Source organism: Phaeobacter sp. JH20_34, from assembly GCF_048056095.1.
In the GTDB taxonomy this organism is placed as follows: Bacteria; Pseudomonadota; Alphaproteobacteria; order Rhodobacterales; family Rhodobacteraceae; genus Phaeobacter; species Phaeobacter bryozoorum.
In genome coordinates this window covers 226,278-275,594 of the sequence record NZ_JAYMWT010000023.1, presented here as the reverse complement: position 1 = coordinate 275,594, position 49,317 = coordinate 226,278, and the positions used below count along the sequence as shown (strand labels likewise).

46 protein-coding genes and 4 pseudogenes (1 of these 50 cut by a window edge) are annotated in these 49,317 nt (G+C 56.6%); 30 read left to right on the top strand and 20 right to left on the bottom strand.

Features of this window, described 5'->3' with window-relative positions; translation table 11 throughout:
- From VWZ81_RS19265 to VWZ81_RS19235, 7 genes and pseudogenes are all read left to right on the top strand, one after another.
- Nucleotides 1-636 (top strand): annotated as a pseudogene (locus tag VWZ81_RS19265) (IS5 family transposase); the annotation flags it as partial.
- Nucleotides 637-858: 222 nt separating this feature from the next.
- Nucleotides 859-1,734 carry a glycosyltransferase family 2 protein gene (locus tag VWZ81_RS19260; RefSeq protein WP_416543077.1) on the top strand — a complete coding sequence of 292 codons (876 nt, stop codon included), beginning with the start codon at nt 859-861 and terminating at the stop codon, nt 1,732-1,734.
- A 62-nt stretch (nt 1,735-1,796) separates the two neighbouring features.
- A pseudogene (locus VWZ81_RS19255) lies at nt 1,797-2,533 on the top strand (IS5 family transposase).
- 191 nt (nt 2,534-2,724) lie between these two features.
- Complete coding sequence (rfbH, locus tag VWZ81_RS19250; protein ID WP_416543076.1) at nt 2,725-4,077, top strand: lipopolysaccharide biosynthesis protein RfbH; 1,353 nt, start codon at nt 2,725-2,727, stop codon at nt 4,075-4,077.
- Nucleotides 4,074-4,901: a glucose-1-phosphate cytidylyltransferase gene (rfbF, locus tag VWZ81_RS19245; RefSeq protein WP_416541327.1), complete on the top strand. Its 828-nt coding sequence runs from the start codon at nt 4,074-4,076 to the stop codon at nt 4,899-4,901. The genes rfbH and rfbF overlap by 4 nt, the downstream gene beginning before the upstream one ends.
- A 14-nt stretch (nt 4,902-4,915) precedes the next feature.
- Entirely contained in the window at nt 4,916-6,019 is a 1,104-nt protein-coding gene (gene rfbG, locus VWZ81_RS19240; RefSeq protein ID WP_416541326.1) for a CDP-glucose 4,6-dehydratase, read from the top strand.
- Nucleotides 6,016-6,921 (top strand): NAD-dependent epimerase/dehydratase family protein, encoded by a 906-nt coding sequence (locus tag VWZ81_RS19235; protein WP_416543075.1) that lies wholly within the window; start codon nt 6,016-6,018, stop codon nt 6,919-6,921. The genes rfbG and VWZ81_RS19235 overlap by 4 nt, the downstream gene beginning before the upstream one ends.
- A gap of 150 nt (nt 6,922-7,071) precedes the next feature.
- Here the strand turns inward: VWZ81_RS19235 and VWZ81_RS19230 are convergent.
- Nucleotides 7,072-7,420, bottom strand: a pseudogene (locus tag VWZ81_RS19230) (transposase); the annotation flags it as partial.
- An 83-nt stretch (nt 7,421-7,503) separates the two neighbouring features.
- Between VWZ81_RS19230 and VWZ81_RS19225 the strand changes: the two are divergent.
- The 3 genes and pseudogenes from VWZ81_RS19225 (at nt 7,504) to tnpC (ending at nt 9,736) form a co-directional block, all read left to right on the top strand.
- Nucleotides 7,504-7,890 (top strand): transposase, encoded by a 387-nt coding sequence (locus tag VWZ81_RS19225; RefSeq protein WP_416543074.1) that lies wholly within the window; start codon nt 7,504-7,506, stop codon nt 7,888-7,890.
- A complete protein-coding gene (tnpB, locus tag VWZ81_RS19220) occupies nt 7,887-8,309 on the top strand; it encodes an IS66 family insertion sequence element accessory protein TnpB (RefSeq protein ID WP_416543073.1) in 423 nt (140 codons plus the stop codon). Before VWZ81_RS19225 ends, tnpB begins: the two co-directional genes overlap by 4 nt.
- A pseudogene (tnpC, locus tag VWZ81_RS19215) lies at nt 8,296-9,736 on the top strand (IS66 family transposase). Before tnpB ends, tnpC begins: the two are co-directional and overlap by 14 nt.
- Before the next feature lie 343 nt (nt 9,737-10,079).
- On the opposite strand, the gene VWZ81_RS19210 reads toward tnpC, so the two are convergent.
- The gene (locus VWZ81_RS19210; RefSeq protein ID WP_416543072.1) at nt 10,080-10,964 is read right to left on the bottom strand and encodes a hypothetical protein; all 885 of its coding nucleotides are present in this window, start codon (nt 10,962-10,964) and stop codon (nt 10,080-10,082) included.
- A 90-nt stretch (nt 10,965-11,054) separates the two neighbouring features.
- Nucleotides 11,055-11,684, bottom strand: a complete 630-nt coding sequence (locus VWZ81_RS19205) for a hypothetical protein (RefSeq protein ID WP_416543071.1) — start codon at nt 11,682-11,684, stop codon at nt 11,055-11,057.
- Nucleotides 11,685-12,232: 548 nt separating this feature from the next.
- On the opposite strand from VWZ81_RS19205, the gene VWZ81_RS19200 reads away from it, so the two are divergent.
- The gene (locus tag VWZ81_RS19200; protein ID WP_260112907.1) at nt 12,233-12,763 is read left to right on the top strand and encodes a hypothetical protein; all 531 of its coding nucleotides are present in this window, start codon (nt 12,233-12,235) and stop codon (nt 12,761-12,763) included.
- Between the two features lie 458 nt (nt 12,764-13,221).
- On the opposite strand, the gene VWZ81_RS19195 is transcribed toward VWZ81_RS19200, so the two are convergent.
- On the bottom strand, nt 13,222-13,626 hold the full coding sequence (locus tag VWZ81_RS19195; protein WP_416534143.1) for a helix-turn-helix domain-containing protein: 405 nt from the start codon (nt 13,624-13,626) through the stop codon (nt 13,222-13,224).
- Between the two features lie 73 nt (nt 13,627-13,699).
- Between VWZ81_RS19195 and VWZ81_RS19190 the strand changes: the two genes are divergently transcribed.
- Nucleotides 13,700-15,127 carry an MFS transporter gene (locus tag VWZ81_RS19190; RefSeq protein WP_416543070.1) on the top strand — a complete coding sequence of 476 codons (1,428 nt, stop codon included), beginning with the start codon at nt 13,700-13,702 and terminating at the stop codon, nt 15,125-15,127.
- Between the two features lie 452 nt (nt 15,128-15,579).
- Here the strand turns inward: VWZ81_RS19190 and VWZ81_RS19185 are convergent, their stop codons facing one another.
- Nucleotides 15,580-16,371 (bottom strand): Fic/DOC family protein, encoded by a 792-nt coding sequence (locus VWZ81_RS19185; RefSeq protein ID WP_416543069.1) that lies wholly within the window; start codon nt 16,369-16,371, stop codon nt 15,580-15,582.
- Between the two features lie 224 nt (nt 16,372-16,595).
- The gene (locus VWZ81_RS19180) at nt 16,596-16,790 is read right to left on the bottom strand and encodes a hypothetical protein (protein WP_416543068.1); all 195 of its coding nucleotides are present in this window, start codon (nt 16,788-16,790) and stop codon (nt 16,596-16,598) included.
- Between the two features lie 150 nt (nt 16,791-16,940).
- Here VWZ81_RS19180 and VWZ81_RS19175 point away from each other — a divergent pair, with 150 nt between their 5' ends.
- The 9 genes from VWZ81_RS19175 (at nt 16,941) to VWZ81_RS19135 (ending at nt 24,639) form a co-directional block, all read left to right on the top strand.
- On the top strand, nt 16,941-17,714 hold the full coding sequence (locus tag VWZ81_RS19175) for a recombinase family protein (protein WP_008556127.1): 774 nt from the start codon (nt 16,941-16,943) through the stop codon (nt 17,712-17,714).
- A 624-nt stretch (nt 17,715-18,338) separates the two neighbouring features.
- The gene (locus VWZ81_RS19170; RefSeq protein ID WP_140012387.1) at nt 18,339-18,632 is read left to right on the top strand and encodes a type II toxin-antitoxin system HigB family toxin; all 294 of its coding nucleotides are present in this window, start codon (nt 18,339-18,341) and stop codon (nt 18,630-18,632) included.
- A 2-nt stretch (nt 18,633-18,634) separates the two neighbouring features.
- On the top strand, nt 18,635-19,864 hold the full coding sequence (locus VWZ81_RS19165; RefSeq protein WP_416543067.1) for a hypothetical protein: 1,230 nt from the start codon (nt 18,635-18,637) through the stop codon (nt 19,862-19,864).
- A 175-nt stretch (nt 19,865-20,039) separates the two neighbouring features.
- Nucleotides 20,040-20,225 carry a hypothetical protein gene (locus tag VWZ81_RS19160; protein WP_416543066.1) on the top strand — a complete coding sequence of 62 codons (186 nt, stop codon included), beginning with the start codon at nt 20,040-20,042 and terminating at the stop codon, nt 20,223-20,225.
- Nucleotides 20,218-20,406, top strand: a complete 189-nt coding sequence (locus VWZ81_RS19155) for a hypothetical protein (protein WP_078523518.1) — start codon at nt 20,218-20,220, stop codon at nt 20,404-20,406. The genes VWZ81_RS19160 and VWZ81_RS19155 overlap by 8 nt, the downstream gene beginning before the upstream one ends.
- 740 nt (nt 20,407-21,146) lie before the next feature.
- Entirely contained in the window at nt 21,147-21,428 is a 282-nt protein-coding gene (locus tag VWZ81_RS19150) for a hypothetical protein (protein WP_303571267.1), read from the top strand.
- A 596-nt stretch (nt 21,429-22,024) separates the two neighbouring features.
- Nucleotides 22,025-22,621, top strand: coding sequence for a hypothetical protein (locus VWZ81_RS19145; protein WP_416543065.1), 597 nt, complete (start codon nt 22,025-22,027; stop codon nt 22,619-22,621).
- Nucleotides 22,618-23,727: an SEC-C domain-containing protein gene (locus VWZ81_RS19140; RefSeq protein ID WP_416543064.1), complete on the top strand. Its 1,110-nt coding sequence runs from the start codon at nt 22,618-22,620 to the stop codon at nt 23,725-23,727. Before VWZ81_RS19145 ends, VWZ81_RS19140 begins: the two co-directional genes overlap by 4 nt.
- Nucleotides 23,728-23,881: 154 nt before the next feature.
- A protein-coding gene (locus VWZ81_RS19135; protein WP_416543063.1) for an IS5 family transposase occupies nt 23,882-24,639 on the top strand; the annotation gives its coding sequence in 2 pieces (ribosomal slippage) (nt 23,882-24,203 and nt 24,203-24,639; 759 coding nt in all).
- 83 nt (nt 24,640-24,722) lie between these two features.
- Here VWZ81_RS19135 and VWZ81_RS19130 read toward each other — a convergent pair.
- The 9 genes from VWZ81_RS19130 to VWZ81_RS19090 all read right to left on the bottom strand — a co-directional run bounded on the left by VWZ81_RS19130 (nt 24,723) and on the right by VWZ81_RS19090 (nt 33,231).
- Complete coding sequence (locus VWZ81_RS19130; protein WP_416543062.1) at nt 24,723-25,139, bottom strand: hypothetical protein; 417 nt, start codon at nt 25,137-25,139, stop codon at nt 24,723-24,725.
- Between the two features lie 414 nt (nt 25,140-25,553).
- A complete protein-coding gene (locus VWZ81_RS19125) occupies nt 25,554-26,186 on the bottom strand; it encodes a tyrosine-type recombinase/integrase (RefSeq protein WP_303571315.1) in 633 nt (210 codons plus the stop codon).
- A 605-nt stretch (nt 26,187-26,791) separates the two neighbouring features.
- A complete protein-coding gene (locus tag VWZ81_RS19120) occupies nt 26,792-27,652 on the bottom strand; it encodes a TauD/TfdA family dioxygenase (protein WP_416543061.1) in 861 nt (286 codons plus the stop codon).
- Nucleotides 27,653-27,678: 26 nt separating this feature from the next.
- The gene (locus VWZ81_RS19115) at nt 27,679-28,470 is read right to left on the bottom strand and encodes an SDR family NAD(P)-dependent oxidoreductase (RefSeq protein ID WP_416543060.1); all 792 of its coding nucleotides are present in this window, start codon (nt 28,468-28,470) and stop codon (nt 27,679-27,681) included.
- Nucleotides 28,467-29,903, bottom strand: coding sequence for an AMP-binding protein (locus VWZ81_RS19110; RefSeq protein WP_416543059.1), 1,437 nt, complete (start codon nt 29,901-29,903; stop codon nt 28,467-28,469). Before VWZ81_RS19110 ends, VWZ81_RS19115 begins: the two co-directional genes overlap by 4 nt.
- Nucleotides 29,903-30,490, bottom strand: coding sequence for a thermostable hemolysin (locus VWZ81_RS19105; RefSeq protein ID WP_416543058.1), 588 nt, complete (start codon nt 30,488-30,490; stop codon nt 29,903-29,905). The genes VWZ81_RS19110 and VWZ81_RS19105 overlap by 1 nt, the downstream gene beginning before the upstream one ends.
- 95 nt (nt 30,491-30,585) lie before the next feature.
- The gene (locus tag VWZ81_RS19100; RefSeq protein ID WP_416543057.1) at nt 30,586-31,950 is read right to left on the bottom strand and encodes a sensor histidine kinase; all 1,365 of its coding nucleotides are present in this window, start codon (nt 31,948-31,950) and stop codon (nt 30,586-30,588) included.
- Nucleotides 31,947-32,624, bottom strand: coding sequence for a response regulator transcription factor (locus tag VWZ81_RS19095; protein WP_416543056.1), 678 nt, complete (start codon nt 32,622-32,624; stop codon nt 31,947-31,949). Before VWZ81_RS19095 ends, VWZ81_RS19100 begins: the two co-directional genes overlap by 4 nt.
- Nucleotides 32,625-32,637: 13 nt before the next feature.
- Nucleotides 32,638-33,231, bottom strand: coding sequence for a DUF6134 family protein (locus VWZ81_RS19090; RefSeq protein ID WP_416543055.1), 594 nt, complete (start codon nt 33,229-33,231; stop codon nt 32,638-32,640).
- Between the two features lie 696 nt (nt 33,232-33,927).
- On the opposite strand from VWZ81_RS19090, the gene VWZ81_RS19085 reads away from it, so the two are divergent.
- Nucleotides 33,928-34,542: a hypothetical protein gene (locus VWZ81_RS19085; protein ID WP_416543054.1), complete on the top strand. Its 615-nt coding sequence runs from the start codon at nt 33,928-33,930 to the stop codon at nt 34,540-34,542.
- 262 nt (nt 34,543-34,804) lie between these two features.
- Here VWZ81_RS19085 and VWZ81_RS19080 read toward each other — a convergent pair whose 3' ends face one another.
- The 5 genes from VWZ81_RS19080 to VWZ81_RS19060 form a co-directional block, all read right to left on the bottom strand.
- Nucleotides 34,805-35,437 (bottom strand): DUF3885 domain-containing protein, encoded by a 633-nt coding sequence (locus VWZ81_RS19080; RefSeq protein ID WP_416541147.1) that lies wholly within the window; start codon nt 35,435-35,437, stop codon nt 34,805-34,807.
- A 506-nt stretch (nt 35,438-35,943) separates the two neighbouring features.
- Complete coding sequence (locus tag VWZ81_RS19075) at nt 35,944-37,089, bottom strand: AAA family ATPase (protein ID WP_416543053.1); 1,146 nt, start codon at nt 37,087-37,089, stop codon at nt 35,944-35,946.
- Nucleotides 37,082-37,894, bottom strand: a complete 813-nt coding sequence (locus VWZ81_RS19070) for an RNA ligase family protein (RefSeq protein ID WP_416543052.1) — start codon at nt 37,892-37,894, stop codon at nt 37,082-37,084. The genes VWZ81_RS19075 and VWZ81_RS19070 overlap by 8 nt, the downstream gene beginning before the upstream one ends.
- Before the next feature lie 558 nt (nt 37,895-38,452).
- Entirely contained in the window at nt 38,453-39,799 is a 1,347-nt protein-coding gene (locus VWZ81_RS19065) for an aminotransferase class III-fold pyridoxal phosphate-dependent enzyme (RefSeq protein ID WP_416543051.1), read from the bottom strand.
- Nucleotides 39,796-40,617: an IclR family transcriptional regulator gene (locus VWZ81_RS19060; protein ID WP_416540810.1), complete on the bottom strand. Its 822-nt coding sequence runs from the start codon at nt 40,615-40,617 to the stop codon at nt 39,796-39,798. Before VWZ81_RS19060 ends, VWZ81_RS19065 begins: the two co-directional genes overlap by 4 nt.
- 115 nt (nt 40,618-40,732) lie before the next feature.
- On the opposite strand from VWZ81_RS19060, the gene VWZ81_RS19055 reads away from it, so the two are divergent.
- The 8 genes from VWZ81_RS19055 to hpaD form a co-directional block, all read left to right on the top strand.
- Nucleotides 40,733-41,677, top strand: coding sequence for a tripartite tricarboxylate transporter substrate binding protein (locus tag VWZ81_RS19055; protein ID WP_416540811.1), 945 nt, complete (start codon nt 40,733-40,735; stop codon nt 41,675-41,677).
- A 64-nt stretch (nt 41,678-41,741) separates the two neighbouring features.
- Nucleotides 41,742-42,281 carry a tripartite tricarboxylate transporter TctB family protein gene (locus VWZ81_RS19050; protein WP_416537616.1) on the top strand — a complete coding sequence of 180 codons (540 nt, stop codon included), beginning with the start codon at nt 41,742-41,744 and terminating at the stop codon, nt 42,279-42,281.
- A 12-nt stretch (nt 42,282-42,293) separates the two neighbouring features.
- The gene (locus tag VWZ81_RS19045) at nt 42,294-43,811 is read left to right on the top strand and encodes a tripartite tricarboxylate transporter permease (RefSeq protein WP_416543050.1); all 1,518 of its coding nucleotides are present in this window, start codon (nt 42,294-42,296) and stop codon (nt 43,809-43,811) included.
- Between the two features lie 4 nt (nt 43,812-43,815).
- Nucleotides 43,816-45,300 (top strand): aldehyde dehydrogenase, encoded by a 1,485-nt coding sequence (locus VWZ81_RS19040; protein ID WP_416543049.1) that lies wholly within the window; start codon nt 43,816-43,818, stop codon nt 45,298-45,300.
- 11 nt (nt 45,301-45,311) lie between these two features.
- On the top strand, nt 45,312-46,544 hold the full coding sequence (locus VWZ81_RS19035; protein ID WP_416543048.1) for a Tm-1-like ATP-binding domain-containing protein: 1,233 nt from the start codon (nt 45,312-45,314) through the stop codon (nt 46,542-46,544).
- Between the two features lie 82 nt (nt 46,545-46,626).
- Nucleotides 46,627-47,016: a 5-carboxymethyl-2-hydroxymuconate isomerase gene (locus VWZ81_RS19030; protein ID WP_416534261.1), complete on the top strand. Its 390-nt coding sequence runs from the start codon at nt 46,627-46,629 to the stop codon at nt 47,014-47,016.
- On the top strand, nt 47,013-48,524 hold the full coding sequence (gene hpaE / locus VWZ81_RS19025; RefSeq protein ID WP_416543047.1) for a 5-carboxymethyl-2-hydroxymuconate semialdehyde dehydrogenase: 1,512 nt from the start codon (nt 47,013-47,015) through the stop codon (nt 48,522-48,524). The genes VWZ81_RS19030 and hpaE overlap by 4 nt, the downstream gene beginning before the upstream one ends.
- Nucleotides 48,524-49,317, top strand: partial view of a 3,4-dihydroxyphenylacetate 2,3-dioxygenase gene (gene hpaD, locus VWZ81_RS19020; RefSeq protein ID WP_416540817.1) — the 5' portion only. Its footprint extends 190 nt past the window's final position; 794 of the gene's 984 nt are visible here — the first part of the coding sequence; its start codon is at nt 48,524-48,526; its stop codon lies off the right edge, out of view. Before hpaE ends, hpaD begins: the two co-directional genes overlap by 1 nt.

The window sequence follows — 49,317 nt, the reverse complement described above, 5'->3', positions numbered from 1 at the left end:
CACAACCTTAAACCTCGCTCCGGCGGGGATCTTCGCGTTCAGGCACAGGCACTGGATGCAATGATGATGGTCGGCCTGGCTGCCGAGCACGGCGAGGAAAAGACCGTGATGATCCCCTCTCATTGATTGCTGCGTAATCAACTGCCGGGCAGTGGACGCGACCTATTTGAAGGTGCATCGCACTGCGACCAGCATGGCCGCGAAAAAGGGAGGCGCGGTAGTCTGATCGGTCGCACCAAGGGCGGCATGAATACCAAACTGCATGCCATTTGCGACAGCTAGGGGCGCCCGCTCAGCCTGTTCGTCACCGCTGGGCAGGTCAGCGACTACATCGGTGCGCGGGCGTTACTGAGTAGCCTGCCCAAGGTCGACTGGCTGCTCGGGGACCGCGGCTATGACGCCGACTGGTTCCGAGAAGCGTTGCAAGACAAAGGGATACGCGCGTGCATCCCTGGCCGAAAGCAACGAAAGATACCGGTTCGATACAACAAGCGCCGATACAAACGACGCAACCGCATCGAGATCATGTTCGGCAGGCTCTAGCACTGGAGGCGCGTCGCAAAACGCTATGACCGCTGTCCCAAGGTATTCCGCTCGGCCATCGCTCTGGCTGCGACCGTCATCTATCGGTTATGAATCCTGACCCTAAACTACGCCAGATCCTGTCCAAACATTGGGGAGTAGCTCAATGTGTCCTGAGCCTAGACGATTTTTTTACGATTTCCTCCTAAGAAGAAGACCTAGATGTAGCCACACGATTTACCCTCAGATCCGCAAGGCCCAGCAGCGCCTTTCAGGCTTGCCGAGCTACCTATACTAAAAATCTATCAAGTTTCAAAATGAGTGGAGGAGACTCCTGTGAAGATCTGTATCGTTATCCCGACATATAGGCGCAATGTTCAACTCGTGCGTTTATTGTCTCAGCTTGCGGAGTTGCGCGAGACATACATGGGACAAGTAGAGTACAGCGTTATCGTTACGGACTCCGACCCGAATAACCCTGCTAGTGACATCATCCAACAGCTTTGCGACCGTTACATCCTGAACAAGGGAACAGGGTTCGACGACAACCTGTTCTACTTCTACAAGGATTATGCGGGGGCTTTTGATTTTGTGTTTAGCTGCAGCGACGACGACTTATTTAACTGCGGGCCGGTCAATGCGCTGGATCTTCTCGAAATCGCGGCGCGGCAAGACAAGGCAGCTGTCCATTTTAATCACTTCGAATATAGTACCGACTGCCCAGATAGTATGGATATGTCATACACGCTTAGCCCGGCGGCCTATCACCTACCCGCCTTAAGCAATGACCCGGAAAAACTTCGGGCAAGGTTCCTGTGGGGGCCGCCCAGACATGTCGGACTCCTCTACAAATCCAGCCACATCGCTGGTCTGCTGAACACAATGACTGCGTTCAGGGGAACATTGCACCTTTATGCTGTGCCCTTCATGTGCGCTCTGGAAAGCGAGGATGCCTCCTTTTTTGACTACCCTCTCAACTATTTTTCGGCTGCAGTAGAAAAAGACGGTGCATGGGAGAACACAGCAAACGTCTTTCACGGCTTATTGCAGTACCTTATCGCATCCAAACAGCTTTTAAATCCGGAGAGCTTCGAGATAGCGCAAAGAGGCTTTGTGAGAACCTATCTCGGAAAATCTGCCTGGTTGAGGAAAATGATTTCTGCCCCCTTGCCGACCGAGGCAGAGGTGCTGGCCAGCATTGAGCAAGCTTAGGGTCAGGCCCCATAGATTTCCGCTTGGCTGGATGATTCACGGTTCGAAAACGAGCGGTGAACATGTCTGATCTTTTCTGGCTGAGGGACGTGCAGGTGGCGCGCCGTGAGCCTTATTTTCCGAAGTCCCACGGCGAACCACGCGTTGATGACGGGCGGGTGCTGGGTGGTATTATCTTAATTAATATCAGTGCCTTACGATGGCGCGATGCGCCTATGGCATATGGCCTGCAGAAGACCCTCTACAACCGTTGGAAGCGGTGGAGCGACAAGGGCATTTGCGCTCGGATGATGGTCGACCTGGCCGCCGAGGATGGCGAACAGAAGACCGTGATGATCCCCTCTCATTGATTGCTGCGTAATCAACTGCCGGGCAGTGGACGCGACGTATCTGAAGGCCCACCGGACAGCGACCAGCATGGGCGTCAAAAAGGGGGGCGTCGACGTCTGATTGGTCGGCCCTGTTCGTCACTGCCGGTCAGGTCAGAGACTACATTGGCGCACGGGCATCGCTGAGCAGCCTGCCTGATGTCGACCGACTGCTTGGGGACCGCGGATATGACGCTGATTGGTTCAGAGATGTGTTGAAAGACTAAGGGATACGCGCATGTATCCCAGGCCGAAAACAGCGCAAAAAGCCCGTCAAGTACGACAAGCGGCGCTACAAACGCCGCAACCGGATCGAGATCATGTTCGGCAGGCTCAAGGGCTGGCGACGTATCGCAACCCGCTATCACCGTTGCCCCAAGGTCTTCCTCTCAGCAATCGCTTTGGCTGCAACTGTCACTTACTGGCTATGAGTCCTGACCCTAGTTAAAATTCACGAATATAGTGTACAATCAGCCTACATTTGGCCTTTCGCGAAAGGGTGTATTAACCAAATTTGGATTACGAATGTTTGAACATAAATGTAGCGGGCTGAAGCCCGTATATTGCAACTAAAACGGCAAGTCTCTCAACCGTTGCAGCTTCAACCAGAAGGTCAGTGAGTGTGAACGTTAGATCCCGCGAACAAATCGTCGCAGATGCCAAGGCCTATTTTGAGGCCCAGCCGCTGCCTGAATTCCAGCCCGGTGAGACTTACATTCCACCGTCAGGGAAAGTACTGGACGGAGAAGATTGTGCCAGCCTGATAGACGCCGGCTTGGACATGTGGCTGACAGCGGGACGTTACGCTGACAGTTTCGAAGATCGTCTGGCAGCCAAATTTGGTACGAAGATTTCTAAACTCACGGTGTCCGGCTCGGCAGCGAACCTGCTGGCATTCTCGACGCTGACATCCTGGAAGCTTGGATCAAAGCGGATCGAGCCAGGATCGGAAGTTATCACTGTTGCAGCCGGCTTTCCGACAACTGTGACTCCGATCATCCAGAACGGCTGCATTCCCGTTTTCGTGGATGTCGATCTTGAGACGCACAATGTGAATGTCGATCTAGTGGAAGCGGCAATTACCTCTAATACACGCGCAATCATGATCGCGCACAGCCTTGGCAACCCATTCGATGTGATCCGGATCTCAGAGCTTTGCAAAGCGCATGACCTGTACCTGATCGAAGATTGCTGCGACGCCTTTGGCGCCAGCATTCTGATGCCCGACGGCTCCGAAAAGGGGGTCGGCACCTTTGGGGACCTAGCGACACTCAGCTTTTATCCCGCACATCACATCACTATGGGTGAAGGCGGAGCCATATTGATGAACAGCATCCGCCTGGCCCGCATTTGCGAAAGCTTCCGCGACTGGGGGCGGGACTGCTATTGTGCGCCCGGGAAGGATAACACCTGTGGCAAACGGTTCGATTGGCAACTCGGAGACCTGCCGGACGGTTACGACCACAAGTATATTTACAGTCACATTGGATACAATTTGAAGGTTTCCGACATGCAGGCGGCAGTCGGGCTAAGCCAGCTTGGGAAATTGGACGATTTCGTTGAAATAAGGCGAAAGAACTTTATTGGTCTAACCGAGCGGATGAAAAGAGCTGGCCTGGATGAATATTACCACCTGCCTCAGTCGACCCCTGGCACAAATCCATCGTGGTTCGGATTCCTGCTGACGATAAGGGATGGGGTGCCGCTGCTACGGCGCGATGTAACCGCCGCACTAGAGGACCAGAAGGTCGGGACACGGATGCTTTTTGCCGGCAATCTGATCCGCCAGCCTGCTTTCGCACGGGCCAACTACCGCGTGAGCGGGCCGTTGGACGTGACGGATAAGGTCATGGCAGACGCGTTCTGGATCGGTGTCTGGCCGGGCCTGTCCGGTGACCATTTAGACTACATGGTGGATACACTCGCAAAGGTCACACAAAACCAACTTCATGCTGCAAAGGTTGCCGTAGAATGAAAGCCGTCATCCTCGCCGGCGGGTTGGGCACCCGTCTCTCAGAAGAAACCAGCCTGAAACCAAAGCCTATGGTCGAAATCGGCGGCCGTCCGATCCTGTGGCATATCATGAAAATTTACACATCCTTTGGTATCACGGATTTTGTGATCTGCCTCGGCTACAAAGGATACGTCATCAAGGAGTTTTTTGCCAATTACGCTCTACAGACCTCCGATGTTACTATTGATATGTCATCCGGCTCTGTCGAAGTACACCGCACAGCGGTAGAGCCTTGGCGCATCAGCCTGATTGACACCGGCGAGCACACAATGACCGGCGGCCGCCTGAAGAGAATTTCCCATTTGATCGATGGCACATTTTGTATGACCTATGGCGACGGGGTCGGGGATATCAACATCAAGGAATTGATTTCCTTCCATCGCTCTCACGGCCTGAAGTCGACAGTTACAGCGGTTGCTCCTCCGGGCAGGTTCGGGCTGCTTGACTTGGACGACATTCGGGTCGCCGGTTTTGTCGAGAAACCGAAAGGGGAAGGCGGACGGATCAATGGTGGATTTTTCGTGCTCGAACCGGAAGCTTTGGATGTGATCGATGGAGACGCTGACATGTGGGAGGATAATCCTATGCGGCGGCTTGTTTCGCAGGGGCAGATGGCGGCATTTCATCATGACGGATTCTGGCAACCCATGGACACCCTAAGAGATAAGAATAACCTAGAACAACTTTGGAACGAAGGCCGGGCCACCTGGAAGACTTGGGATCCGCACCCTGTGAAGCCGGCGACCAATAGTACGTTGATCCGCCCATCGCTCAGCTTGCATTGAAGGAGCCTGCTGTTATGAGCTGGGAGACACAAAGTGCGTTCTGGAAAGGGCGTAGAGTTTTTCTGACCGGGCACACAGGGTTTAAGGGAAGTTGGCTTGCCCATTGGCTTCTTATGCTCGGTGCGGAAGTCCGAGGGTTTTCTTTAGCGCCCGAGATTGGCCAGATCCCCGACGGGTTTAAGCCATTGTTTGAAGAGCTGGACCTAGGCGCCAGGCTTGATCATCTCATCGGAGATGTTCGGGACGAAGAAACCCTCAAGAGATTCCTGCGGGCCTTCAATCCTGAGGTTGTTTTTCACCTTGCTGCGCAACCCCTGGTTCGCGCTTCCTACCAAAACCCGGTTGAAACCTACGCCACGAATGTCATGGGAACGGCGCATCTATTGAATGCTTGCCGTTCTGTAGATGATCTGCGGAGCATTGTGGTTGTTAGCAGCGACAAATGTTATGAAAACCGCGAACAGCTTTGGGCCTACCGCGAAATTGATCCGATGGGTGGACATGATCCATATTCGAGCAGCAAAGGCTGCGCGGAGCTGGTTACTAGCGCGTTTCGAGCTTCCTATTTTCCTACAGAGCGCGCGGACGAGCATGGCGTGTCCATCAGCAGCGCCCGGGCGGGGAATGTGATCGGCGGCGGCGATTGGAGTGAAGACCGGTTGATCCCGGACGCCATGCGGTCAATGCTGGCTGCATCCCCTCTGGAGATCAGGAATCCACGGGCTGTACGCCCTTGGCAGCATGTCCTCGAGCCCCTTCAAGGGTACTTGAAACTGGCGTGCAAAGGCGCAGAGGATCCCGCTCTCTTTTCAAAGGGGTGGAATTTCGGTCCCGTGGATGGGGAGGCCATTCCCGTCGGCGACTTGGCAGACCAACTTGCAGCCAAAATGCATGGGAAGTTTTCCTGGAAAGCAGTTGCAGAGAACGGGCCGCATGAAGCCCAGCTCCTAGCACTGGATAGCACTGCCGCCCGTGTGCTGCTGGGTTGGAAACCGGCACTGTCCTTGCAAGGTATGATGGACTTCACAGCAAGCTGGTACAGTTGCCGCAGCCCGGAACAGCGGGCAGAAATGGTATCTGGGCAGATAACCGAGTATATCAGAAAACTGAAGCTATGAATGCGCTTGAAGGAAAGAGGGTTTTGCTGACAGGGGCAACAGGTTTCCTGGGCGGAAAACTTCTTGAGCGTTTGTGCCGAATAAATGCCGTAACTGGCTGTTTGATGCGAAATAACCGGAACATAGCGCTTTGCGTAGGAGCCGAGCGACTGGAAACAACTGGCTGTGCGGCTGACATTATTGAAACAATCTGTCAATTCCGCCCGGACGTAATGATCCATTGCGCTGGCTTGGTTCAAACAACACACGGTCCGAACGACATAGATACGATGCTGCAAAGCAATGTTCAACTGGCTGCAGCATTGTTTGAGGCTGGAAGGCAGCTTGGAGAGCTTCGCATCGTTAACCTTGGAACTTACTTAGAGCACAGCAGCGACGGAAAGATCGCACCAACCAGTCTTTATGCCGCGAGCAAGCGTGCTGTGACTGAACTGCTGAATTATTACACTCATGCGGTGCCTACCCGTGCAATCTCAATCAAACCGTCCGTAATTTACGGAGCCGGAGATCCGCGTCCCAGATTGCTGCCATCGTTGGCTAAGGCTATTGCCAATGGACAGACGCTTTGCCTTTCAGAAGGGCTGCAGAAACTGGACCTGATTCACATTGATGATGTTGTGGAGGCCTTGATTCAGGCATCGGTTCACCTACTATCGTCTAAATCAAAAACCGGTCATCAAGAGTACTTTGCTGTCTCCGGCAACAGATTGAGTATTCGTGAGCTTGCCCAGAAGCTTGAGCAGATTGCCGGACGGGAAGCCGATTTGCGCTGGGGCGCGCGTTCTTACAGACCTGAAGAGGTAATGGAGCCATTTTCTGGCGGTCCCCCTTTACCGGGATGGTCTCCGGTAGTCCCCTTGGAGCTAGGATTAGCTGACCTAGTTTTTCAGCAAGGCAATTAAGAGGAGTTGCTTAGGGGCATCGGTTCACTGAGAACTGGACGCTTAGGCTCAGGACTCTGAGCTACTCCCCAATGTTTGGACAGGATCTGGCGTAGTTTAAGCTACTTTCTGCTCCTGCTGATTGGTTTGGGGTTCATTTTTTCTCAGCCAATAGACCATGGCGGGAGGCTTGCCGCCAAGGGTGGAACGGGGGCGTTTGCGGTTGTAGAACTCGATCCGCTTTCCGACACCTGCCTTGGTTTCCGATCCGGTCTCCCAGGCGCGCAGGTAGACACACTCGTATTTCTGGCTCCGCCAGAGCCGTTCGAATAGATTTTGTCGAGGAAGCGCCCCGGCCATCCATCGAGATGCGCACGCCGGATCGCCGCAGTCGGCCGGTCCAGGCAAACGGCATGAACTGGCTGCCTTGGCCGGTGTTCATGATCCCGGGCGGGCCGAAGCGGTGGATCGCCTCGTTCAGCGCCTCGACGCAGAAGTCTGCTTTCAGCGTGTTGGACAGTAAGCGGTGCGCCGCCCCCACACTTACGGCATAGCGCCTGATCTGCGATTCAGAGGCTTCTTTGATTTGTGGGGAGTTTCTCGATGGGAGCTACAAGCGAGTTTCTGGCAAGGGTGCCGCGCCGTACCGACGGCAAACGAGATTGGCCTGCCGATTTGAAGGCGCGGATCGTGGCGGAGACGTTGATTGAGGGCGAGACGGTCAAGGCTGTAGCGAAGCGATACGAGTTGATCCCAAGCACAGTGTCGGATTGGCGGCGAATGGCGCGACAGGGCAAGCTGGTTCTGCCAAATTTGGAGGGCATGGACTTTGTGCCGGTTGAGATCGAGACGGCTGTACCTGTAGCTCAGCCTCTGCCCGCCACATCCTCCAACCCGATTGATGTGATCAAGGACGATGTCATCGTTCGTCTTGATGCCGCAACTCCGGCGATACGGATCGCCGAGATCGTAAAGGCGATAGCCACGTGATCACGCCATCCCACAAGGTCCGGATTTTTGTGGCCAGCGAACCGGTAGACTTCCGCAAGGGGCATGACGGGCTGGCTGCATTGGTGCAGAGCCAGTTGCGCCAGAAGCCGTTTGATGGGTCGGTTTATGTCTTCCGCGCCAAGCGGGCAGATCGCCTGAAGTTAATCTACTGGGACGGCAGCGGGCTGGTTATGGCGTATAAGCGGCTTGAGGATAACAGCTTCAAATGGCCTGCGATCAGGAACGGTGTGATGCGTCTGGAACCGGCCCAGTTTGAGGCGCTGTTCGCAGGTCTGGACTGGCGGCGGGTGCAGCCCTTGGAGGTGGCAGCCCCTGCTGCGGCAGAGGGACTCATAGGGGCGTTTGCATGGGTCATTCTGGCCTTGTTTTGTTATGGCATCGGGCATGACCGCGCCTGATGAATTGCCCGATGATATCGCCGAACTGAAGGCAATCATCCGTGCGCAACAGGATCAGAATGCACGGCTTGAGGCCTTGGTTGCCTCGTTCAAACAGGCGCTCTTCGGGACCACATCCGAGAAGATTGACCCGGCCCAATACGAGCTGGAGCTCGAAGATATCGAGACCGCCATCGCGCAGGTGGAAGCTGAGATCGACGCTGACGAACGTACTGCCCCAGTGCGTCCCCCAAAGCCGCGTCAGGCCAATCGCGGGTCACTGCCCAAGCATCTGGAGCGGGTGATTGTCACGCGTCGCCCCAAATATGCCTGCCGGTCTTGTGAAGGCGGGATCGCCCAAGGCGAGCCATTGTCCGCCATTGGTCCGAGGACAATGGGCGAGCGCACCCGCCCACATCATTGCAGGCGGCATGCCAACTGAGGCCACGCTGGCGCATGTGATTGTATCAAAATACGCGGATCACTTGCCGCTTTATCGGCAGGCCCAAATCTACAGCCGTCAGGGGATCGATTTGGATCGCTCGACCCTGGCCGCATGGGTGGGCAAATCGGCGTTCGAGTTGACCCCGGTCTATGAGGCGCTGATGGCCGATCTGAAAGGCTCCACCAAACTCTTCATGGATGAAACGCCCGCGCCGGTTCTCGCGCCGGGGCGCAAACGCACCAAAACCGGGTACTTCTGGGCCCTGGCCCGCGATGACAGGCCTTGGGGCGGCGATGACCCACCGGGCGTTGCCTTCACCTATGCGCCGGGACGATCCGGCCAGCATGCAGACAATATCTTGAAAGGCTTCAGCGGCACCCTGCAGGTGGACGGCTATGCTGGCTACAACCGTCGGCTCAAACGACCGGCGCAAGATGTGACACTGGCATATTGCTGGGCCCACGCCCGTCGCAAACTGCATGATGTCACCCAATCCGGCGCGGCTCCGATTGCGCAGGAAGGCTTGGCTCAGATCCAGGCGCTTTATCGCATCGAAAAAGATCTGCGCGGCATGTCTGCCGACCAACGGCGCGCTGCACGGCAAGGCCACTCAAAACCTCTAATCGACACCTTCGAGCTTTGGCTCGCTCAAAGCCGGGCGCGCATCTCGGCCAAATCGCGGACTGGGGAAACCCTGAAATACATCGCCAAATGCTGTGATGGCCTCTGCCGGTTCCTCAACGATGGTCGCATCGAACTCGACAACAATCCCGTCGAACGCACCATCCGTCCCATCGTACTGAACCGCAAAAATGCACTCTTCGCAGGACACGATGCCGGAGCACAAAACTGGGCCGTCATCGCGTCACTGATCGAGACCTGCAAACTCAACAGGATCGAGCCTCACGGCTATTTATCCGACGTCCTGATAGCCATCGCAGACGGGCACAAACAGACCGATATCAACCAGCTGCTGCCCTGGAAATACGTCAAACCGGTGTGAACGGCGCACCGCTTACGCTAATCCCGTTCTAGGAACTGACCCTTCCGATGGTGCGCTAGTTCGAAGTTCGGTGGACCACATGGCGGTTAGAAACTTAACATTAGGGCCCTTATTGGGTTTTTGCTGCGCTGCTGTGGTGGCCGCGGAGCGCAGATAGTGACCTTTGCAAAGTCTTGGGATCTGCCAGCCGGGCGGCGATCCCATGCTGCATGAGCGATGGCAGGAACAGACCTTCGCCGCACGTACAGCCGCTAACCATCATCGAACGAACGGGATGCGGGACTTTGCTGACTTTCGCTCCAGCTGCGCCAATGGCTGGTCTGGATAAACTTCAGATCAACGGTCAATCAAACTCCCGGCCCGCTAGTGCATTCTCCAAACGCTTTTGTACGTCTGCCTCGGGTTCGTCAGAGATTGCTTTTTTGATGTGCTCATTTGCTTCTTCGGGCCAATTGTCTTGGCCCCATTCCGAGAGCGCGCGAACTGCCATGTTCCTGTTCCGGATCACCGGGCTTCGCAGGCCTGCCTTTACGAAGCCCCAGCCTCTTCCCGGAAAGTTTCCTAAGTCCTGTAGGATAAAGTCGAGGGCGATGTGAGCGGCATATTCAATGCCAAGCCCGAGGTCGTTTCCGGGACCAGTTGCGATTTCATCAAGAGGGATTTTTCGGGCTGCCAACGCCAAGACTTCGTCAATGCGGCTCGCATCGGATGTGCGCATCAGGTCCCACCAATAGTCTTCGCCCGCCTTAGTTCTGTCCAAGAAATATTGCCAAGGGTCGATGCCAAGCTTTTCACACGATCTACTGGCATCCCAGAAGCTCTGCCTATCTCCATTTTGCAAAGCATCAAGAAGCACATCTTTCCATTCGCTTTTCGATAGGAGGGCTTCGATTTTCTCCGCGATAGCTTCTGAATCCTCATCGGTCCAATCTTGTTTCAGTACACGCTCGCCTGACAAATGTTCGGCAACACGCTCTTTGAGCTTCCATAGAAACCAGAAATGCGAAGCTGACGAGAACTTGCTGTCGCCTTTGCTCAAAAGCATTTGGACAGCGGCGCATCCATTTTCGTAATCAGGCAAACCTTCGGCGGGGCCGCCTTCTCCCGAAACCAATGTGTCGATCAATTCGACTGCCGAATTGAATAACTCGGGGTCATCTTCCTCGCGCTTCAACTCAAGGTGAAGATCGCCCGCTCGCGCGCAGGTGCAGGCCAAATACTCGTACATAACGCTGTTTTTGAAGCCCTCTCGAAGCAGCCAGTCTTTGATTTCTGCACTGCTGGTGCCTGCAAGGCGTTCAACAGTGCTAATACGTCCTCAGCCTTCGGCTGCGATGGCCAGTTTCCAAAGGGCGTCTTCACCGTAAACGTCGCTATTCGAGAGCGCTACGGCTGAGAAAAGGGTGAACTCATCGTGCCTGCCCAGTGTTAGGAAAACGTCTGAATTATCACTGCCCTGCAATAGACCAAGCAAAGCCATTGAAAATTTCACTGGCTCTCGGTCTGGGGCCTTTGTTGTAAACCAATAGACGATCTCGCGTAGTCGATCTGCGTCCAAGATTTGCTCTTCAATGATGCGCTCAATCAAAGGGTCGATAACACCAAGTGCTGAACTGTCGAGTATAAGTTTGTACAGAGTCTGGATATTGTGTTCAGACGCGTTTTGGCAGGCAGATACCAGCGCCGAATGAAGACTTCGGACGATTTCATCATCTGACTTAGTAGAACCATGGTGACCGAAGACCCCGTCCATCGCGCCGGGGGCGAACGAGATCGAGTTGGGATCAGTTTCAGACTCATCGGGAAGACTATAGCCTTCCTCAGAAAGGCCTTGAGTCTGCCCCGGTTCAATGTGTGCGGCTATATGATCAAAGATAGACTTCTTATCGCCCCAAGGTGGCTTTTGGAAGTTGGGTGGCCAGACCGATTTCTTGAAGATTTTGAACATAGAAATGCATCCATCTCACCGCCGCCAATTTTATAGTGTATTGCATCGTTGTCATGGGTAATCAACCAGTCGAGCTAGTTGGTTCAAATCCTAGCAAGCGGACGTTGGTGCAGGGTGCAGCATCCGTCAATTTGGGCTCACTACCGACTTGCGGCAATGCGGCGGCAGGGTTGCAGCGAAGCTTCACCAAGATGCTTCTCCCAGACAACGCAAGGCAGCCCAAACAAGACATTCGAGCCAGGCGCAGTGGGCACTCTGCTGCGAGGGCAAAAGATCCCGAGCAATTTCCCGGAAGCGGACATTCCACGCTGACCGATCTGCCATGGCAATGCTGCACCTCGCTCAAACGTCAGCGAAGCGCAGGAAGCGCCCTTTGCAAACTCAGCCGTTTGACGCAACTGGCCGAGGGTTTCTGCTGCGGCGCAGCCCGCCGTTCCGGCCGTTCGCTGCGGCTGCGAGGTTTTGGAACCGGTGAGCTCACACAATGCGGGACAAAGTGTGAATTCGCTGCGGTTGCGCGAATGGCAGCTTTGTAGGAACATGTTCGAATGAAGCGATTTATGAAATCAGCATTTGTTATCGTGGCCGTTTGCTTGGCGATTGCTGGAAATTTGTCAGCGCAGGATCTCAGTAGTTCTTTCGACACGTGCTTGCCGCCAACCTCAGATGGCAACGTTAACGCGGATGACTGCCCTCTGACATATCGCCCACCGCCACCAATTGGACAGAGTATTGATGTGAATGAGTGCCGTTTTCTGCCCGAACGGTCAGAAGCACTCGGCAAAGTCTTTTTGATAATGCAGTGTTCCATTTCGAACCGCTCTGAGGAGCGTGTCGCCTCCTTCAATTATGGTGTTCGTTACTTGGCGGCAGGCAATTCGACAGTTCTCAAGGAGGTTGGCTTCGAAGGCGAACAACGCTTTGGTACGGCACTTTTGGTGCCAATTTTACTACCACAAGAAACGCAGTCGCTCAGACTAGTCGCCTCCGACTTGCCAACTGATGTTGTCACTGCCGATTTGGACATTTCAGTGGAAGTCATAAGCGTACGTACGCCGGACGGTCGCATCCTAAGATAACTACAGGAAGCCGTCATTCGTGCGGTCTGCAGCATTCGGTAAAGTGGGCTCACTACCGACTTGCGGCAATGCGGCGGCAGGGTTGCAGCGAAACTTCACCAGGACGCTTCTACCAGACGACGCCAGGCAGCCCAGAGCAGACGGTCGTGCCAGGCCCGGCGCTGGTATCGCCGCAGGTGCAAAGGTCTTGGGCCAATTTCCCGGAAGCGGACCCTCGGCAGGGCCGAACTGCTTCACGGGATGCTGCGGGTTGCACCGGAGGCAGCGGAGCACAGGAAGCGCCCTTTGCAAACTCAGCCGTTTGACGCAACTGGCCGAGGGTTTCTGCTGCGGCGCAGCCCGTCGTTCCGGTCGTTCGCTGCAGCTGCGAGCTCTTGGAACCGGTGAACTCACTCAGTGCGGGACAAAGTGAGCTTTCGCTGCACGCGCTCCAATGGCCGCTTTGCAACAGCTGTTCGTCAGGCATTCGCAACTCGGGTAGAGACCTTCAACAGCTTTCGGAAACGGGAACACTCAAAATGGTCTACGACGGGACAGTTCGCGACATGACGCAGCATTTTGGCGAGATTGACCAATCGCTCGGCCTGCTCTTCTAGATCGCCTGCTTTGTCGACCAGCGCGTTGCGCGGAATCACTCGTGTCCCGGGTCGGCCCAATACCGACCCTATCTCGTCAAGTGTGAACCCTGCTGACTTGGCGAGACAGATCAGCGCCAGTTCCTCTAGGACTGCCGGCTCGTATTGGCGCCGTAGCCCGTTGCGGGCTACAGCCCCGATCAGCTTCTTTTTTTCGTAGTACCGCAGGCCGGACGCACTGACGCCGGACCGATCCGACACCTCGGCAATGTCCAGAAGTCTTTCCATTCAGACACCTATTGACTTAAACTTGACTTCAAGTTGTAGAGTGCCTGCTCCGCTTTTCAATGGAGTTGCTCGGATGAATGAAGTTTCCATTTCCGATAATAGAAACAAGCCGTTGGTGGTCCTGTCTGGTCCAGGTCTTTCAATTGTTGTGGCATCGCTCGGCACGAGCATGGTTGCCGTGACACTGCCGGAACTGTCGGAATACTTTCAAGGTCAGGACCTTAGCCCGACACTGGTGGTATCGGTCTACATCCTGGCAACCACCGCGCTCATCATCCCGGTGGGGCGGGCAGGCGATCTCTTCGGCAAGCGCACCGTGCTTTTCTGCAGCCTGTGCCTCTACATCCTAGGCGCATTCCTTGCCTTTGAAGCCCCAACATTGCCCATGCTGATAGCCGGCCGCTTCATTCAGGGCACAGGCGCTGCCGGAATGATGGCTATGCCCTTGGCAATGGTCCGCGATCTTGTGCCATCGGGACAGGTCGGAAGATGGATGGGAGCGATAGGAACGATGTCTGCCATCGGTACCGCCGCAGGCCCCGCAGTCGGTGGGGCTATCGTAGCCGCATTCGGCTGGCGCGCCGTTTACCTGATGCAGATACCGTTGGCCTTGGCCGCGCTGGCCCTCTGCCTGCTCTTTATTCAGAACCAGAAACCTGAGACCCGGCGCCAAGGCATCGACTTTCCCGGTGCAGGCGCCCTTGTCCTTTTCCTTATGGCCGTGACCTTTCTAGTATCTCATATGGCCAATGGCCTTGATGGCGCCACCGTACTGCTGGCAGCTATTGCATGTGGCGCTATCGTCGCGTTTTTCCTGATCGAGAAGCGGACCACCTCTCCAATCATCCCACTCGATCTTCTGCGCTCGGGGCACTTGCAGGTCAGCCTCGCCATGAATGGCATCGTCTCCCTCGTCATGATGGGTATACTGGTGGTGGGACCGTTCTTCCTGACCGGAGGGCTAGGGCTGACGACGGCCCAGATGGGTCTGACCATGTCAGTGGGCCCGATCTCATCGGCGCTCAGCGGCATTCCGGCCGGGCGACTGACAGAACGGATCGGAGCAGGTCGCGCGGTGCTTGTCGGCGCGTCGGCGATGGTCGTAGCAACGGCAATGATGGCTGGCCTCCCCTACGTATTCGGGCTTGGCGGATTCATCCTCGCCTTCATGCTGCTTGCTCCAGGCTACCAGGTTTTCCTGGCCGCACTGAATACGTCGGTGATGGAACGGGCTTCGGAGCAGAACCGGGGCGTCACCTCGGGTGTCCTCAGCCTGAGCCGCAACTTTGGTTTCATCCTGGGCGCGGGTGCTGTCAGTGCCATCTTCTGGTCCTTTGTGCGGGCCGACATCGGTACCGTTGAAGGTGGCCAACAGACGGCCCTTGCCATGGCCGGAACATTTGCGTTCTGCTGCGCCCTGACCCTTGGGGTGGCGGTTCTGGCAAGCCGCTTGCACCGAGACCGAAACAACATTCCTCAATATGAAAACGGACATTCGTAGAGGTCGCAGCATCGGTCACAACGGGCTCTTCCGCCTCTTTCGCCGCGTAGGCCACGGAGGGCTGGACCGGGCTAAGCCGACCTTCGGGTGTCTGGGAAACGAGCGTTTTCCAGACCGTAGGCCACGGCCACAGGCGGGACCGCATCCGCTGAAGAATACTGTCTCAAAATCGCGTCCACCTATCTACGTTCAGAATCTCGACAGTCGGGTGAGAAGACAGACACCTGAAAGCACGGCGAAACTTCTATTCGCAGTTAATGTGAGCCGGAGCGGATGATTGCAAGCTGGTCGCAAATAAAGTGGGTTCATTCGCAAATAATCCGGGTTTGGTCCCTTCGATAGATGCAAATAATTTGGGTCGAAAATCAGGATGATTGCAGGTCGAGCCGATTATGTTTGCAAGCCGCTACAGCTACCCTACACCACCTGCTTCCAAATGCCTTGGCTTGCACTTAGCGAGACCGCCCACCGCCGCCCCAGTCCCGGTTATGCTCTGGCAGAAACTTGGCTTTGGTTTGGCCGTCCATCATCACTTCATAGGTCTTGGCTATCTTGGTGAGCTGATCCAAGCCAGCTTGCTTTTCTTGAGGGTTCCGGAGGTTGGACACCGCGGCTTGGACGGTTTCCAGGTATTCCCGAACTGCGGCCTGAGCTTTGTCGCCGGTCTGTGTCTGATCCGGATCTATGGCATAGGTGATAGCGGCCTTGAGCAAATCATTGGTTCCCGAATGAGAGACGTGGGAGGCCGTAATCCAAACATCACGCTGTATCTTCTCCGTGTTCAGCTCATGCCCCGCTTGCTCGCAGAGTTGCTGCAGGAACTCCATCTGTGTGCGGCCATTGCCTTCGCGAAAGGGGTGCACGTAATTTAGGTTGGCAATGACGCCTGCGGCATAATCCCCGAACTGATCAGCATTCATATCCAGGCCGAGCTTTCCCGCTTGTATGCTGCGCTCGACCTCAGTCATCCCCTGCTCAATGAACTGGTAGTTGTGAAACCACCTGCCACCTTTCCCTATCTCGACGGTTCTGTAATCTCCGGCCCAATCGTAAAGGTCTTGGAACAGGTGACGGTGAATCGCTTTGACATGGGCCGCGTCGAACTGACCGCCTGGCGAGCCTTCAAGAATGCGGGACTGGACAAGGCCGCGCTCGGTCTCGTCCAATAAAGTTGCATCCCGAATGTCGAACTTGTTTTTGAGGACCGAGTAATCAGGAGGATAACAATACTTGTGGTCCGCCACAGTCTATCCCACGCCCGCCGCGCGGCGAGCGGCGCGAACCGCCTTACTTATCACTACGCGGCGCATCACCTTGGCTTGCGTTTTTTCGGGCCAGCCCTTGCGCTGCATCCGCCTGTAAAGGCTGATTTCCTCATCCGATGCAGGAGAGCTTTCAATCTCCTGGAGCGCAAAAGCGTGTCGAAGCCGCTTCGAGCTGATGCCGTCGTATCGTGAGCTAAGTGCCATTATGCAATCTCTGCCTTCTTAGCCAGGTTGGAGATCCGTTCCGAAACACTTTGAACGGTCTGCGTCGTCTTCAGTTCCTTGCCGTTCATCATCACTATAACAGCCTTGCCGTTCGAGCCTGCAAAAAAATGGCTGATGTTCGCCGCGTTGACCCGGACCAGGTGGTCGGTTGTTTCAACTTCAATAAAGCTCACTATCCGGTTCTCCATAAAACGATCATTTTGGACACTAGGCTACAGGCTGAGCTGAAGACCAGAAAATTTGATGCCTCAGCACCCAAAAACCCTTCCAAAAACCATGATGCCCAACTAGTATTTTTGTACCCGTTTTTTGGAGGATTTGCAATGCAGGACTGCGCCACTGGCGGCAAGATCGTCGGCTATGCCCGAGTGTCGAAGACTGACCAGTCCTTAACCCAGCAAATCGCTCAGCTTCGGGCGCTTGGATGTGATGAGATCTACACAGATCAGCTGAGCGGTAAGAGTGCCCGTCGGGAGGGACTGCAATCAGCCCTCGATACGCTGACTGCGGGGGACCAGCTGGTAGTTCCTGCCTTTGACCGCCTCGGCCGAAATCAGCGCGATCTATTAAACATCGCGCAAGAGTTGGATGAAAAAGGTGTCGCTCTGCGTTCCTTGCGCGAGGACATTGACACTCGAACCCCTCTTGGCCGCATGTTCTATTCGGTTTGCGCGATGTTCGCGCAATTCGAGCGCGACCTGATTTCAGACCGGACGAAAGCGGGGCTGGCAGCTGCCAAGGCTGCGGGCCGTCGCGGCGGCCGACCGAAAGCGATGGACGCCGATATGCGGAATGCCATCGAACAGAAGCTAGTCGGCACATGCCTGAGCATTGCCAAGATCGCGAAGGAGCATGGGGTGAGTTCCAGCACGATCTACAATACCTTCCCTGGGGGGCGGGCAGCTTTGATAGCGAAGCGCTTCAAGGTCGTGTCTGATTTCTCAGTAGGGTTAGACCGTTTTCAGGTGGTCGAGGATAGGACGTCTGGAGGTTTCTACTGGCGCATGATTGGCGACACCCCGAACCAGGTGCGCGCACCCTATGGGCCGTTCCCTACCGCTGATGAGGCTGCGACTGCGTTGCGGCAGTTGCTCTAGGTGCAACGTGTATGTCAGGCCAACTTTGAGGGAATAAGCGTTGTGCAAGACGCACGCGTTGCAACTCTTCGCGTTGGGCGGCGGCAGCCGGGACCTTCCGGACATTCGCTGCAGGCGCAGCAAGAGCGACCTGGGGCGGTTGCACTGCGCAGGAAGCCGCCGCTGCAAAGTTGCGAACCGTCTTCGCCCTTCGGGGCCTGGTCGGCCCAAACCTGCCGTCCGCCCTATTATCATAATGCCGCAGTGCGGCGCATCAGAACTACCATTCACCAATACACTGGCTGGGAGATTGTTCAGGTAGTGCGGTGAGGAACTCTAGTTTGGAAACTGCGGTCCCTTCGTCCTACCCGGGCAGGTGAGTAACTCCGTCGTGATCCGGGGTGAGGATCAATAATCAAAGAAAACGATCCAGCCAAATTTTCACAAGTAATGGTGCTCAGCCTTGCCCTTAGGTTGTATTCTGCGCATTTTAGGCATCGGCTTATTTTGGACATCGGCTTCAAGAGTGGACCAAGAAACTCCCTTCGCTGCCGTACTTGCCGCAAAGGCACGAATCTGATATATGATCCCCAATAGGGAGCGATGTACATATTGACTGCACGGGAACGTTGGACTAGATAAACGATGAGAATCATTGCTCGACCGAAGTTGATTGCCTTTTCCAAACGCTTCCCAGACTCGAAGTCGCAGCTGGATGTATGGTGGGCAGAAGCGCATCGCGCGAACTGGAAAACACCAGCCGAGGTCAAAGCGCAGTATCGCAACGCAAGCATTTTGAAGGGCGGACGAGTGGTCTTCAATATTTGTGGGAACAAATATCGACTGATTGTCAGGTTCGACTACGAGAAGGGTATTGGCTTTGTTCGATTCCTCGGAACTCACGAGGAATATGATCAAATCGACGCGGAGGAAGTATGACTATGAACGAGCATCATATTCGGCCAATTCATTCCGAGCAGGATTACACCGCCGCACTTGCCCGTGTTGAAGCGCTGATGGACCTTGACCGTTCCGAAGCAGAAGATGATGAGCTTGATGTGCTAGCGACGCTGATCGAGGTCTACGAAGATCGTCACTTTCCAATGGACGCACCAGATCCAATCGAAGCAATCAAGTTTCGCATGCACCAGCTCAACATGAATCAGAGCGACCTAGCCCCAATCTTTGGAAGTCGCGCAAAGGCGTCGGAAGTTCTGAGTGGAAAACGAAGCCTGACTCTCAAGATGATCCGGGCTTTGAATGAACATTTGGGCATTCCGGCCGATGTGCTGATACGAGATGGTGGCGCTCTGCCGACCGCTCCGGCGGGGATCGATTTCGAGCGTTTTCCTGTGACGCAAATGGCCAAACTAGGCTGGATCAAGAAAACAGCAGACCTCAAGGATCGCACCGAAGAAATTGTGCAGAAGATGGTCGCGTGCGTTGGAGGGCAGCAAGCGCTTCCACAGGCCTTGTTTCGCCAAGGTGGAGGTTCACGAGCTAACGCCAAAACAGATGTTCATGCTTTACAAGCTTGGTGCCTGCACATTCTGTGCAAAGCGCGGCAAGCGGGGCTGGAAGGTGTCTATGAACAAGGAACTATCGACCTCGATTTTCTCCGTGACTTGGCCCGCTTAAGTGAATTTGACGAGGGACCAAAGCTTGCCAAGGAAAGACTGGCCAAGCATGGCATCGCGCTTGTTGTCGCCTCCCACCTGCCAAAGACCTATTTGGACGGCGCAGCACTTTGGACAGTGGATAGTGTTCCAGTTGTGGGCATGACGATCCGATATGATCGTCTGGATAATTTTTGGTTCTGCTTACTTCATGAACTGGCCCACTTGGGGCGACACTTCAACAATGGAGACGGGGAGGTCTTCATTGACGATCTGCAACTTCGTGAGCGGAACCATGAACGAGATGATATCCGCGAACAGGAGGCTGACGAGTGGGCGCAAGAAGCACTCATCCCCTCGGAGCTGTGGGACGGCCATCCAGTGCGTTCTAGCCCCAGTGTGCAGAACGTTATTTCCCTTTCGCGGCAAGCAAAGGTTCATCCTGCCATCATCGCAGGCCGCATACGCCACGAGAAGCAGAACTACAGGCTACTTTCGCAGTTCGTTGGCGCGAAACAGGTTCGTCCATTGCTGATGGAGGATTCAATCTGCTGAGTTTAGCGGGGGCGCCCGGCAAGGCGTCCCCGCTTTCACAACACGTCGAAAGGATACAGGCGCACCCTCTTCGTCGTGGCTCCGGAGACCGAAGCGCTCTTGTGGTGGTAAGCAAGGGATAGACGGTTCGGGACTCTAGGGCAAATGTTTTAACAAGCGCCAAGGAGTATGCCGGATGGCTACTATCAAAACTCTGACGCCTAAGCAGGTGTCGATCATCAAGGCTCGCCTTGCGAAGGGCGATTTTCAGCATCGGATCGCTGCCGACTTTGATCTCAATCAGGGGCGCATCAGCGAAATCGCGACCGGAAAGCGCTTTGCAAATGTCCCTCCTGCAGCACAGGAGGCGTCTCATGTCTGACAAGCTTCTCAAGCCAGGTCAAAAAGCGCCGCGTTCTGGACAGTATGAAATCACCGGCCCGCGTGGGGGTGGAACCGGAGTTGAACGCACGGTCACACGCAATGAACCTCTTCCGCCGCCAGAGCAGAAGGGTCAGAAGTATCGTCTGGTGGACCCAACAAAACACCGGCGCAAAAACTAATGTGCTCAATCCAGTACGCGGCTCGGATGAACCGAGCCGCGTTTCCCGCTTTGAGATAGCGCGGGAGAAACCTCCTCAATATCTTTAGAAACAGTCTTGTCGAAGTTCGGCTGAGCGGACCTGTCGCAAAACCTTCTTTAGTCGGCCTTTGAAACTTAATCCCCAAAGGCCATCATAAAATGTCCGCTCCTGCCGAGGCCTACTGTCCGAGTTGCGCATGCAGCGAATGACCGCTCCCGCCCGACCTGCATGTGCTGGCCCACCAGGCTGGTCGCCAGGCCTGGGGCCGCTTTGGGGCTTGAATGACGTGCTGCGCCAGCGAAGGGTCGCTGCCAGGGCAATGACGGCTGAGGGCTCCGAGCTGACCTGCGGCGGTGCGGCAGGCGGTCTGCAGCAAGATCGCCAAGCCGTCCAGGTATCCGAAGACAGCAGGCAGCCCGAAGCGGACTTCAGATCGGCATAACCTGCTAGGCCGTTGCTGTGAATTATCTAGGCGTCGATGAACCCCGTGACGTCAAAACAAAGTCTTAGGATGCAAGGCTCTGTACTCGTCTTGAATGCTCGCCCTAGGGGGAAGATCCCGAGATTTTAGCTTGTGACCGGGCTCTATTCGGTTATCGAAAGAGGCGGTAGCATATCTTGGCTGCTTGGCCTGCTAAGCTGTGCCGTTTACGCTTTATTTATACGCATTACCTTAGGTTGATGTCGTGCGTTATACTTATGCACCCTCAGAGTAGCGCATGAAAGCAGCGGTGTGGTTGAAACACATGATTATCAGACTTGCAATAATCGTGGCCGCAACACTGCCCTCTGCGCTGGTATGGCAGGTTGATGAACTCCGACCGAACATACTGGCGTGGGGGGCCGCACTACTACTGGGATTTGGTATGGTTGTAGCTGGGATCGTTTGGGACGAAACCCCGATTGCGGAGGACGTGGTCTGGTATCGAGCTGCCGGCCTCTCCATCGCTATGAGTATGTTGTTGATTACTGCGATCGGTGTTCTCAAATTTATCGCCTAGCAATGCGGCCACATCTTTTAGTCTCTTTTTTCTGCATTCCAAGCAGTCTGGGGTAGAATGCGCCTCCGTCGGATCTGGTCATTTGATCTGATCGGTAGGCGGTTACGATGCTAGACCAGCGCAGTCGCAGCATGAGAGCCTTTCCGTAGTGAAGGCTCGAAGCGACCCGCGGCGATACGGCAGCAGGGGAGGCAGCAAATCCGCACCAGGTCGAACCGGCCCGATGTCGCCAGCCAGCCCTAAGCGGTCATAGACAAGTGGTGCCGTGCCGAAGATGCTGCGGGTGCGAAATTCCATGGTCATTTTTCCCGAAAGCGGACTCTCGGCAGGACCAAGCAGCTTCTCGGGATGCTGCGGGTTGCACCGGGGGCAGCTCAGCGCAGATAGCACCACCTGCGAACAGTCTGGCATTACTGGACAATGGCATCCTCCATCGGGCGCGGTGATACAAAATGCGGCCATTCGGGAAACCTGAAACGAGATCGACAGGCCGTTGTAAGCTCTATCTTTCGAATATTTTTTTGCTGATGGTGCCACTGTGATCGAGTACCGTACAGGTAGAAGATACTTAATTCATAACAAGGATTGCATTAGTGATGCTATCAACGGCAGAAGACCTAGCTACATTCATGGCGGACATGCAAAAGGAAACTGATCGTGGCTTGCCGCTCGTAGCGGCAGCTCTGATTGATGATCTGTTATTAAGGACACTCTCAAGTTTTTTTGTCGAAAATGGATCATCCGACAAACTTCTGAAAGGAGCCTCTGCACCTGTCGGGACATTGTCTGCTCGTGTCAATCTTTGCCATGCGCTTGGGTTGATTGACGACTACGAAAAGTCCGAGATTGAACTAATCAGGAAAATCCGCAACCGGTTTGCGCATGCGCGTCACGGACTCACGTTTGCTGACAAATCAATGCAAGGCCTTTGTGCGAGCTTCACTAGCCCACTTCCGGAAGGAATAGATTATCCGGTTCACACCTCTCGCTTTCGTTTAGTGAATGCAACGGTATGCATTGTGCTCCGGCTCTACCACAGAGCCGATTGGGTGGAATTAGAACGCCGCGAAGCCAAAGTTTGGGTTGAGCCAGATTTTACCCGTTGGCGGTCAACCGAAAGCGAGCCTCCCGAGCAGGGCCAAGTTGTGCTGGGCGTAGCTCCGAAGAAATCTGGTAAGAAAGACAGCCGATGAAGGGCAGAAATCGAAATAGCTCCTGTTGGTGCGGCTCCGGTAAAAAGTACAAGAAGTGCCACCTAGACCGTGACGCCCAACCTAAAGAAAACCCGTGGGCCGCAGTCGACCAAAACCGAAAGGCCTTCACACAGAAGAAATGCTGTGCGGATGGTGTAGGTCTCGGTCCTTGCGAAGGTGGTGTGATCAAAGCCCATACCGTTTCGCGTGGGCCAAACTTGGCGAGAATAGCTGAAAACGGTCATGTGCTTCACTACACTGCAAGCATTCCGGAAATGAACAAAAACGGTGGCAAACTCTCGATCAAAAAAATTGGCATCAAGGACGCGTCGGTTTTCCACGGCTTCTGCAGAAAACACGACCGAGAGCTTTTCTCTTGTATTGAGAATGAGCCTTTCACTGGTCGACCAGACCAATGTCTTGCTGTCGCTTACCGCACGATGAGCCGAGAGCTATACGGGAAAGATGCTGGGGCTCATTTGCGAGAAACTTTGCGCGGGGCCGACAAAGGTTTGCAGCTTTTTGAGCAATTCATGTTTCAGAAGGTGCTCGACGTCATGAACCTTGGGAATGAGGCTGCGCGGCGTGAGTTGAAGGCTACACATGACACGCTGAGGGCTGCGTTGGTCAGTGACCAGCCTGATGTCATCAGCTCACTTATCTTGGAGTTCGCGGCCCCTCTGCCTTTCATGTTTGCAGGCGCTTGGTCACCTTTTTCTGACTTCTACGGCAGTGAGCTTCAGGTGGGATATGCTGACGAGCTACTTGAGCAGGTTATGGTCTCTTCATTCGCCGGAGACACACACGCGATGATCTGTATTTCTTGGCGGGATATAGATGGCGCGCCTGGAAAGGTCATAGCGGATCAGATCAGAGCATTACCTGCCGATCAACAAGCTTCGGCTTGCCTGCAGCTCGCGGCGAAGCACATGGAAAATGTCTTCTACAATCCAAACTGGTTTGAGGGTCTTGACGATAGCCCAAAAAAGCAATTGCAGCTACTTGCCGCCAGCGGAATGGATTTTGCGGCTAGCGTGCCTTCCGAACCTATCCGATTGGATGTAGATTTTCAGCTGGCTACCGCGTCCAAGTCGTTTCAAATTTGAACATGTGGAGACATAGGGGAGCATCGGTGTCATCCTGTGTCTGCTTTCTGGAAGCTTCAATCTGCGACGGATTGCCACGCAAGCAGGTTAGGGTCAGGACCCATTGATTTCCGGGATGCAGCGTGATTCACGGTTTGAAAAACGAGCGGTGAACATGTCTGATCTCTTCTGGCTGACCGATGCGCAGATGGCGCGTCTTGAGCCCTTCTTCCCCACGTCACACGGCAAACCCCGAGTCGATGATCGGCGTGTGTTGAGTGGGATTATCTTTATCAATCGCAATGGCTTGCGGTGGCGCGACGCACACACGGAATACGGGCCGCACAAGACGCTGTACAACCGTTGGAAGCGGTGGAGCGACAAAGGTATCTTTGCCCGGATGATGGCGGGTCTGGCGGCCGCGCACGGCGAAAAGAATACTGTGATGATCGACGCCACGTACCTGAAGGCACACCGCACAGCGACCAGTCTGGGCGTCAAAAAGGGGGGCGTGGACGCCTGATTGGCCGGACCAAGAGCGGCATGAACACCAAGCTGCACGCCATCTGCGACAGCCAAGGACGCCCGCTGAACTTGTTCGTGACCGCAGGACAGGTCAGCGATTACATCGGTGCCCGTGCATTGATGAGCAGTTTGCCCAAGGTGGACTGGCTACTTGGAGATCGTGGCTATGACGCCGATTGGTTCCGAGAAGCGTTGAAAGACAAAGGGATACGCGCCTGCATCCCTGGCCGGAAACAACGGAAGAAAACCATCAAATACGACAAGCGTCGCTACAAACGGCGCAACCGGATTGAGATCATGTTCGGCAGATTGAAGGATTGGCGGCGGGTGGCAACCCGCTACGATAGATGTCCGAAAGTCTTCCTTTCAGCCATCGCCCTCGCCGCAATCGTCATTTACTGGCTATGAGTCCTGACCCTAAGCGCGCACCCACACTTTCCCCATTCACTTTGGCGAAAGATTGACCCCATCCTAATGTAATATCTGCCATATTACCTCACATATTGAAATATTTCACTATAGTCCGTAGATAGCTGCACTCCAAGTATCTGATGTTCATCATCGACTTTGAGTACTGAAAAGAAAAGGAATACCATTTGGTTGTCACTGCCTAAAAATACTGCAACCAAGGTTTCAAAGTTTTTAGAATATCGTTTTCTAACCATATCCACGCATTTTACGGGCACCCCAATGTATTGAATGAGTTGTACTTTTGTATCGTGCTCTACATTATCGGGTATTGCCTCAGTGGGATCAGATGCAGTGAAAAAGGCATCATATTCTCCTGTGAGAAAACTGGTCTTAAGTTCTCGGAGGGCTTCTACTTTTTCATTGGTGGTACAGTCAGCAAACGCAGGAAAAGTGCTGGAAGCCAATATTACCGCAGCTAGTATGCCTTTACATTTCAATGTAATGCTTCCTTTCGATGATGGTTTTTGACGGTACATGTGCCTAAAATGTACTTCACTGCTTATTTGGGGTTTTCATATACTCAAACGGTCGTTTTTGTCACGCTCAATCTCTGCACGAGTGATCAAGGTGTTAGCCGTTCCAAAAACCTATGACAAAACGTTTGGGGTATAGGAGCGGTTTTTGTCATGATAGGGCATGATCATCGGATATGCTCGCGTTTCAACTACAGACCAAAATCTTGACGCTATGCCCCCGACGCGCTGACGGCGGCGGGGGCATAGCGTCTGTTCTCCGAGAGAATAAGCGGAGCCAAGGCCGAACGTCCACGCTTACTCAACTTTCGGCCTGTGCTTTTTGATGGTGGCTTTCTCAGTCTCGTGCAGGCAGCCTCGCTCAAGATAGTCGCAGGGTCAGATCTCTACCCCTTCCGAGATCGTCAGCGCATCCTCCAGGTCGACCCCAAGGTAGCGCACCGTACTGTCCATCTTTGTGTGGCCAAGCAGCAGCTGAACCGCGCGCAAGTTTCCGGTCTTGCGATAGATTTGCGCCACCTTGGTGCGCCGCATCGAATGGGTGCCATAGGCGCTTGGTTCAAGACCGATTGAAGCAACCCATTCATGGACCAGCCGCGCGTATTGGCGCGTGCCAATGTGAGGCCGGTCATGAAGGCGCCCAGGCCAAAGGAACTCGGCGCGCCATTTGTCCAGCGCATCGAGCCATGCTTTAAGCGAAGCCCGCGTGCCTTCAGTGATCTCAAACCGCACGGGCTGATTGGTTTTGCTTTGCAGGATTGAGGCGCGCTCCTTCACCTGTCCGGCAGAATAGACATCGGCAACGCGCAGGCGCACCAGGTCGCAACCCCTCAGTTTGCTGTCGATGGCTATATTAAAGAGCGCGAGGTCGCGCAGCTTGCCCGCAAGTTCCAGACGCACCCGGATGGCCCAGACATGTTTGGGCAGCAACGGGCGCTTCTGACCGATGATGCGGCCTTTGTTCCAAGGGATGCGTTTCGCACGGATGGCCGGAAGATTGAGATGTGACATGACGTGTCCTCCAAACCGCCACACCCGCCACATCTTCGGCATTCTGCCGATGTAATAACGTACCAGAAGGTGCCATTAGTGCGCCCACTTCTTCTGAAATCCTTGACGAGCTGAATGTCTGCTTTTCGTTTTGGGTGTCTCACGACTGAGCCAATGAGGAGAAATTTAGCAAAGTCGGCTCTCTGCGCTTCGCTGACCTTGGTGCGGGGCAGCATCGTCCTAGTCAGCTGAGCAAGACCTGAAGGTCCGCTGTTGGGAGATCTGACGGGATCCTTCCCACCTGCAGCGGGGGCATCGCTGCGCCTTGATCGAATGTCGAAATTGGGCTGCCTGTTGTCTTCGGATACCTGGACCGCTTGGCGATCTTGCTGCAGACCGCCTGCCGCACCGCCGCAGGTCAGCTCTGAGCCCAAAGTACCGCATGCTGCGAAGTGGAGGAATGCCTGCAAAGCGCATGACCGAGACATCGGTAGTATTTCGTATTGCAAAATTTCAGTGAACAGAAACCGGCCTCCACACAGCTGAAACCGCTCGCGCAGCTTTGGGCGAACCGGCAATGGAAACGACCCAAAACTATCAACAAACTGTACGCTTTTAAGAACCCGTCAAAGCCTTCCCATGCCAATGAACAATTGGCGATCCTGGTCCTTGATGGCGCGGCGCCCGTGCATAACGCGGGTGTTGTCAATGACGGCGACATCTCCGTCCTGCCAATTGATCTCCACCGTGCAAGTCTCGGCAATGTCGCGGAGCGTTTCGACTTCATCAGACGAAACCGTGCTGCCATCTTCGAGGGTGTAGACCGGTGGCTCGTAGTTATGCGACGGCCCAAGAATAGCATTCGCAAAGGCCTGCCCCCCGGAGACCGAGGACGCGCGGACGGGCGATACTTTGATGCGGTATTCAAGCGATCCGTCATCATTCAAGGTGAAGTCCTGATCCGGTATGGCTGCCTTGAATTGCAGGATATGCTCATGTGTGACTTCTTCTGGTTCACTGATGGCCGGGTGTTCATTGGCAAGGTAGCGTTTCCACAAAGCCTCGGGCAACGTACGGGTGACCGTCATGCGCTGAGACCAACGCGTCTTCTGCTCTTCTGAGAAAGCGTCGAACACGCGGCGGCCGTCGCAGATCGTGGTTTGGGATCCTTCAAACGCGGCTTTGGTGCTGTAAAAGGCCACAATATCGGGGCAGACCGGCGTGTTACCGTTTTCGATGTGCAGTCCAATCGGCCCCAGCCCTGCATCAACCTTTTGGGTGTTCTTGTCGGTATTTTCGCGGGCTGGGTCGAAGGTGATTGATTTGCACAGCTTCTGGGTGATCTCGCTGAACGTGGGCATGTTCATCTCAAAGCCGCGCAGCAGCGTCCAGCCATCAGAAGCGAGGTGGCTGTTGATTTCTTCCAGAATTGCCGGAGTGACAGATGTCGTTCCCGCCTCAGTCGCGCGGATAACATTATAGCTCATGGGAAGTGTCCTGTAGATTTTGATAGTTATGAAGAAGCCAGCGGCTTGAGAACCGCGAGCGTTTCGGGATTGCGTGCCTGAGCGCCCACCGATTTATCAACCAGCGACGGAAACAAGCGTTGGACTTTGACAAAGAAGCGTTCAGGGCCTTTGGGGAAACTCTCGCGCTTGCCTTTCAGGATGGCTTTCCACGCCTGCGTTGCGACCGCCTCGGCTGTATCCAGCGTCATGTCCATCGGCCCAACCAAAGCTCCAAAGGTGCTTTCGGCGGGAGTGCGGGTTGCGCGTGGCGCGATATATGTCACGCCAACGCTTGCGCCCGACAATTCGCGTCGCAGCGCATCCGAGAACCCGCGCAACCCGAATTTGGTAGCAGAGTATCCGGCGAAGAAAGGGTAGGCGATATCTCCAAAGACCGACCCGATATTGGCAATGCGCCCTTTTGAGCGGCGCAAAGCTGGCAGCAGATCACGTGTCAGCGCCATGGGAGCAACCAGATTGGTCGTCGTCATCTGCTCAAGATCTGTATCGGACATGTCGCTGATATGCCCCACGCTGATCACGCCCGCGTTGTTGATGAGAATGTCCAGCGTCTCGCCCACGGTTTCCACAATCGCCGCGCGCCCGTCCGCCGTGGTGACGTCTGCCACGATACAGCGCACGTCGGTGCTGTTGCACTCCGATTTGGTCTGCTCAAGCGTGGCCTGCGTGCGCCCTGCAAGGATCAGGGTGAACCCTTTAGATGCAGCCTCCACCGCTAGGGCGCGACCGATGCCGCTCCCGGCGCCCGTGATGAGAACGGTTTTTAAGTGTGTCATGATGCAATCCTTTTTGCAGGAGCTGCCAACGGGACGGCAGGCCGGGAATTGATGATTTCCGCAGCAATGGTGCGGTTGGGGGTTCCGACCGGGAAAAGCAGCCCCGGCTCTGACGGATCGGTTAGGATGACGTCATTGGGGTAAGCATAGGACGGCAGGTCTGTGAGGTGGCTTTCGATCTGGGCGAGCTCAACAGGAGTGGCTGCCACCACGATCAGCACCAACGCGCCATCAGATTGGCGCAACCCAAGCGCGGAGCTTACGATGTACGGGTCCGCGTTGACACGCTGTTCAACCCATTCAGGCGAGATATTGCGCCCTGCACCGGTCACCAACAGCGCATCCTTGCGCCCGTCAATGACCAGCCGGTCATTGTCAAAATGCCCCATATCCCCGGTGCGCCAGACATCCGGCGCGCCCGCGTCATTCAGATAACCGGACATGACCGTGGGGCCAGACACAACAATTTCGCCAGCGTCCAGAGTGACCTGCACCCCTTCCAGCACTGGCCCGACCGTTCCGGGGCAATTGTCGCCCGGCCGGTTCATCGCCACGACAGCGCAACATTCCGATAACCCGTAGCCTTCATAAATCGGGATGCCTGCGGCAATGGCTTTGTAGATCAATGATGGTGCGCTGGACGCCCCTCCGACCGCAACAAAACGCAGGCTGTCCGGGGCGCGTCGCCGGCCTAATGCGGCGACCCACCGGCTTAGAATGGCTGGGGCCAAGAGGCTGGTTGTGGGACGGACATGCTCGAAAGCTTCCACCAAAGGATCAATCGGGGCACCAAAGAGCGCCTTGGTTGCCTCGAACCGGAACACGGTTTTTGCACCGGCCACGATGGGGAGAAAGATACCGCAGATTTGCTCCAGCAGCTGGGCCAGCGGCAGAACAGAGAAATGCGTATCCGCGGCATCCGCTTTGATGACATTGCTCAGCGCCGTTATGGAGGCGTTCAGCTGGCGATCTCCAAGGACGACCCCCTTGGGTGTTCCAGAAGAGCCGGAGGTGTAAATGATCCGCTCAGCGCCACCGACATAAGGGCGCAGAGCGATCCTTTTTGACGGGATCATCGCAGCACTCACCATCTTGAGATGTGGCAGCGCGGCGAACAGTTCGGGGGCGTTTGTGATGACTGCACTAACCTTGGCATCCATCAACACATGTGCATTTTGGGTGGTGCTGAAAAAGAACGGCAAAGGAACCTGTCGCTTGGCACAAAGCGTCAGCGCCAGATCGGCCACGACATAGTCAATACCGCCTGCCAAGCCTACAGCCACGACACCGTCGACACTGTCGAGTTCACGGGCCAGATGTTCGACACGTGCGGCGAGGTCTTGCCAGCTGATATGGCCCGCGTCGTCTTCGAAGGCGATGTCAGTCGGGCGCGTGGTCGCGTGGTGACGCAGTGCATCAAAGACTTGTTTCATTACGAGGCCTCCGCCGCGATCTGCGCGGCACGGGCACGCGGAGACAAGATCACGGGCCGGGCCAACACTTCGCTGAAGGCGCACACCCTTGGGTCCGTTTGGTAATAGCTTCCCCAATCTTGTGGGTTTGCTACCTGGGAGGCCTGTGCGGACGCCAGTTCCGTATATCTAAGCCCGGTTCTGCGCAGCAGTCGGCGCAGCGGGGAGGTTGCCGTAAACACGCCGCAGGTCATGCCATTCTCGCGGCCCCACTCAATCATTCGGTCCAACATCGGCAAAACCGGAAACGGTGTCGTGGAAGCAAGCGAGACGACTTCCATGATCTGCTCTGGGGGTACATCTATACGGGCGATCCCGTGCAAGGCCGTTGAAAAATCGGAATGCAAATAGGCATCTGAGAAGAAGCCGTCACGCGCGGTCCGAATACCGGCCGCACACAGAATTTCACCGTCAAGGCGCTGAGCAACAACCAGGAGGGGGGCAAACTCGGCGATTTTGGCGCGGTAGGTGTTCCAGTAAACATCCTTAATATGGTTTTCAGCCGCTATGCGCCCGGCGCATGCTTCGCTCAAAAAATCGATTCTCATACTCAACCTCAACTTGCTTTCTTCTGGCCTGTTGAGGTGTCATCGCGTGTCTGACTTACATCAGACTTACAGCATCAAAAAAATTAAGCCGTTTTCTAAGAGCCGCCCTTGGCAACGAAGGAGAAAACGCTGCCGCCACCGTTGCGGTCTTCAATTGAGACAGAGGCGTTATGGCAATCGGCTACAGATTTCACGATGGCCAGGCCGATCCCCGATCCGGTGCCATTCGAATGGGCTTGTGTCCCTCGGTTAAACCGTTCGAAGAGGGCTGATTTCAATGTGTCCGGCACCCCCGGCCCACGGTCAAGCACCCGCCAACCGGCCGGGTTGGACAAGACTTCAATCTCGACCTCGCTGTGTTCAGATGTGTAGTGCAAGGCGTTGCGAATAAGGTTGCTGAGCGCGATACTCAGAAGCCCGGCATTGCCGTTCATCTTGGCGGTTGTGTCACCGCTCACCGAGAGGCTGCGACCGCTGCGCACGGCCTCGCTGGCAAATGTGGTTGCGGTTTCAGTGGCCAAGGCGTGCAAATCCACGGGTTCAAAAACCGTTACCGACGCCGCTTCGGACCGCGCCAGATCAATTAGCTGACTGAATATTCTGTCCAGCTGATCTGCGTCTTGTGACAAGGTTTGTTTGAGGTCCGGATTCTCAATTCTTTCAATGCTGGACTTCAGAACAGCAATGGGGGTGCGGATTTCATGCGCCACATTTGATGAGAAATCCCGCTGTGCTTTGTAGCCTTGTTCGAGACGATTAAACGCGTCGTTGACATCCTCGATCAGCGGGACAAATTCGGTTGGCACGGCGTCGGATTCAAGCCTGCGGCTGGCGGCAAGGGGGCCGATTTTGCGGGCTTGCTCGGATAATGCACGCATTGGCGCAAGCGAACGGCGTGTTGCAAACAGCGCTGCGCCAATCACCATCACAATGCCCAGAAGCGCCCACCAGATTTCTTCCTCGACTTCGTGCAGAAGTTTGGACAGCTGTGTCTCGTTATTCCACTTGGGGTATGTCGAAACCAAGACATATATGTCCTGCCCCATGATCATCACCCGCAAGCCAAGGCCAAGCCGGTCACCTGGCAAGGCAATGGCCCCGGGAGAGCCCAGCTCTAACTCCGCAAGCTGCTGCCAGATGCGATCCGATGTTTCACTGCCCGCAACAACGCGGCCATCCTGCGCAAAGACGGTATACCGAAAATTGCCCTCGCTCCCCTTGAATCGCAGCGCGTCACCATCCAGACCAAAACCAGCAAGAGCTGGATCAATCTGCCCGATCACCTCCTTGGCTTCGTCGACCATCGCATCTTCAAGGTTTTCTTCCAGGTGTTCTTTGAACTCGCTGATCAAAACCAAACCGGCAAGCACCATGCAAAGGCTCAACGCCGCGATGATATTGAGCAACAGCCCTCGTTCCAGAGAGCGCTTGGCGCCAAACAAGAATGTCCAAACGCTCAAGATTCACGTTCCTTGAGAATGTAACCGATGCCGCGCAGATTGTGGATTTCGATGGACGCTCCCTTTTCGGCCAGCTTTTTGCGAACCCGGTGAGTCAGAACCTCGATCGCATTCGGTGTCGCCGCATCATCAAAGCCGTAGAGCGCGTTTTCAATTGCGCCTTTTGTGATGACCCTTTCAGACCGGCGCAAGAACAGCTCCAGCAGGGCAAGTTCACGTTTGGAAAAGGCGCACGCCATGCCGTTGATCGCCAGTGACCGATCTGCCGTCTCGAAGGTCACATTTCCATAGGACAGTGTCATTCCCAAGGCCCCACCCGGACGCCGCAAAACGGCATTTGTGCGCGCAACAAGCTCTGCCACTGCGAAAGGTTTGATAAGGTAGTCATCGGAGCCCGTGTTCAGCCCCTTGATCCTATCCTCCAGCGCGTCGCGGGCCGTACAAATAATCACAGGCGTTTGTGGATTGATCTCTTTGATGAGTGGCAGCAGCTCCAAACCATCGCTGTCGGGCAACCCCAGGTCGAGAATGACCGTGTCGTATTGAAAACTCTTGGCTGAATGCAAAGCATCGGCTGCTGTATGAACCACATCCACCACAAAGCCTGCATCACGCAAACTGGCGCTCGTATTGAGCGCCAGCTTCTCGTTGTCTTCTATATAAAGAAGCCGCATTCGGCAAATTACCCTATTTCCGAATATACATCACGGTTGACCCATCATCCGCCTTGAACGCGACCTGTGCAAGGTTACCGTCCGCGTCATACCAAAGGTCACGCGCCAGATCACCTGACATCCGGTAATGATGTACCGCGACCGCGCCACGCTTGGTCATTACAGTTTCATTGCCCAGATCAGCAACGCGCACTTTCATTATCTTGCCATCAATGGTGTTCATCAACTGTTGACTGCGCACAATGTCGTCATTCCAAAGGCTGGCTGGCAAGGTGCCGTTGTTTGCGGATTTAAGCTGGTGCGGTTCACCATCGTCATTCGTTTTCGAGCTGATATTTTGCAGCTTGCCGCCTTTCCACTGCTCCACACTTGCATGTTGGAAGCTGTAGGCGGTGGTGCGGATCAATGGAATTTTTACAGCAATGTCAGTTGCGACCGTGACAGTGAAAGAATTGCCCGCGCCGGAAAAGCTATAGGTGTGATCCCCGATATCCTTACCTTTGCGGACAACGTCGAAACTCAGCTTCCCATCTGACGGGATTGAAAGGGCGTTGACAGGGGCGGCCAAAGCGACAGCAAGTCCGACAACCCAACCAAAAATGCGCATGGTAAACTCCATTCTAATTGCGATTTAGGCTTTCATGACGGGCGACGCTTACAAGACACTTACAACCTGACAGCTTTCTTTCTAGGCGGTCATTTGACTTCGCTGCATTTTTCCAGGGAGTGCACAAAGCGGGCGACAGCCGACATTCGAGCCACCACAGCGAAAGCTCACTTCGTCCCGCACTGTGTGAGTTCACCGGTTCCAAAACCTCGCAGTCGCAGCGGACGGCAGAAACGGCGGGCTGCGCCGCAGCATAAACCCCCGGCCAGTTGCTTCAAACGGCTGAGTTTGCAAAGTCAGCTATCTGCGCTTCGCTGCCCCTGGTTCACCCCGCAGCATCACATGAGGTAGCTGGGCCCTGCCGAAGGTCCGTTTTCGGGAAAATCACCATGGAATTTTGCACCGACAGCATCTTTGGCACTCGCCACCATGTCTATGTCTGCTCCGGGCTGCGAGTGGTCCAGCGCGCTTGCAGCATCCAGGGTGGGTAGAGGTGGCGGCAATGGGCTCAAACCACCTGGCTGTACCCCTTGCTGCGGAAGGCAGGGTCCGAGCCCAACCTTTTCCGCTGGCAATCGGTACTGAAGGGGTTAATTTTCTTGCCCCCAATCATATCTTGACCTGATGAGATCCAGCTTACTTGCAATCATATTGTTTCTTGCTCCGGTGCAAGGTTATGCTCAGAGCGAATGCGTAATGCAGACGTGGGGAACAGGTTTCGCAACCTATCAACATGAAACTAAAACAATAGCTTACAAACTTAGTTCGGAAGGCTCCCACTGGAGCATGCAAGGGTATGGATACCATGCAAACGGAGCCCTGGTCTGTGAATACTGCAGTGGCAGTAATCGTGACGCGTCTTGGGGGCTAGTACATTTCAATGATACCTGGTCCCATCGAGCCGGCACCCCCGGACGCTCAGATTTCCTTCCCCTTAATGAGGAGACTGAGGAGTCCGGCGAAAACGACCAGATAGACGAAGCCTGGATCAAAAATGCGAGTGCCAGAGCGCAGCGCAGATTCGAACGTTTGTACTACCCATGGATTACCCTTCAGGGGGCTGACTTAACGGCAATACACTTGAGTGACAGTGCTCACATCGGTGATTTCAAGGGATACGTTGTCATCTTCGCAATATCTCACCCATCTTCCAAGGGAATACCCGCAGCTGTCGACGGGCTTATCGCATTCGAACTAACTGACGGTTGTGCTTATTTCTCCGGAACAGTTGCTCTGCCGCTTGAAGCCGCAGACCAGCAACTGAAGCAACTTCTGGCCTCAGTACATATTGGTCGCGTTCAGCTGCGTTGATGAGGCAACTGGATTGGCTGTTTTGCCCCGACTGCAGTTATTCGTTAGTAGTATGTGAATGACGGCTTTACGCAGTTCACGGCTCGCTGCACGCGCGAGAAGCCGCAAGCCGACCAATGACTGGTGAGGGCTCGGAGCCGCCTTACGGCGGTGCGGCGACAGGATTGCAGCGAAACTTCACCAGGACGATTCTACCAGACGACGCCAGGCAGCCCAAAGTTCCGAATGCTGCGATCTATTCATAAGGACCGCTTTAGCGGCTTCAGCCTTCGAATACAGCTTTCATCCTTGAAGCGTCATGCTCAAGAAGCCATGATTTATGATCGTCATACAGGTGAGCCAAATTTTCCTTGTCCATCGATACAACGTCCATTCCTCGGTCATCATAGGGATGGAGCGCGATGCTCTTTTCAAAATCAACGATATATGTGTCAGCATGCACCGTTGGTTTTATGCCGAGTTCTGAGCCCAGAGTAAGCCAAAGAACTTCCCGAAGTTGCTCTTTATCAACAAGTTTAGCTACATCCCAATGGCGAAACAGATCTGAACCAGGCGCATCGACGTGATCGCTATCCTTCTGCGGGGTGGCACCAAGATATTCAAATGATGACTTGGTAAGGCCACATAACTTGTAGGGTTTTAGTCTTCTTTTTGCTGGACGTTCAGTTCCATATGTAGACGACAGCAGCCACAGCGACGATGATTTGTTGAACAAGCTTGAGGAAACTGCATCAGCTCGTGAAAATGCTTGTGCGAAGCGCTTCAGAGGTCGGGAAGTAGGACTTCCCTCGCCGCCAAGTTCAAATCGGAGCCCTATGTCGAACTTGTAGAACATCCCATGTGGAAATTCTGCAAGGGTGAAATCACTCTCAAATCGTTGAATAAATTCTTCCATGGGGATCGGTTAAGGTGATCGACAACCATAATCAATAGTTCGCGCACCCATTCCAAAGCAGACTTTGGATTTTTAGGTGCCAAAGGCTGCTTCGTCCGGCATCCCGTCCGTTCGATGATAGTAGGTAGCTGCACCTGCGGCGAAGGTCCGCTCCATTCCATTGCTCGTGCAGCATAGGACCGCCGCCCGGCTGGCAGATCCCAAGACTTTGCAAAGGTCGCTATCTGCGCATCTCTAACCTTCGAGCGGGGTGCAGCATCGTCCTGGCCAGCTGAGCTAGCCTGAAGGTCCGCTCTCGGGAAGTCTGGCGGGATCCTTCGCGTCTGCAGCGAGGGCGTCGCAGGCCTCGTGCGAATGTCCGAATTGGGCTGCCTGGCGTCGTCTGGTAGAAGCGTCCTGGTGAAGTTTCGCTGCAACCCTGCCGCCGCATTGCCGCAAGTCGGTAGTGAGCCCAAACCTACCGGATGCCGCGTTACGCCTGAATGTCCGCATTTCGCGTGGTGTTGCTACTCTATCCTAACCTCATGTGCTTCCCACAGCTGCGGCGGTTCCAGCTTTTTTGACAGGTGCGCAATGACCGCATCGGGCACGGCATCTGGTCGATCCCGGTTCTGACGGCGCAGTTGGTCTGGGCCCGGTTCGAGATAGACGATCTCGATCCGGGCACCATAGTCACGCAAAAGCCGCAGAACACGGGACCGGTTTTGACGCGTCACATTGGTTGCGTTCCACACAAAATCGCGCCCGGCCCGCAGATGCTCTCTTGCCCGCTCATGTGCCGCCTGGATGACCTGGCCCTGATTGTCGGTCGGTGAAACGCTCAGTTCGTCGCGTATCGCATCAAGGCTGACAACGGGATGCTCCGGTCGGTTTTTGCCAATCCAGGTGTCTTTTCCCGCGCCCGGCAGGCCCGACATCACTGTGACGGTGCACGGGAACGCTTCATGCGCCGCGTAATGCGGATCTCGGTCCTCTAGTTCGAAAAAGGCGACCCGACTTTCATCATTCGCAAAGGCGAACGGATGTTCCCAAGAGTTGACCTCACGGAACATTAATTCCGCAAGGCTGACACTCTCCACGATGCCTTGCCGGTCCTCACATATCCGACCCAACGCATCAGCCTTGGCATGAAGGCACAGATGATCTGGCCTGCACCGCCAAGATGTTTCAATGGCCATGCGTCCGGGATCTGCCCGTTCGATCAGCCAGAACGGCAGTTGGTGGTGGGCAATGATCCCGCACAAGGCTTCTCTCCAGGCAAACGGAGACCCAGCGGTCCACAGCAATTCCCGCGCGATGGACGCCCCAATCCGGGAATGCCCCCGGGACGAGATGCGTCCTTGATCCTCATGTTTTGTAACGGCGGGCTTGCCGACATCATGCAAAACCGCAGCCCAGAACAGGTTGGCCCGGTCGACATCTGGAAGACCTTGCCAGTCAAGGTCCACGACCAAGGCTTCGACCACCATACGCGTGTGGGTGCCGACATCACCTTCGGCATGATGGATCGGGTCCTGTGGACAGGTGTCGAGAGTGGCAAGCACTGGCCACAGCGCCCAAATCTCATCCCAGTTCACGGTCCAGGCTGGACCGGTTGGGACCAAGTCCAACAGGTGATTATGTGTGAGGGCGTAGGTATTGGGTTTAGGCATCGTAGGCCCCCTCCACGCCCAGCGTCGGCGCGAAGATATCGACGCCATCAGCCAGACCGTTCGGCAAGATCGGACGGTCGTGCCAATGCCCCTCAGCCGCCGCGATCGCCTGCAAGAAATCCGCACGGACGAACTTGAACCGGCCCTCCACGTGGTCTGCACTTTCTTGTTTCAGGTACAGCCCTTCGGCCAGATCACTGTCCTCCGTCTGCTGGTCCACCATATCGGGACGGCTGCCAGACCGTGCCGCGGCGATCACCAAGGCGTCACGCCACGCGTCTGACTTGTAAGGCGATGGCCGGGTCAGACGGATAAGTTGGTCAACGGACTTGATTTCACCCGTATGCACGACTGGCACCGGCATGATCGGCAATCCCGTCAGCAAAGCCCGACGCGCCGCCGTGCTTAGGAACCGGCCTGTATCCCGGTCCAGCACATCGAACTCCATGAAGTAATGCGGCAACCGATCATAGAACACGGTATGCTTGGCATACATCCACTCGCCATACATGATGAAACGATAGCCCAGCACAGGGTGCAGGACATGGGCGTGGGCCGCAGCCCATGTCTTGAGCAAGGCGAAGTGGCGTTCGCGGCCGCCACCGGTCAGATAATGGCCCCGGCTTTGCAGAAGCAGATTCCCATCCGCATCAAATGACACTGCGGAATTGGCCCCGTCGAGCTTTTCTTCAACGATCAGGGCTTGGCCTGAAAGTTCCTGGATTGGTTTGTCATCCGCCAAATCGCCCACCTGAAGGCGCGAGCCTTCAATGTGCCGCGTTCGCGGGTATTTCTGGATATTCATAACAGTCTCACGATGTATCGATTGGTCGCACAAAAACACCTGGCAGGATGAACCAGGGTGTTATTTTAAGTATGTGCGCTGCGATTACATCGGACTTCCGTGGGGTTCGGGGTTAAGACAGGCTGCTTCGATAACGCTGAATACCACAAATTTCAACTGCGGACATTCAAAGTCGCTAATGAGTTGTCTGCTTTGTCCGCATCCCTTCCGCTCGATGATGGTTGGTGGCTGCACCTGCAGCGAAGGTCTGCTCCTTTCATTGCTCGTGCAGCATGGGATCGCCGTCCGACTGCCAGCCCCCGAGACTTTGCAAAGGTCACTATCTGCGCAAAGGTGCCGTTAGCTGTGTGCTATCATGGGTTTAGATGATTGCGGAGAGGGTAGGTAGGATACGGCGGTTGCCCGCTCCCGCAACCAAAATTACAACACGGATATTAGATGCATGCAGCTGCCTTTAGGGGCAGCTTGTTTGTTTGTGGCGGGGGCCTTGGAAGCGGGGCTTTCTGCGGGTCGGACCGGTAACCTGAGTGAAATCCGCTCTACTGAACGCGTTCAGTGTTATGCTATGTAAAGACCTACCTGAAGGGCGTCTAGCAAACCGCGCACATCGGCCTCACTCAGGATCAGCGGCGGCGAAAGAATGACATTTGCGCCCGAAACCCGAACCAGGGCACCGGCCTCATAGCAGGCCTCCTGGACGGCCAAGGCCCTGCGCCCGTCAAGTGGCGCTCGTGTCTGGCGATCACTCACCAGTTCAATGGCCGTCATCAACCCATGCCCGCCACGCACATCCCCGACAATCTCGTAACGCTCCTTCAGCGCCAGACAGCCCTCGTAGAGCTGGGTGCCGCGGGCAGCGGCGGTCTCCGTCACCTTCAGCCGCTGCATTTCCGCCAGGCAGGCCAGCGCTGCGGCGGCGCCGACCGGATGGCCGGAATAGGTGTAGCCGTGGCCGATCTTGGCGTCCGGGTTATCCTCGAACACCTCGATCATCCGATCCCCCAGCATAACCGCGCCAAAGGGGAAGAACCCGTTGGTGATGGCCTTCGCGGTGCACATCATGTCGGGCTGAATGCCCCAGAGCCGGGCGCCGGACCAGGCGCCGGTGCGGCCATAGGCGGTGATCACCTCATCGGTGATCAGCAGGATACCATGGCGATTGCAGATCTCCTGAACCATCGGGGCAAATGACTTATGGGGCGGGATGACGCCTCCGGCGCCCAGAATGGGCTCCATGATCATCGCAGCGATCGTATTGGCCCCCTGAAACGCGATTTCATCTTCCAAAGCCGCGACGCAGAGCTGGGCAAGACGCTCGGGGTCGCTCTCATTGAATGGGTTGCGATATGTATAGGGCGCGGGGATATGAAAACAGCCCGGCAGCAATGGTTCATAGGCCGTACGGAAATTGGCGTTTCCGTTGACCGAGGCCCCGCCGATATGGGTGCCGTGATAGCCTTTCTTGAGGCTGAGGAACTTGGTGCGGCCCGCATCGCCGCGCAGTTTGTGATATTGCCGTGCCAGCCGCAGCGCGGTCTCGACGGAATCGGAACCGCCGGAGGTGAAAAAGGCCCGGCTCAGCCCGTCAGGGGCAAAGAACCGGCTCAGCTCATAGGACAGCTCGATCGCCGCATCGTTGGAGGTGCCGCGAAAGGTCGAATAATAGGGCAGTTTATCCAGCTGCGCGGCCATGGCGTCCTTTACCGGCTGGCAGGAATAGCCCAGGTTCACATTCCACAGGCCGCCCACCCCATCAATGACCCGATGGCCGTCGATATCCGTGATCGACACGCCTTCGGCCTCGGTGATGATCTTCGGGGGCTGGTTGATGCTATCCTGCGGCGAGGTCATCGGATGCCACATCAGCCGACCGTTCTGTTCCTTGAGAAAGTTAGAATCTTTCATGATGCGATATCCGATACATGTATGTGTGACGGGGACGGCTCTAGCGCGGTTGCCCAGGCAGCCTGCACCGCTGCGGGAACCGCGCCGCCCCAATTGCGGGTGATCTCGCGGCTGGCGGATGTCAGTTCTGTCTTGATTAGCCGCTGCTGTTCCGGTGTGACCCGTGCGGCCACGCTGGCCACCGATACCGCTCCGACAAACAGCCCGGTCTGATCGTAGAGGGGCGCAGACAGGCTATGGATCTCCGCTTCGAAACTCCGGTCTGAGCAGGCAAATCCGCTGGTGCGTGCCGCCGCGACCAATTCGTGCAGCGCCTCAGCTGTTGTTGCGGTATGGGGCGTGAACCGATCCAGCCGGGCGAGGGCAGAGGTCATCAGGGCCTCCGGGCCAAAGGCCAGCGCGCATAGCCCCGACGCCGTCGCATGAAGCGGAAAGGTCGTGATGTCGATAATCGCCCGCGTGCCGTGCCGGGGGGATTCGCAGGACGCCAGCGCGTAGAGCGTCGTTCCCGAGAGCACTGACACATGCGCGGTCTCGCCGGTGACCTCGGCCAGCTGCGACAGCGCCAGCTGAGCGCCCATCTCACGGGGGACGGTGGCCTCCCGCACCTGTGCCAGCTGCAGGATAGCAGGCCCCAGGCGATAGTGTTTCGTCACTGGATTCTGTTCGACAAATCCAGCGGTTTCAAGGGCCTGGAGGTGGCGGTAGGTGGTCGCCTTGTCCCGTCCCGCGATCCGGCACAGCTGTGACAGCCCGATCTCAGGCCGGTCGGTAGAGAAGTGCGACAAGAGCGCCAGCGTTTTGGTTGCAGAGGACATGCCTTCGGTCACCCTTCAAGCGAATTCAGAAAAAATTTGACACATGATGTTTAGCAAGGCAACCTTTTTTACGTAACATCGGTTCGATATATGAACCGATGACAGGGAGGGAAACATGTCAAAGTTCAAGATTTCTGCCACTGCGCTTACCTTGGCCATGATGGCTGCTGCCGGTGCGGCATATGCCGAATACCCGGAGAAACCCGTTGAATTTGTGGTGCCATGGCCGCCCGGCGACCTGGAGGACGTCCTGACCCGTATGATCGCGGAGGATTTCTCGGCCGCCTATGATGTGCCCACTGCGGTTGTGAACAAACCCGGTGGTGGTGGCGGCCCGTTTCCCGGTGCGGTCGAGGTCGCCACTGCGCCTGCTGACGGCTATACCGTCGGATCCTTCATCATCGCCATTCCCGTGGTCGGCCCGCAGATCGGCATCCCGGAGCTGAGCCCGGATCCATTTGTACCGCTGGGCAATTTCCTGACCTACCCGTTCGTAATCGCTGCCGGGGCGAATGCGCCCTATGATGATATGGCCGGGCTGGCGGCCCATGCGGCGGAAAACGATGTGGTGCTTGGCCATTTTGGCGCTCCTCTGGTGCCGACGCAGGTCACATTGGGCCTGGCCAAGGAGATGGGGTTCTCCTACGCCTCCGACGCTGCCTTTGACGCCCTGGACTGCAACACGCTGGCCTCCGGGGATGTGGATGTGATCAACACCACGCTTCAGCTGATCCTGCCATGCCTCGACAGTGTAAAGGTGCTTGCCTCCATCGGCGCCGAGCGGATCCCGCTAACGCCGGATGCGCCCACCGTCGCAGAGCTGGCGCCGGATCTGAATGTCTCGCTGTGGAACGGGCTCTTTGTGCACAAGGACACGCCGCAGGATGTGCGCGATAAGATCATCGCTGTCGCGGAGCAGACGGTGATGTCGGAGCGCGCCCAGGCGCTGGCCGCAGAAACCGGTGCGGCGGTCTATTGGCAGCCCGCCACTGAGGTGGCCGCTCAGATCAAGGCCGATATCGAGACCATGGCCCGGATCGACGGTATGTTGAGCAACTAACGGATCTCGCAGGCTCGGCGGCGTCGATCGCCGGGCCTGCGCAGCTCTAGCAAGGGGGCGACCAATGTCGCGGGTCAAAACGCTTCAAGCCTTGTTCAAACGCTACCGAAGACCGGGGGATATCGTCTTTGCCTGGATTGTGCTGGTCGGCGCTCTCCTGCTCCTGTCGCAAATCTTCGAGCAGACCGTCTGGCGTAAAGGCAGTGCGCTTTTTGCTCAACCTCGGTTCTGGCCAGCGGTGTCTCTTGGTGGCATGGCGGCTTTTGCCGCATTTCACCTGCTTGGCTCGGCGCTGTCCGAACGGATCGAAGGACGCTGGCAGGAGGTCCTGCTCTGGATCGCCTCGCTGGAATATGCAGGGTGGTTCATCGCCTACGCAGCCGCGGTTCCCTATGCGGGCTACCTGCCGGCCACGGTGATATGCGCGGTCGCTCTGGCGCTGAGGGTGGGCTACCGGCGCCCCGCAACACTGGCGGTCGCGGCGCTTTCGGCGCTGCTGATCGTGGTGTTGTTCAAGACCTTGCTGAAGGTGAATCTGCCCGCAGGCCTCGCCTATGACTCCTTGCCCGACGGGCTACGCCAAATCATGCTGACCTATTTCTGATCGGGGCAACCAATGGAAAATCTCCTCGCCGGGGCCGAGATGCTGGCCCGCTGGGATGTGATCGTCGCGCTGTTGATCGGGTCAATCGGCGGCGTGATCATCGGGGCCATTCCGGGCGTCGGACCCGCAGTGGCGATCGCCATCTTGCTGCCGGCGACCTTTGCCTTCGAGCCTATCGTGGGATTGACGATGCTATTGGGGATCTACGGATCCTCGATGTATGGCGGGGCCATCCCTGCGGTCCTGATCAATACGCCGGGCACGGCGGTGAATGCGCTCACATCATATGACGGCTATCCGATGACGAAACAGGGGCAGGCCCATCGGGCGCTGTCGCTGGCCTATAGCGCGTCGTTCTGGGGGGGGATATTCGGCATCCTCTGCCTGATCCTGCTGTCACCGGTCCTGGCTCTCGTGGCTCCGATGTTCGGCTCCAGAGAGATCTTTCTTGCTGCACTTTTGGGGATCATCCTGGTCATCCTTGCCCACCGGGGCCAGATCTTTGCCGCCGGCGTTCTGGCGATGTTCGGCATCTTTCTACAGACCGTCGGCCTCGATGCGGTGACCTACACCCAGCGCTATACCTTCGGCCTCACCTTTCTCAGCTCCGGCGTGAACCTGATTGTTGTCGTGCTCGGCCTCTTTGCGCTGAGCCAGGCGTTTTTCCTGCTGACCGCCCCCGACAGCCAACCGGATGCAAAGCCGGTATCGGGGCGGATGGGGGGCGGCATCAGGGAGCTGATGCAGCACAAGCGGGTAGCAACCGTCGCCTCCGCCTGTGGCGTGATCCTGGGCATGATCCCCGGCACCGGCGAGTTCACCGCCCAATTCATGAGCTACACCTACGCCCAGAAAACCTCCAAGACGCCGGAGCTGTTTGGCAAGGGATCCCCCGAAGGTCTGATCGCCTCGGAGGCTGCCAATAACGCGGTTCCGGCTGCGGCGATGATCCCGCTTCTCGCGCTCGGTATCCCGGGAGAGGCGCTGACGGCCATGATGCTGTCGGTGTTCTATGTTCATAACGTCATCCCCGGCCCACAGCTGTTTCAGAACAATATCGACCTGGTCTATGGTCTCTATCTTGCGCTGATCCTGCTCAATGTGATCGTGCTCGCCTTCCTGATGGTCTCCACCAATCTGCTGACCCGGATCATTCGCATCCCAACCCGGTTCCTGGGGGTGATGATCCTTTTGCTGTCCTTTGTCGGCGTCTATTCGCTGCGAAACTCCCTGACGGATTGCATGATTTCGGCAGGGTTCGGGGTGCTTGGCCTGATCCTGAAACGTCTGAACCTGCCGATTGTCCCGATCATCCTGGGCATGGTTCTGGGCGGCATCATGGAGGTGAAGCTGCGTTCGGCCCTGCCGCGCCTCAAGACGCCGCTGGATATGATCGACCGCCCGATTTCCTTTCTCCTCTTCATTCTGATCCTGATCGTTCTGGCCCTGCACCTGCGCGCGCTGATGCGTGAATGGCAGGCGCATCAGCCCGACGAAGACCACGATCTGCACGACAGCCAAACAAGGTAGCCCCATGGACCAAAGCAAGATCGACGCCCTTCGGTCACAACCGGTGCAGCCGGTTTCACATCTCATTGACGGTCGGCAGGTTGCGGCCTCTGATGGGGCGACGCTGGATGTGCTGTCGCCGATCGACGGGTGTGTGCTGACCCGGATCGCGCGGGGAACTGCGGCGGATATGGAGGCGGCCATCGCTTCCGCCCGCGCCGCCTTCGAGGATCGCCGCTGGGCCGGGCAGCCGCCCGCCGCCCGCAAGAAGGTTCTGACGAAATGGGCCGAACTGATAGAGGCTCACGCGCTTGAGCTCGCCGTGCTGGGCGTGCGTGACAATGGCACCGAAATCAATATGGCGCTGAAGGCCGAACCGGGGTCAGCCGCAGCCACGATCCGCTACTACGCCGAGGCACTGGATAAGCTCTATGGCGAAATCGCGCCCACGGCGGGTGATGTGCTGGGCCTGATCCACAAGGATCCCGTCGGTGTGGTCGGCGCGATAATTCCGTGGAATTTTCCGCTGATGATTGGGGCTTGGAAACTGGGCCCGGCGCTTGCGATGGGAAATTCCGTGGTGCTGAAACCCGCTGAAACCGCCTCTCTCTCGCTGATGCGGGTGGCGGAACTGGCGCTTGAGGCGGGCCTGCCACCCGGCGTCCTGAACGTGATCACCGGCGAAGGCGCGGTGGTCGGCGAAACCCTCGGCCTTTCGATGGACGTCGACGTTCTGGTGTTCACCGGATCGGGGCAGACCGGGCGTCGGTTGCTGGATTATTCCGCCCGTTCAAACATGAAACGTGTCTATCTGGAGCTGGGCGGCAAATCTCCCAATATTGTCTTCGCTGATGCGCCGGATCTGGCAGAGGCCGCAAAAGTGACCGCCGCAGGTATCTTCCGCAACTCGGGTCAGGTCTGCGTCGCAGGCTCTCGCCTGCTGGTCGAGGCCTCGATCCACGACAGATTTGTGCAGGAGGTCGTGCGGGCAGCGGAGGCGATGCAGGTCGGCGACCCGCTTCGGCTGGAGACCCAGATCGGGGCGATCAATTCCGAAGCACAGCTGAAGCAGAACCTGACCTTCGTGGCCACGGCCCAGCAGGAAGGCGGGCAGATCGTCACCGGCGGGCAGCGTATTTTGTCGGAAACCGGCGGCTATTACATGGCGCCAACCATCGTCACTGATGTCACGCCAGCGGCGACATTGGCACAGCAGGAGGTGTTTGGCCCAGTGCTTGCCGTGACCCCCTTCAAGACCGAGGACGACGCCGTGCGGATCGCCAATTCCACGGTCTACGGTCTCGCCGGTGCGGTGTGGACATCCGGGCTCAGCCGCGCCCATCGCATGGTGCAGCGTGTCCGAACCGGGGTGATGCATGTCAACACCTATGGCGGCGCGGATGGCACCGTCCCGCTTGGCGGGGTCGGGCAGTCCGGGAACGGGTCGGACAAATCGCTTCATGCCATCGACAAATACATCAACCTGAAAACCGCATGGATCAAACTCTGAAAGGTGGGGCAATGACCGAGAAAACCATTCTGGTGGTTGGCACCTATGACACCAAGGACGATGAGCTTGGTTTTCTGGCGAGTGTGATCGGCGATCAGGGGGGCAGGGTCCTGACCATGGATGTCTCGGTTCTGGGCGACCCATCGACGCCGACCGACTATTCCAAACACGACGTCGCCGAGGCCGGTGGCAGCTCGATCCGGGCGGCCATCGACAGCGGGGATGAAAACACCGCCATGCAGATCATGGCGCATGGTGCCAGCTTGCTGACGGCGCGGCTGCACCGGATGGCGGCTTTTGACGGGGTGATCGTCCTTGGCGGCACGATGGGCACCGATCTGGCGCTTGATGTCTGTTCGGCCCTGCCGCTTGGAGTGCCGAAATACATTGTCTCAACCGTTTCCTTCTCGCCGCTGATCCCGGCCGAAAGACTGGCGGCCGACATCCAGATGATCCTCTGGGCTGGTGGGCTTTACGGGCTGAATTCCGTCTGCAAGGCCTCGCTCAGCCAGGCCGCAGGCGCCGTTCTGGGCGCCGCGAGGGCAGCGCAGATTCCGGACCCGGATAAACCGCTGATCGGTATCATGTCCCTTGGCACATCGGCGCTGAAATACGTCATTCCGCTGAAACCGGCGCTTGAGGCACGTGGGTTTGAGGTTGCGGTCTTTCACGCCACCGGAATGGGAGGGCGCGCCTTTGAAAGCCTCGCAGAGCAGGGCGCCTTTGCCTGCGTGTTTGACTTCTGCACCCAGGAGCTTGGCAACCATATCCACGGATCGTCGATTTCCGCCGGCGCGGATCGCCTTACCAATGCCGGCGCCAGGGGGACGCCGCAGATTGTCGCCCCCGGCTGCTATGATCTGGTTGATGTGGTCGGCTGGCAGCCAATCGCCGAGAAATGGTCGGACCATCCGAAACACGCGCACAACCGGCTGCTGACCTCGATTGTCCTCAACACCGAGGAACGGCGCCAGGTCGCCCGCGCCCATTCGAAACAGCTGGCTGACGCCGGCGGTCCTGTGGCGATGATCCTGCCGGAGCGTGGACTGGGCGAATGGGACCGCGAAGGCGCCGACCTGCACGACAGCGCGGGGCTGGCGGCGTTTCTGGCGGAGCTTGAGGCGACATTGCCCGCGCATGTCTCCGTGCACCGCCTCGACAGCCATATCAACGACCGTGCCTTCGCCGATAAGGCACTGGAGATTTTCGACCGCTGGTGCGCCGACGGCATTGTTTCGCCGTAACGCCTGCCTCCCGGATCCTGCGCTTGACTCACCGTGTGCTTTTTACTTAACTTGATAAGCAATAAGTCGCCAAGGTGCCCCAATGCCCCATTTCCAGATCGAATATTCCGCCAATCTAGAGGACGTGCTGGACATCTCTGCACTGTGCGAGGCGATCCGCGCAGAGGCGGCCGCGATCGACACCTTTCCCATTGCAGGGATCCGGGTGCGGGCGCTGCGCGTCGATCATGTGGCAATTGCCGATGGCAACCCGGACCATGGTTTCATCGACCTGTCCATCCGCCTGCGGGAGGGGCGCAGCGACACCGTAAAGCAAGACGCAACCGCCCGTATCTTTGCCGTGCTGCGCAACTTCGTGGCCCCGGCGATGGATCGCCATTCCATCGCCCTGTCAGCAGAGATGCGCGACATCAACGCAGCGCTTTCACCGAAATTCGGAAATATCCGTGATCATCTGGAGGACCCGGCATGAGCCAGCTCGACAGCCATATCCGCAAATTGGACAGCTATCTGGAGCGGTTCCGTGCCTCCGGGATCCAGAACCGGATTGCCGGCGCCGATGTGGCCGGCGGAGCAGGGGTGTTTCAGACCATCTCGCCGGTGGACAAAAGCGTGATCTGCGATGTTGCCCAGGGCTCAGCCGCAGATATCGACGCCGCCGCCCGCGCCGCGCAGCAGGCCTTTGCAGATTGGCGCGACCTGTCGGCCTCTGAACGCAGGAAGATCCTCATTCGGATCGCCGAAGGCATCGAAGCCCGCGCCGAAGAAATCGCGCTCTGTGAATGCTGGGATACTGGCCAGGCCTATAAATTCATGTCCAAAGCGGCGCTGCGCGGAGCCGAGAATTTCCGGTATTTTGCCGATCAGGTTGTGCAGGCGCGCGATGGCCAGCATCTCAAATCCCCAACCCTGATGAATGTGACCACCCGTGTGCCCATCGGCCCGGTTGGGGTGATCACGCCGTGGAACACACCCTTCATGCTCTCGACCTGGAAAATTGCGCCGGCGCTGGCGGCGGGATGTACCGTCGTTCACAAACCCGCCGAAGCCTCACCGCTGACCGCGCGGCTGCTGGTCGAGATCGCCGAGGAGGCCGGACTGCCACCGGGTGTGCTGAACACTGTCAACGGGTTCGGCGATGAGGCGGGCAAGGCGCTGTGCGAACACCCGGCGATCCGGGCCATCGCCTTTGTCGGGGAATCGCGCACCGGCAGCCTGATCGTCAAACAGGGCGCCGATACGCTGAAGCGCAACCATCTTGAGCTGGGCGGCAAGAACCCCGTCATCGTGTTTGAGGATGCCGATCTTGAGCGCGCGCTCGATGCGGTGATCTTCATGATCTATTCGATCAATGGCGAACGCTGCACCTCCTCCTCCCGGCTTCTGGTCCAGGACAGCATCCGCGCCGACTTCGAAACCCGGCTGATCGAGCGCATCAACAATATCAGGGTTGGCCACCCCCTGGATCCCGCGACCGAGATCGGCCCGCTTGTCAGCGAGGAGCATTTCAACAAGGTCACTAGCTATTTCGGCATTGCCAAAGACGACGGCGCGACGATTGCCGCCGGCGGCGAGGTGCTGGGCAACGAGGGGTATTTCGTCCGCCCGACGCTGTTCACCGGTGCCCGCAACGATATGCGGATCGCGCAGGAGGAGATCTTTGGCCCGGTGCTGACCTCAATCCCCTTTGCGACCGAGGAGGAGGCGCTGGCGCTGGCCAATGACACCGCCTATGGGCTCACCGGATATCTCTGGACCAACGATCTGACGCGGGCGCTGCGCTTCACCGACAAGCTGGAAGCGGGCATGATCTGGGTGAACTCGGAGAATGTGCGCCATCTGCCCACGCCCTTTGGTGGCGTCAAAGCCTCCGGCATCGGTCGCGACGGCGGCGACTGGTCGTTTGAGTTCTACATGGAGCAAAAACACATCGGCTTTGCCACCGGCTCCCATAAGATCACCAAGCTAGGAGCGCTCTGATGCCTGTTCCCGCCCCAAATCTCTATCCCGATTTCAACACGATCCGGCTCAGCCACGTTTGCCTGAACGTCAAGGATCTGGCCGCCTCCAAGCGTTTCTACACCGAGATCCTCGGTCTTCAGGTCAGCGATGAGGACACACAGCGCGTTTACCTGCGCGCGATGGAGGAGCGCGGTCACCACTGCGTAATCCTGCAACAATCAGATCAGCCGGGCACGGTTGAGGTGATGGGGTTCAAGACCTTTGACGAGGAGGATCTGGACCGCGCCGACGCCTATTTCCGCAAGAAGGGACGGCCAACAGAATGGGTGCAGCGCCCGTATCAGGGGCGTACGCTGCTGACCTCGGACAATATGGGGATCCCGCTGGAGTTCTACCACAAGATGGACCGGCTGGCGCCGATCCACCAGCAATACGCGCTCTATCGCGGTGTGAAACCTTTGCGGATCGACCACTTCAACTGCTTCAGCCATGACGTCGATGCCTCGGTCGCCTTCTATAGCGATTTCGGCTTTCGGGTGACGGAATATACCGAAGACGAAGACAGCAAGAAACTCTGGGCGGCCTGGTTGCATCGCAAAGGTGGCGTGCATGACATGGCCTTCACCAATGGCACCGGCCCGCGTATGCACCATGTGGCCTTCTGGGTGCCGAACCCGCTCAATATCATCGACCTGCTCGATCTGATGGCGACCACCGGCTATGTGACCAATATCGAACGCGGCCCCGGTCGACATGGCATTTCCAACGCCTTCTTCCTCTATATCCTCGATCCCGATGGCCACCGGATCGA

Bases quoted from the DNA above. Each gene is read 5' to 3' on its own strand.
- VWZ81_RS19040 (WP_416543049.1), top strand. From the start codon at position 43,816: ATGGACCAAAGCAAGATCGACGCCCTTCGGTCACAACCGGTGCAGCCG.
- VWZ81_RS19070 (WP_416543052.1), bottom strand. From the start codon at position 37,894: ATGAATATCCAGAAATACCCGCGAACGCGGCACATTGAAGGCTCGCGC.
- VWZ81_RS19075 (WP_416543053.1), bottom strand. From the start codon at position 37,089: ATGCCTAAACCCAATACCTACGCCCTCACACATAATCACCTGTTGGAC.
- VWZ81_RS19145 (WP_416543065.1), top strand. From the start codon at position 22,025: ATGCTATCAACGGCAGAAGACCTAGCTACATTCATGGCGGACATGCAA.
- VWZ81_RS19055 (WP_416540811.1), top strand. From the start codon at position 40,733: ATGTCAAAGTTCAAGATTTCTGCCACTGCGCTTACCTTGGCCATGATG.
- VWZ81_RS19200 (WP_260112907.1), top strand. From the start codon at position 12,233: ATGAAGCGATTTATGAAATCAGCATTTGTTATCGTGGCCGTTTGCTTG.
- VWZ81_RS19155 (WP_078523518.1), top strand. From the start codon at position 20,218: ATGTCTGACAAGCTTCTCAAGCCAGGTCAAAAAGCGCCGCGTTCTGGA.
- VWZ81_RS19120 (WP_416543061.1), bottom strand. From the start codon at position 27,652: ATGAGCTATAATGTTATCCGCGCGACTGAGGCGGGAACGACATCTGTC.
- VWZ81_RS19035 (WP_416543048.1), top strand. From the start codon at position 45,312: ATGACCGAGAAAACCATTCTGGTGGTTGGCACCTATGACACCAAGGAC.
- VWZ81_RS19045 (WP_416543050.1), top strand. From the start codon at position 42,294: ATGGAAAATCTCCTCGCCGGGGCCGAGATGCTGGCCCGCTGGGATGTG.
- VWZ81_RS19105 (WP_416543058.1), bottom strand. From the start codon at position 30,490: ATGAGAATCGATTTTTTGAGCGAAGCATGCGCCGGGCGCATAGCGGCT.
- rfbF (WP_416541327.1), top strand. From the start codon at position 4,074: ATGAAAGCCGTCATCCTCGCCGGCGGGTTGGGCACCCGTCTCTCAGAA.
- VWZ81_RS19030 (WP_416534261.1), top strand. From the start codon at position 46,627: ATGCCCCATTTCCAGATCGAATATTCCGCCAATCTAGAGGACGTGCTG.
- VWZ81_RS19110 (WP_416543059.1), bottom strand. From the start codon at position 29,903: ATGAAACAAGTCTTTGATGCACTGCGTCACCACGCGACCACGCGCCCG.
- VWZ81_RS19065 (WP_416543051.1), bottom strand. From the start codon at position 39,799: ATGAAAGATTCTAACTTTCTCAAGGAACAGAACGGTCGGCTGATGTGG.
- VWZ81_RS19165 (WP_416543067.1), top strand. From the start codon at position 18,635: ATGAACGAGCATCATATTCGGCCAATTCATTCCGAGCAGGATTACACC.
- VWZ81_RS19080 (WP_416541147.1), bottom strand. From the start codon at position 35,437: ATGGAAGAATTTATTCAACGATTTGAGAGTGATTTCACCCTTGCAGAA.
- VWZ81_RS19125 (WP_303571315.1), bottom strand. From the start codon at position 26,186: ATGTCACATCTCAATCTTCCGGCCATCCGTGCGAAACGCATCCCTTGG.
- VWZ81_RS19170 (WP_140012387.1), top strand. From the start codon at position 18,339: ATGAGAATCATTGCTCGACCGAAGTTGATTGCCTTTTCCAAACGCTTC.
- VWZ81_RS19090 (WP_416543055.1), bottom strand. From the start codon at position 33,231: ATGCGCATTTTTGGTTGGGTTGTCGGACTTGCTGTCGCTTTGGCCGCC.
- VWZ81_RS19095 (WP_416543056.1), bottom strand. From the start codon at position 32,624: ATGCGGCTTCTTTATATAGAAGACAACGAGAAGCTGGCGCTCAATACG.
- VWZ81_RS19150 (WP_303571267.1), top strand. From the start codon at position 21,147: ATGAAAGCAGCGGTGTGGTTGAAACACATGATTATCAGACTTGCAATA.
- VWZ81_RS19160 (WP_416543066.1), top strand. From the start codon at position 20,040: ATGGCTACTATCAAAACTCTGACGCCTAAGCAGGTGTCGATCATCAAG.
- VWZ81_RS19195 (WP_416534143.1), bottom strand. From the start codon at position 13,626: ATGGAAAGACTTCTGGACATTGCCGAGGTGTCGGATCGGTCCGGCGTC.
- VWZ81_RS19050 (WP_416537616.1), top strand. From the start codon at position 41,742: ATGTCGCGGGTCAAAACGCTTCAAGCCTTGTTCAAACGCTACCGAAGA.
- VWZ81_RS19190 (WP_416543070.1), top strand. From the start codon at position 13,700: ATGAATGAAGTTTCCATTTCCGATAATAGAAACAAGCCGTTGGTGGTC.
- VWZ81_RS19085 (WP_416543054.1), top strand. From the start codon at position 33,928: ATGCAGACGTGGGGAACAGGTTTCGCAACCTATCAACATGAAACTAAA.
- VWZ81_RS19225 (WP_416543074.1), top strand. From the start codon at position 7,504: ATGGGAGCTACAAGCGAGTTTCTGGCAAGGGTGCCGCGCCGTACCGAC.
- VWZ81_RS19060 (WP_416540810.1), bottom strand. From the start codon at position 40,617: ATGTCCTCTGCAACCAAAACGCTGGCGCTCTTGTCGCACTTCTCTACC.
- VWZ81_RS19175 (WP_008556127.1), top strand. From the start codon at position 16,941: ATGCAGGACTGCGCCACTGGCGGCAAGATCGTCGGCTATGCCCGAGTG.
- VWZ81_RS19210 (WP_416543072.1), bottom strand. From the start codon at position 10,964: ATGTACGAGTATTTGGCCTGCACCTGCGCGCGAGCGGGCGATCTTCAC.
- hpaE (WP_416543047.1), top strand. From the start codon at position 47,013: ATGAGCCAGCTCGACAGCCATATCCGCAAATTGGACAGCTATCTGGAG.
- VWZ81_RS19205 (WP_416543071.1), bottom strand. From the start codon at position 11,684: ATGTTCAAAATCTTCAAGAAATCGGTCTGGCCACCCAACTTCCAAAAG.
- VWZ81_RS19115 (WP_416543060.1), bottom strand. From the start codon at position 28,470: ATGACACACTTAAAAACCGTTCTCATCACGGGCGCCGGGAGCGGCATC.
- rfbG (WP_416541326.1), top strand. From the start codon at position 4,916: ATGAGCTGGGAGACACAAAGTGCGTTCTGGAAAGGGCGTAGAGTTTTT.
- VWZ81_RS19140 (WP_416543064.1), top strand. From the start codon at position 22,618: ATGAAGGGCAGAAATCGAAATAGCTCCTGTTGGTGCGGCTCCGGTAAA.
- VWZ81_RS19235 (WP_416543075.1), top strand. From the start codon at position 6,016: ATGAATGCGCTTGAAGGAAAGAGGGTTTTGCTGACAGGGGCAACAGGT.